Genomic DNA, 56,485 nt, shown 5'->3' on the forward strand with positions numbered 1-56,485 from the left:
TACCACCGCCGTCGCCGACAGGCCCGTCTGGGTCGATTGACCCCCATCGAATACGAGACCATCATGAACCCCGCCGTGAGCCTCGCGGCCTGACACCCCAACTGTCACCTGTTCGTGCGGCAGTCCCATCCCACCGCCCCGCGGGATCGCTTCCCGCACGTCTACGTCATCCTGATCGTCTTCGCTCTGCTGGCCGCCGTCGCCAGCTGGATCGTCCCGGCAGGGCAGTACGAGCGGATGGCGGGACCGGGCGGCCAGGAGGTCGTGGACCCGGACAGCTTCTCGTTCATCGAGCAGTCGCCGGTCACCGCTATGCAGCTGCTCACCGCCATCCCGCGGGGTCTGGTGGATGCCGGGGCCATCGTGTTCTTCGTCTTCACGATCGGCGGCATGTTCGAGGTCATCCGCCGCACGGGGCTGGTCGACGTCGCCCTGGCCGCCGTGGCGCGGGCCTTCTCCGGGCGGGGGATCGTGGTGATCCCCGTGCTGATGACGGTCTTCTCGCTGATCGCCAGCTTCATCGGCGTGCCCGAGCTCTCGCTGGTCTACATCCCGGCGATCATGCCGCTGATCCTCAGCCTGGGCTACGACCGAGTGGTGGCCGCCGGGATCGCGCTGCTGGGCACGGGCGCGGGCTTCGCCGCAGGTTTCCTCAACCCGATCAACACCGGGCTGGGCCAGCAGATCGCCGGGCTGGAGCCCTTCTCGGGCATCGGGCTGCGCATCGTGCTCTACGTCTTCTACCTGGCCACGGGCATCGCCTACGTGATGTGGTACGCCCGCCGCGTGGCCGCCGACCCCACGCGCTCGGTGCTGCACGGTCATGCGGACACCACCATCCGCGACCGCGATCGCCTGGACCTGGAGTCCACCCCGCGCTTCACCGGGCGCCAGCGCGCGGCGGCCGTCGCCCTGCTCGTGCTGGCCGGGCTGCTGGTGTGGGGGATCCTCACCCAGGGCTGGTTCTTCCCCGAGTTCGCGGGCATGTTCATCCTCACCGCGATCGTCGTCGGGCTGGTCGCGGGGCTGAAGACCCGCGAGATGGCCGAGGGGTTCGACCAGGGCATGCGCGATGTGCTCGCCGGCGCGCTCATCGTCGGTGTGGCCCGCGGCGTGGCCATCGTCCTCGAGGACGGGCACATCCTGGACACGATCGTCTACGGGCTGGGGGAGTCCGTGGGCTTCCTGCCGCCCGTGCTGTTCGTCGTCGGGATGTTCCTGATGCAGGCGGTGTTCAACCTGATCGTCCCGTCCGGCTCCGGGCAGGCGCTCGTGACTCTGCCCGTGCTGGCGCCGCTGTCGGACATCCTGGGCGTCTCGCGCCAGTCGGCGGTGCTGGCGTATCAGACCGGCGACGGCATGACGAACGTGCTGTACCCGACCTCCGGGTACTTCATGGCGGCGCTGGTGGTCGGGCGCATCCCGTGGAACCGGTGGGTGCGCTTCTATGCCCCGCTGCTGGGGGTCTGGGTGCTGATCTCGATCGGCTTCCTGATCTTCGCCCAGGTCACCGGCTGGAGCTGATCCCCATCCCTCTCCCCGCCGAGTGGATACCCAGTTGCGCTGTCGGGCGCAATAGCGCAACTGGGTATCCACTCGGCGGGAAGAGAGCTCAGTGCGCGGCGCCGAGTTCGATGAGCAGCACGCCGCCGATGATCAGGGTGATCCCCAGGGTCATGACCCGGGTGAGCGGCTCCTTGAACAGGACGCGGCTGAGGATCGCGGTGAGGGCCACGCCGGCAGCTGCCCAGACGCCGTAGGCGACGCCCAGCGGCGTGCCCTCGGCGAGGGTCAGCGTGAGCATCGAGAAGGCCAGGACGTAGCCGCCGCCGATCGCCAGCCACCACAGCTTGGAGCCGGCGGCGGCCATGCGCAGGCTGAGGGTGGCGCTGACCTCGAAGAGGATCGCTAGGACGAGGGATGTCACTGCCAGGGGAGTCATCGTGCAGTCGCCTCCTTCTGCTCGCGTGCGGTGTCCGGCGTGTTCTGAGCCTGTTGGGAGCCGATCTCGACCAGCAGCACGCCGCCCATCACGGCGGCGATGCCGATGCCCATGGGCAGGGTCAGGGGCTCGTGGAAGATCACGGCGGACAGGACTGCCGTCAGCGCCACGCCGCAGGCGGCCCAGATGCCGTAGCCCACGCCCAGGCTCATGCCCTCGCGCAGGGCCTGGAACATGCACAGGAAGGCGGCGGCGTAGCCTGCGACCACCACGGCGTAGAGCGCCGGGGCCTCCAGTGCTGCCTTCAGGGACAGCGTGGCGGTCACCTCCACCAGGATCGCCAGGGTCAGGAAGATCCACTTCTTCATGCGTCAGTCTCCTTCTCGAACAGGGACAGGGCGACGTCGAGCACGGCCGCGCGCTGATCGCGGTCCTGCGGGAGGATCCCCAGGCAGCGGTCGATCCAGGCGCCGTCGGCGAGATAGCGCACGGCGGCTGCGCGCGGATGCTCCAACGAGCCGAACCAGGCGTCCATCTGCTCGCCCCAGCGCACGGAGAGCTTCTCGCGCAGCCGGGGATCGGCGAACAAAGCGAGATCGGCGGTGTCCATCTCGCCGAGCAGCGCGAGCTCTGCGTAGGCGCGCAGCCGCTGCTCGGGGCTCGCGTCGGCACCGGCCCGCTCCGACAGCTCGCGCTCCCAGCGGGCGAGCAGGCGCTCCAGCACCGCGAAGGCCAGCGCTTCCTTGGTGGGGAAGTGGTGCACGACGCCGGGCTTGGTCAGCTTCGCCTCCTGCGCGACGGCGTCGATCGTCAGGGAGCGGCCATCGCGCAGGACGTCGAGAGCGGCGTCGAGGATCTGGGGCTTCGTCGTCATGCTTTAAACCTACCATACGTATGGTAGGGAGCGATCCCGCCTCCCTCGCCCCGCCGAGTGGATAGCTGCTTGCGCTGTTCCGCCTCTGAGCGCAACTGGGTATCCACTCGGCGGGGTGGGGTCAGGGGGTGGCGAGGGCGATCCCCGCTGCGGCGATGCCGGCGACCAGCAAGGTGGACAGAGCCGCCAGTGCGAACGGACGGACGCCCACGGCGGCCAGCGCTCGAAAGCGGACCCCGCAGCCCAGGCCGAACATCGCCGCGGCCAGCAGAAGGGTCTGCAGCAGCTGGGCGCCGGCCAGCACGGACTCCGGGAGGGACAGCAGCGAGCGCAGAAGCACCATGGCCAGGAAGCCGACGACGAACAAGGGCACGACGGGCGGCAGCGCCCCGGGCGACACGTCGGCATCCTCGGCCTTCAGGGCTCGGCGGCGCTGCAGGCTCAGGATCGCGATGACCGGGGCGAGCAGGAGCACGCGGGCGAGCTTGACCACGACGGCCGCGCTCAGGGCCCCGCCGCCGACGATCCCTCCGACGGCCACCACCTGCGCGATCTCATGGATCGAGGCACCAGCCCACTGCCCGGTCGTCTCCGGCTCCAGCCCCAGGGCGGAGCTGAGCACGGGCACGATGCCGATCATGAGCGTTCCGAACAGCACCACCAGGGCGATCGCGGTGACGGTGTCCTGCTCGCGCTCGCCGTCGGGATCGGTCGCCCCAGAGGCCCCGGCCACCGCGGCGGCGCCGCAGATCGAGAAGCCGCAGGCCACCAGCAGGCTCAGATGCCCCAGCACGCCGAGCACACGCCCCAGGGTCAGCGTTCCGGCGATCCCGCCCACGACGACGGCGAGCACGACGACCAGCAGCGGCGCCCCCAGAGCCAGGATGTCGCCCAGGACCAGCTGCAGGCCCAGCAGCACGATGCCCGCGCGCAGCAGGTGGTGAGAGCTGAAGGCGATGCCCGTGGCGGCCGAAGCGGGGAGCAGACCCAGGTTGGCTGCGCTCATCCCCAGCACGATGGCGCACAGCAGAGCGGGAAGCCCCGGCATCAGTGCTGCGAGTCCGAGCGACAGCCCGGCGGCGGCAAGGCACAGCAGGGTGCCGGGTGCCAGCGAGTGCACGGCGCCGGTGGACGCCGGTGCTGCGGTGGTCTGGTGCGGTGTCATCCCTCCATCGTCGCGACCCCGGGTGATCGGCAGTAGAGGCATCTGCGGGCCGGGTCACAAGCTATTGTTGTGCCTCGAGCCGAGGAGGGTGCATGGCGGAGGAGCCCGATCTGGAATCCCTGCGCGCCCTCACGCTGGCCGCGCAGCACGGAAGCATCTCGGCCGCAGCCGCGCAGCAGGACGTCAGCCAGCAGGCGCTGTCCCTGCGGATCCGCGCCCTGGAGAGGCGGCTGGGCCTCGCCCTGCTGGTGCGCTCGCCCAGGGGATCCCATCTCACCCCGTCGGGCGAGCTGCTGGTGGGATGGGCCGCCCCTCTGCTGGCGGCAGCCGACGAGTTCGCGGCGGCCACTCGGTCCCTGCGCGAATCTCGAGCGGACACCCTGCGCATCGCGGCCAGCCTGACCATCGCCGAGCATCTGCTTCCTCCGTGGGTGGCCCGCTGGCGCGCGCAGCGAGGCCAGGAGGGCCCTCTCGTGCAGCTGCGCGCGGCCAACAGCAGCGCCGTCGTCGAGTCCGTGCGCGAGGGAGCCGCGGACCTCGGGTTCATCGAGACGCCCGATCTGCCGCAGGATCTGGGTCGCGAGCAGATCGGCTCGGATACGGTGGAGGTCGTGGTCGACGCCGCGCATCCGTGGGCACGTCGGCCCGCCGTGGGCGCTGACGAGCTCGCCCGCACACCGCTCGTGCTCCGTGAACCGGGCAGCGGAACGCGCAGGGCGCTCGAGGAGGCGCTGCTGCGGGCGGGTCATCCGCTCACGGCCGAACCTGCCGTGGTCTCGCCGACGACCCTGGGCGTGCGCGGCGCGACGATGGCCGGCACGGCTCCGGGCGCCCTCAGCTCGATCGCCGTGGCGGAGGACCTGCGAGCGGGCCGGCTGGTGCGGGTGCTGGTCGAGGGCCTCGCGATCCCCCGTCCGCTGAGCGCCATCTGGTCGGGGCGGCGTCCGAGCGCGGCAGCCCGTGCCTTCCTGTCGATGCGCACCCTGTCCACCTCCTGATGCTGGAGCGGCACGATCCCGTGCGTCATGGCCTTCGTCGGCACCTGGGATCGTCCGTTCCGATGGGGTGGAGGATCTGCTCGACGGCGGCCGTCGAATTTGCTCGCAGAGCCCTGCTGAGCGGGGGATCGGGGCACGATGGTGCCCTGCGGCACCGCGGACTGTTACCGGGCGATGCAGCGGATGGAGACGGCCGGCGGACCCCGCAGCCGAAGACGGTCAGGAGGACTCGCGATGGCAGCAGCACAGGATCCGGCCGCCGGGCAGACAGCCGAGTCGAGGGCTCAGCGCCGCATCCTGCTGGTGCTCGTGCTGGGGCAGGTCCTCGCCGGGCTCGGCACCGGCGCCACGCTGAGCCTGGGGGCGCTGCTGATCACCGATCTCGCCGGATCGTCGGCGTGGTCGGGGATGGCGGCCACCATGAGCACCCTGGGCGCGGCCCTGTTCGCACTTCCCCTGGCAGGCCTCGCTCAGGCCCGCGGGCGCCGGATCTCCCTGAGCGGGGGAGTCGTCACGGCCGCCTCGGGAGCGGTCGTCGCGGTGACGGCAGCCGCCCTGGGCTCGGTGCTGCTCCTGCTGGTGGGCATCCTGATGCTGGGTGCGGCCCAGGCGGTGAACCTCCAGTCGCGCTTCGCCGCCACGGACCTGGCCGATCCGCGCAGCCGGGGACGGGATCTCTCTCTGGTGGTCTGGTCGACCACGATCGGGGCCGTCACCGGACCCAACCTGCTCAGCCCCGGTGAGGTCGTGGGCGAGGCCGTGGGTATGCCGCCGCTGACCGGAGCGTTCGCGTTCACGGCGACGGCGCAGCTGCTGGCGGCAATCGTGTACCTGGTGGGGCTGCGCCCCGATCCGCTGCTCGCGGCACGGGACCTCGCCGGATCGGGCCCTCAGTCGCCGCGCGAGAGCCGAGCTGCGGCGGCCCCGGGCAGGCCCTGGAAGGCCATCTTCACGGTGGCGCTGAGCCACGCGGTCATGGTCTCGCTGATGTCCATGACGCCCGTCCACCTGCGGGACCACGGGTCGGCCCTGAGCCTCATCGGCCTGACCTTCAGCCTGCACATCGCCGGGATGTACGCCTTCTCGCCGGTCTTCGGGATCCTGGCGGACCGAATCGGAGCACGCGCCACGGTGCTGCTGGGCCAGGCCCTGCTGGTGGGTGCGATGATCCTGTCGCTGCTCGGCTCGGAGTCCTCAGGCGCGGTGATCGCCAGCCTGATCCTGCTGGGCCTCGGCTGGTCGGTCTCCACGGTGGCAGGCTCCGTGCAGATCAGCCGTGCCGGGACGCCCGAGACGCGCTCGCGGATCCAGGGCACCTCGGACATGGTCATGAATCTGATGGGCGCCCTGGGCGGGGCGAGCGCTGGGGTGATCCTCAGCGGGGTCGGCTTCAGCGGTTTGGCGGGCCTGCTGCTGATGCCCGTGGGGGTCGTCGTGGTGATGCAGCTGATGTCCCCGCGCCCCCGAACAACCCCGCCGAGTGGATAGTCAGTTGCGCTGACAGGGCGAACAGCGCAACTGGGAATCCACTCGGTGGGGGCTGGGGTCAGGAGCTCGTGGAGAGCTTGGAGAGCACTGCCGTCATCACCGCGGCGTACCCGGTGCTCAGCGTGGGCTCCATGACCGGCAGGAACTGCGGCGAGTGGTTGACCGGGACGTCGTCGGCGGCCATCTGCTCCTCGGTGAAGCCGCCGAAGAACCAGAACACCGACGGCACCCCGACGGACTCGGCCAGCGTGCCGAAGTCCTCGGAGCCCATGAACGGCTTGCCGGTAATGACCTTGTCCTCGCCCAGGGTCTCCACCATGTGCTCGCGCAGAGCCTCGGTCTCGTCGATGTCGTTGAGGTTGTGCGGGAAGCGGTAGAGCTCCTCGATCTCCGGCTCGGGCGCCCCGGAGGCCGCGGCCTCCGCCGAGATGATCCGACGCACCGCGGCCAGCACGGGCTCGCGGACCTTGTCGTCCAGGGACCGGATGTTCAGCGTGAACTCCGCCGTGGCCGGGATGATGTTCTCCTTCAGCCCGGCGTGGAAGGTGCCCACCGTGACGACGGCCGACTGCAGGGCGGAGATCTCGCGCGAGACCACCGTCTGCAGGCGGGTCACGATGTGCGCGCCCAGCACGATCGGATCCACCGAGTTCTCCGGCTGCGAGCCGTGAGACTGGCGTCCGTGCAGCGTCACCCGCCAGGAATCGGCGTAGCTCATCACGGGCCCGGCCGTCAGGCGCACCGTGCCCGAGATCCCCGGCATCACGTGCTGGCCGTAGATCACCTCGGGCTTGGGGGCGCGGTCCCACAGGCCGTCGTCGACCATGGCCCGCGACCCGGCGGCGGTCTCCTCCCCGGGCTGGAACATCAGCACGACGGTCCCGCTCCACTGCTCGCGCATGCGCACGAGCGCCCGCGCCGCGGTCAGCAGCGCGGTGATGTGGGTGTCGTGGCCGCAGCCGTGCATCACCGGGACCTCGGTGCCGTCCTCGAGGGCTCCGGTGTCCGTGGAGGCGTACTCGGCGCCGGTGTCCTCCTGGATGGGCAGGCCGTCGGTGTCGGCGCGGAAGCCGATCACGGGGCCGTCGCCATTGCGCAGGATGCCGACCACGCCGGTCCCGCCGCAGCGCAAGCTCTCGATCTCGAGCTCGGACAGGGCCGCCTCGATCAGCTCCGCCGTGCGGTGCTCCTGCATGGACAGCTCGGGATGGGCGTGCAGGTGGCGGTAGAGATCGTGCATCTCGGTGCGCTGGTCGTCGCTCAGGGTCCAGGTGCTGGTCATGTCATGTCCTCTCGGTGCTGTGCGGAAGGTCTCAGGACTGCTCGTCGTCCACGATGATCGCGGAGCCCGGGCGCACGCGCAGGAACCATCCGATGATGATCGTGGCGATCACGGAGATCGCGGTGCCGGCCAGGGCCAGCGCCGGGACGAGCGGGATGACGACGAACTGCACCACGAGCACGACCGCGAAGGCGATGAGGGTGGGGCGCAGCTGGCGCATGGAGTAGATGGACTGGACGATGACCGCCCCGATCACGGCCGGAAAGACGTAGAGGCGGATCACGCCGATGACCTCGACCGGGATGATGCTGATCAGCCACGTGCCCAGGATGCCCACGAACACCAGCAGCGAGGCCAGGTGCACGGCGGCGGCGCCGCAGATCGCCATGAGGGCCGACAGGCTGCCGCGGTGGGTTCCCGGCTTGGCGCCGATGCGCGACTGCGCCATGAGCGCGGCCGGCAGAAGCTTGTTGGAGATGTTGCCGATCATGAACGCCTGGTACATGGAGGCCGAGCCCAGGATCGGGAAGTAGGTCAGCGGCTCGATGATCCAGATGATGAAGAACGTGGCGGCCACGGCCAGGAAGGCGGTGGACAGCTGCGTGACGGTCACGCCGAGGTCGGCGAAGAAGACCAGGTAGAACGGGCCGGCCAGGGACAGGATCAGGCCGCAGATCATGGTGATCCGGCCCCAGCGGGACGTGGTGCGATCGAACTCCGCCATGCCGGCGGCGGACTGCTCAGGGGTCAGGGTGCTCTGTGCTGAGACCGACATGGTGGTCTCCTCTCGTGCAGGTCCGGAGGGGCGTCGGGCAGATCGCCGAGCGCTCCGGAAGGTCAGATGGTGGAGAGAGCGTGGGGGTCTCAGGCCGCGGGCGGCGGACCCATGCCGGCGGAGACCGCCAGGTAGGCGGCCACGAGGCCCACGATGATCGCGATGCCCAGGCCCCACTCGCGGATCCAGGTCTTCTTCAGCGCCGAGGACAGGGCGAGCATCAGGCCCATGGCGGCGGCGGAGGACAGCAGCGCGATGATGTGCACCGAGGACTTGGGGACCTCGGCCATGCCGAGCGAGATGAAGGCGGCCAGCAGGGCAGCGGCCGGGATCACGGTCATGATGGCGGGATTGACCTTGGCCAGGCGGGCCTCGCCGCGCTTGAGCAGCGGGGTGAAGATCAGCGTGGCGAGCATCCACATGGCACCGCCCATGGACATGGCGAAGAAGACGATCGCGTAGACCTGCTGCGTGTAGTCCGCACCGCCCAGGTGGGCTCCGGCCGAGGTCGCGGCGATGTTCGCCGCTCCGGTCTCGAAGGACACTGAGCCGATCAGGCCGATGCGCACTAGCGTGGCGGGCGTGCCGAACAGGGCGAGCAGGGCGACGGCCACCATGGCCACGGCCAGCGACGGGCCGATCGCGCCGATGGCGCCGGTGCGGAAGGAGACGGTCAGCTCCTCCTGGGTGATGCCCGCGGCATCGGCGGCCTTGCGCGCGGCCTTCATGTAGATCACCGACTGGACGATGATCACCACGAAGACGCCGAGGGCGCACAGCCACAGCAGTGGGGAGTTGGCGAGGGCGAGGACGTCGGTGGAGCTGTCGTCCTGGGAGATCATGGGCATGAGGGCCTCCGGAGGTGATGCGCTGCCCCGGGGACAGCGGGGATCGGTGCTCGTCGGGAGCAGGATCATTTTGATGTGACTCGTATTACATGACGCTGAATGTGCCGAAACTGATCATCGGATCGTGCAGAATCGGCAGAGTGATCACCTCGGAGGAGATTCTGGACGAGTTCGATCAGCAGCTGATCGAAGCGCTGCAGATCGCACCCCGGCTGAGCTGGGCAGCCCTGGGGGAGGTGCTCGAGCGCAGCCCCGCCGCCCTGGCCTCGCGCTGGGGGCGGCTGGAGCGCGAGGGCCTCGCCTGGATCGGCGGGCACCCGGTGGGGCGCCCCGGCGGCATGACCCTGTCCTTCCACGACGTCGTGTGCGACCCGGCTCAGCGCCCGGCCGCCGTCCAGGCGCTGAAGGAGATCCCCGATGTCTTCAGCATCGAGCGCTGCCATCGCGGTCGGGACATGATGCTGACCGTGATCACGCCGTCGCTGATGTGGCTCACCGAGCACGTGTACCCGCAGCTCGACCAGGTGCCGGGGCTGCAGCGCTACGAGTCGTCGTTCTGCACCCGGCTGCACCACATCGCCGCCGAGTGGCGGCTGGGCGTGCTCGATGCCCACCAGCAGCGACGGCTGCGCGAGGCCGCCGGGCGGCGCAGCCCCTACACGGGCCGCGCGCCCTCCCATTTCGCGGCGATCCTGCGCGAGCTCGCCCGCGACGGCCGGGCCAGCGCCGCTCAGATCGCTGCGGCCACGGGGCTCAATCCGCCCACGGTCCGACGCCAGCTGCGCCAGGTCCTGGGCAGCGGAGCCTTGACGATCCGCTGCGAGACCTCGCATCGCGCCGTCGGCTTCCCCGTGGTGTGCGAGTGGTTCTGCAGGCTGCCGGCCGCCGAGCACGAGGACGCAGCAGCCGTGCTGCGGAGCATGAGCTCGCTGCGCCTGTGCACGTCGCTCACCGGGCCGGCGAACTTCAGCTTCATGATGTGGCTGCGCTCGCCGGCCGACATCATGACGGTCGAGCAGTGGATCGCCGCCCGCATCCCGGGCCTCGAGGTGCTGGAGTCCGTGGTCATCACCGAGATCCCCAAGCGGGTCGGGCGGGTCCTGGATGTCGACGGCCGCTCCACGGGGCAGGTCGTGCTGCCGGGGCCTGCCTGGGGCTGAGCTGCGCGCCGCGCGTCGAGCGCCGGGTCGGCAGATGGCATGGCATCCTTCCGGCGAGCGGAGCGACGGCTGTCGTCGGCCCCCGTCGTCCAGGAGGACTCCCATGACCGCAGCCCTGCGCCCCTACCTCAACTTCCCCGGCAACGCCCGCGAGGCCTTCGAGTTCTACGGCGAGGTCCTGGGCGGCACGCCCGAGCTCGCGACCTTCGCCGACTTCGGCGCCGTCCTGGCCGACAGCGAGCACGCCGACAAGATCATGCACGGCGCCCTGGAGATCGACGACCTGATCCGCCTCTACGTCTCCGACTTCGTCGAGGGCATGGCCCCGGGCGAGTTCGTGAAGGGCAACGACGTCACCCTGGCGCTGATGGGCGAGGACTCCGATGAGCAGCGCCTCACCGCGATCTTCGACGCCCTCGCCGACGGCGGCACCGTGACCTTCCCGCTGGGCAAGCAGGTCTGGGGCGGGATCTACGGCGCGGTGACCGATCGCTTCGGCATCTCCTGGCAGTTCAACATCGGGGGCTGAGCGCCTCGGACGACGACGGCGGGGCCGGTGCGCGATGCACCGGCCCCGCCGTCGTCGTTGCGGGAATCTCAGCGGATGCCGCGCATGCCCCGGGTGATCGTGCGGGACAGCGCCAAGGTGATCACGCCGATGCCGATCGTGATCGCGCCCAGGGTGCCGAAGTACACGGCTTCGGAATCGGCGCTGTAGAACCCGGCCAGCGAGCCGGACAGCGCGGTGCCTAGGGCGACGGCCAGGTAGTACAGGGAGATCATCAGCACCGGCATGGCCTCCGGCGAGAGCTTGGTCGACAGCGACAGCCCCACCGGCGAGACCATCAGCTCACCCATGGTGGCCACCAGCATGATCAGTGCGATCCACCACACGGACACGGCCGCCACCGAGACCTGGGTGAGGAAGATCAGGAACGCCGAGCCCATGAGGATCAGCCCCACGCCGAACTTGGTGGCGGTCACCGGCTGGCGCTTGCCCAAGGTGGTCCACAGGTAGGCGAAGACCGGAGCCAGCAGGATGATGAACGCCGGGTTGAAGGACTGGACCCAGGGGATCGGGACCTGCCAGCCGAACACGTCGAGATCCAGTCGCGTGTCGGCATAGACCGTGATGACGGTGAACTGCTGCTGGAACAGCGCGAAGAACGCCGCCGTGCCGATGAACAGCGGGATGAAGGCGATCACCCGGGAGTGCTCGTCCGCGGTGAGCTTGGAGCTGGTCAGCATGATCGCGAACAGTGCGACGGCCGCGACCACGCACACGGCCACGATCGTTCCGGCCAGATTGGCGGCGGTGAGCAGCCCGCTGGCGACGGCGATCACGACCACCGCGACGGCTGCGATCGCGATGGCGATCCACTTGGGGTAGGCCGAGCGCGGCAGCGGATCCGGTACGACGTGGACCGACGACGGCATGCTGCGGCGGTTCCAGGCGTAGATGCCCAGGCCCAGCGCCATGCCGGCGGCGGCCAGGCCGAAGGCGAGGTGGAAGCCCCATTCCCGCTGGGCCCAGCCGGTGAGCAGGGGCCCGAGCAGGCCGCCGATGTTCACGGACATGTAGAAGATCGAGAACCCGCCGTCGCGGCGGGTGTCCTCTCGCGTGTAGAGCGAGCCCACCAGGTTGGTGATGTTCGCCTTGAGCCCGCCCGAGCCGATCGCGATGAGCCCCAGGCCGATGCCGAGGCCCCAGACGGCAGGGATTAGCGCCAGCGAGATGTGCCCGGCCATGATGAGGATGCCGCTGAGGAACATCGCCCGCTCGGAGCCGGTCAGGTGATCGGCCACCCAGCCGCCCAGGATGGCGCACAGGTAGACGGTGCCGCCGTAGGCGCCCACGATTCCGGTGGCCACGGCCGAGTCGATGCCCAGCCCGCCGTCGGCCACCTGCCAGTACATGTAGAGCAGGACGATGCCCTGCATGCCGTAGAAGGAGAAGCGCTCCCACAGCTCGACTGAGAACAGAGGCGCGAGCAGTCGGGGATGGCCGAAGAACCCGCGGTCCGCCTGCGCCTCAGCGGTCGAGGAGCTGGAATCTGGTGGAGGTGTGGTGGGGGACATCCCTGCACTGTGCACCTCATGGCATTCCCGATCGAGCATCTCTGGGGTCGGTCGCGTACCGTGTCGCGAACACCACACTGAACTGCTGTTCCGTGCATGTATTCGCTTGTGTAAACTCGAACTCGATACTGCACTCGACAACGCCCTGGGAGATCCCCATCGCTGCGCCAGTCCTCGCCCCGGTCTCCTCGGCCGGACCCGCTGCCTCCTCATCGCCTCGTCGCCCCGAGATCCAGGGGCTGCGCGGACTCGCCGTCGTCCTCGTGGTGGCCTTCCACTTGTGGGGCTCCGGCGTCTCCGGCGGCGTCGACGTCTTCTTCGTGGTCTCGGCGTATCTGCTGACGATGTCCTTCGCGCGCAAGGCCGAGGAGGGCAGGCCTCTGGCGCTGGTGCGCTACTGGTCGCGCACGTTCGTGCGGCTGCTGATCCCCGTGGCGATCGCGCTGCTGGCGGTGCTGGTCGCGATCCTGGCCTTCTACCCGGCCTCGCGCTGGGATTCCCTCTGGACGCAGCTCTTCGGCGCGGCCACCTACTCGCTGAACTGGGTCCTGGCCGCGGCCTCCGTCGACTACTACGCCGGCGGCGGGGTCGCCTCGAGCCCGGTGCAGCACATGTGGTCGCTGGCCGTGCAGGGGCAGGTCTTCGTGCTGTGGCCGCTGGTGATCGCCGTGGCGCTGCGGCTGTCCAAGGCGACGGGTCGTCGCTTCCGCCCGGTCGCGATCGGGGTTTTCGGCCTCGTGCTCGCGGCCTCGCTGACGGCCTCCGTGATCGTCACCCCGATGGAGCCCGGCCCTGCGTACTTCCACACCGGGTTGCGGCTGTGGGAGTTCGCGCTGGGCTCGCTGGCCGCGCTGATCTTCACCTCGCGGCTTTCGCGACGGGTCTCGCTGGTGCTGGGCTGGGGCGGATTCGCGGCCGTGGTCCTGGCGGGCTTCGTGGTCGGCGGCAGCGGCCTCTTCCCCGGCTGGGCGGCGCTGATGCCCACTCTCGGCGCTGTCGCGCTGCTGATCTCGCGGGACGGCGGCGGGCGTCGTGGAGTCCACGTCCCCCTGTCCTGGTCCGCTCTGACCTGGCTGGGCGATCGCTCCTACGGCATCTATCTCTGGCACTGGCCGCTGATGATCACCTGGCTGCTGATCTCGGGCGCGCAGACGGCCTCGCTGGGCGCCGGCCTGCTGATCTTCGCAGCATCGGTCGTGCTGACCCTGGGCACGGAGAGGGCCGTCGTCTTGCTCAGCTCCCCGCAGCGGGCCCGCGCCCGAGCCTCCACACGCAAGGAGCTCGTGCGTCTGGCTGCGATCGTCGCGGCGGTGACGGTGCCGGTCAGCGCGGCGCAGGCGTGGACGATCTCGCAGTCCGAGCTGCAGGCCTCCTACGAGGTCACTCCGGAGAACTACCCGGGTGCGGCCGCTGCCATAGATGGGGCGCCCGAGGCCCCGGACCTGAGGCCCGTGCCCCTGTGGTCCGAGGTCGACGACGAGTGGGGCGATCCTGGCGGTGAGGTCTGCGAGTCCAAGCCGGAGGGCTTCGATGACTCCGCCGAGTGCTACGTCTACGACCCTGCTGCCGGGGATGGGCGAGAGGCGCAGCGCACCGTCGTGCTGCTGGGCGACTCGCACGCCAAGCAGCTCTCCGAGCCCCTGAAGATCGCGGCCGAGAACCGCGACTGGCGCCTGGTCACCTTCGTCTACGCGGGCTGCCGCTACACCGGGCACGACGACGCCCTGCCGCCCGAGTGCAATGACTTCAACCGCGCAGCCGAGGCGGCTGTCCTGGAGCTCGACCCGGATGCCGTGATCGCCCAGGGCACCCGGTCCCAGATGCCCGATCAGGACCAGCGCGAGATCGTGGTGCCGCAGTGGAGCGAGGGCGTGGCCGGCTTCCAGGAAGCGGGCATCCCGGTCGTGAGCGTGCGCGACAACCCGCGCTGGGGCCGCGACATGTTCGAGTGCGTCGATCTCTACGGCGAGGACTCCCACCTGTGCGGCGACCCGGTGGACGAGGCGCTGGGCGGCCAGGCGATCGAGGACCAGTGGGCGGACGAGAATCCCGAGGTGCCGCTCGTGGACCTCACCGATCTCTACTGCCCCCACGGGCACTGCGGCCCCACGGTCGGCAACGTGATGATCTATCGCGACCTCGACCACGTCACGGCCATGTTCGGACGGACCACGGCGCCGATGCTCGAGCAGAGGCTCGTGGACGCACTGGGCTGGTGACTGCGCTTGCACGTGTTGGGCCGCAGCTGTCCGCACTTGCGCCCACCTGAATCGAGTGGTGCTGATCATGCGCCGAGTTCCGGCCCCAGGTCAGAGGCTGGTCGTCATGAATTGAAGATTCATGAGAAGTCAGGTTGCTTCACTGCTCATTTCACGGATGGCCCCGTGCAGAGGACCATATATGGAGTGATCCGACAGTGCAGGATCTCCGGCCCCGCCGCGAGATCCCGCCATCGGGTCCGTCGGCGCGCAGCATCGGGGGGTGCGGCGCGCCGGTTGAGCTCAGCTGCAGCAGCCCGAGTGGTCTCTGCGGTCGGGCTCTGGGCCGGGTTCGGTCGGGGGGCCGGACCCGGCCCGCTTTCATGCCCGGACCCTCTCCTGCCCATCAGCGCGACGTTGTGCTCCTTGTGCTGTCGGAGCCGCACGGGAGACTTCCGGCATGACTCAGCAACTCCGCCCAGCTGATGACGTCTCCGGACTCGAGTCGGAGGCCCTCGAGCTGCTGCGCGCGCTGACCGGCCGCCCGGATGCCGTCTTCCACCCGGGCCAGTTCCAGGCCATCTCCGCGCTGGTGGCGAATTCCCGTCGGGCTCTGGTCGTGCAGCGCACGGGCTGGGGCAAGTCCGCCGTCTACTTCATCGCGTCCCTGCTGCTGCGCGCCCGCGGGGCAGGCCCCACGCTGATCGTCTCGCCGCTGCTGGCGCTCATGCGCGACCAGGTCGCCGCCGCCGAGCGGGCCGGCGTGCGCGCCGCCTCCATCAGCTCCGCCAATGCCACCGAGTGGGGACAGATCCTCGAGCAGCTGGGCCGGGATGAGATCGACGTCCTGCTCGTGTCACCGGAGCGGCTCAACAACGCGCGCTTCCGGCAGGAGCAGCTGCCGGATCTCGTGCGGCGCATGGGGCTGCTCGTGGTGGATGAGGCCCACTGCATCTCGGACTGGGGCCATGACTTCCGCCCGGACTACCGCCGGATCCGTGACCTGATCGCCCAGCTGCCCAGCACCGTGCCCGTGCTGGCCACCACCGCCACGGCCAATGAGCGCGTCGTGCACGATGTCGAGGAGCAGCTCGGTGTGGGGATCGTGGACGCGCAGCGCGAGCCCGTGCTGACGCTGCGGGGCCCGCTGGCCCGCGATTCCCTGCGCCTGGGGGTGCTGCGGATGCCGTCGAACACCGTGCGCCTGGCCTGGCTGATCGAGCACCTGGGGCAGATGCAGGGCTCTGGGATCATCTACGCCCTGACCATCGGGGCGGCGGAGGACACCACCCAGGCGCTGCGGGACGCCGGGCACGACGTCCGCTCCTACACCGGGCGAACGGACCCCTCGGAGCGCGAGCAGCTCGAGCAGGAGCTCAAGGACAACCGGGTCAAGGCGCTCGTGGCCACCTCGGCGCTGGGCATGGGCTTCGACAAGCCGGATCTGGGCTTCGTGATCCACCTGGGGGCGCCGTCGTCCCCGGTTGCGTACTACCAGCAGGTCGGTCGTGCCGGTCGTGCCACGGACCGCGCGGATGTCCTGCTGCTGCCCGGCAGCGAGGACCGGGAGATCTGGGAGTACTTCGCCACGGCCTCCATGCCCACCGAGGCCAAGGCCACTGCTGTGCTCACCGCGCTCGAGCAGCACGGCGGGCCGCTGGGGCCGGGGGCGCTGGAGGCGCGCGTGGACATCAAGCGCACCCCGCTGACTCTGCTGCTGAAGGTCCTGGCCGTGGACGGGGCGGTCGAGCAGGTGCAGGGCGGCTGGCAGGTCACCGGTCAGCCCTGGCACTACGACTCCGAGCGCTACGACCGCATCCGCCGAGCCCGGGTGGACGAGCAGAACGCCATGCTCGACTACCAGAACAGCTCCAGGTGCCGCATGCAGATGCTGATAGAGCAGCTCGACGACCCCCACGCGGAGCCCTGCGGACGGTGCGACAACTGCGCGGGGCCCTGGTACTCAGATCACGTCAGCGGAGAGGCCTCGCAGGCGGCCACGTCCTCGCTGCAGAAGGTCGGGGTGCTGATCGAGCCGCGGGCGCAGTGGCCCACCGGCATGGACCGGCTCGGCGTGCAGGTCAAGGGCCGGATCCCGGAGGAGGAACGGGCGGAGAACGGCCGTGCGGTCGCGCGCCTGACCGATCTGGGCTGGGGCAACCGGCTGCGGGAGATCTTCCACGACGACGCCGAAGGCTGCCCCGTCGATCAGCAGGTCGATCCCGCCCTGGGCAAGGCGGCGATCGAAGTCCTGGCCGCCTGGGACTGGCAGCGCCGTCCGGCCGGCATCGTGGCCATGCCGTCGCTGTCGCGGCCGCAGCTGGTCTCCTCGCTCGCCCAAGGTCTGTCCCAGGCCGGGCGGATGCCGCTGCTCGGGCAGCTCGGGCTGGCGGAGGGGCACCCGCGGCAGGGCTCAGGGGGCAACGGGGCGTATCGGCTGGCGGCTGTGTGGGAGCGCTTTATCGTCACTCCGCAGATCCAGCAGGGGCTCGACCAGCTGCAGGGCCAACCCGTGCTGCTGATCGACGATCTCGTGGACAGCCGATGGACCCTGACCGTGGCCGCCCGTGCGCTGCGCCGAGCCGGCTCCGGGCCCGTCCTGCCGTTCGTGCTGGCCTCGCGCGGCTGAGCCGGCGCCGTTCCTCATCGGGGGCAGGGCTTCCGCGCTGGTCGGCGGCCGCACGTCGACAGGGTCAGAGCATGCGCTTTGACCCTGCCCGTAGGGGCCATTAGAGTGTCGTTCGCTGTTTGATCAGGAGAGTGCCGCCGTGCACCCTCTGCCACGACAGCATGGAGACGTGCCAGAGCGGCCGAATGGACTTCACTGCTAATGAAGGATCCGGGGAAACCTGGATCGGGGGTTCAAATCCCCCCGTCTCCGCTGCATCAGCCTCGTCAGAGGCGGCAGGACGACCCCCGTGGCGACACGGGGGTCGTTTTTTCGTCGACGCGGACCCCATCTGGCCTTCCGACAAGGAGCATCGGCGTGAGCACAGCAGCTGATCATCCGTCCTCGTCCGAGCACCACGGGCAGTCCGGATCGCAGGACAGCGGCGGCAGCTCGTTCACCGTCGTCCTGGCTTTCGCGGCCAACCTGCTGGTGGCCCTGGCCAAGTCCACGGTCGCCGCGCTGAGCGGATCGGCCTCGATGGTCGCGGAGGCTGCCCACTCCTGGGCCGACACGGGCAATGAGATCTTCCTGCTGGTGGGCGAGCGGCGCTCGCGTCGGGCCCCGGATGCCTCCCACCCGCTGGGCTACGGCCGTGCCGGGTACGTCTGGGCGATGTTCGCTGCGATCGGCCTGTTCGCCGTGGGCTCCGGGGTCTCGATCTGGCACGGCATCCAGTCCTTGGGCGGCGAGGGCGAGGACGGCGGCTACGGCTGGGCCTATCTGGTGCTCGTCGTGTCATTCGTGCTCGAGGGGACGTCGTTCCTGCAGGCGCTGCGCCAGGCCCGTTCCGGCTCCCATGCCCGCCGCGTCAGCCCACTGCGCTACATCCGCACCACCTCGGACTCGATGCTGCGTGCGGTGTTCGCCGAGGACTCGGCCGCGCTCGTCGGCCTGCTGATCGCAGCAGGCGGGATGGTCATGCATCAGTTCACCGGCAACGCGATGTGGGATGCCCTGGGCTCCATCCTGGTCGGCGTGCTGCTGGGGGTCGTGGCGGTCGTGCTGATCCGGCGCAATGTCCAGCTGCTCACCGGCGAGGGCGGCAGCCCGCGCGGGCGCAACCGCCTGCTCTCGATCCTCCTCGAGCACCCCGACATCGAGTCCGTGAGCTTGCTGCACACCGAGTGGGTCGGTGCCGACAGGCTGTTCGTCGTGGCCTCCGTGGACGTGACCGGCGATGTCCGGGAGTCCGAGCTGCGCGCCCGGGTCCAGGCCGTCGAAGATCTGCTCGAGCAGGAGCCTGTGGTGCAGCGCGCGCTGCTGACCCTCACCCGGCCCGGAGACCAGACCCGTCTGGGCCTCGAGCCGCTTCCTGAGTGGTACCGCAACGAGTCCTGAGCCGGTCGAGGACCCGATCCTCGCCCCAGACCGGCCGGTTCCCGTGTGCCCCCTCACCCCCGCCGAGTGGGGAGGGGGGAGGGTCAGAGGGTGGCGGTCACCGCTCGCCACATGAAGTCGTAGGACAGCGCGTGCGAGCGGGCGGCCTGGCGGTTGTCGCCGGCGCCTGCGTGCCCGCCCTCGAGCGTCTCGTGGAACCAGACCCGCTCGTGGCCCTGCCGCAGCATCCGCTCGGCCATCTTGCGCGCCTGCACGGGTCCCACGCGATCGTCGCTCGTGGCGGTCCAGAACAGCACCGGCGGGTACTGCCGCCCCGATTCGACCAGGTGGTACGGGGAGAACGTGCGCAGCCACTGCCACTGCTCCGGGTCCTCCGGATCGCCGTACTCCGCGATCCACGACGTCCCCGCCGACAGCCTCGTGTAGCGGCGCATGTCCAGCAGCGGCACGCCGCACGAGATGCCTGCGAAGAGCTCCGGATACGCGGTGAGCATGTTGCCCACCAGCAGCCCGCCGTTCGAGCCGCCGGCGCATGCCAGCGTGGACGGGGAGCTCACGCCGCGCTCGTGCAGATCGCGGGCCACAGCTGCGAAGTCCTCGTAGGCGCGGTGGCGCTGCGACTGCAGGGCAGCCCGGTGCCATGAGGGTCCGTACTCGCCGCCGCCGCGGATGTTCGCGATGACGTAGACGCCCGTGCGGCCGGGTGCGGCCCCGCCCGCGCCTGAGGCCTCGACCTTCCGGGTGAGCCACGACCGCCCGATCACCCCGGAGTAGCCGGGGGTGCGCGAGACCTCGAAGCCGCCGTAGCCGGACAGCAGCGTGGGATTGCGGCCGTCCAGCGGCAGGTCCGAGGGGCCCACCTGGTAGTACGGGATGCGGGTTCCGTCGTCGGAGACGGCCCAGTGCTGCTCGACGCTCAGCCCGGAGGCGTCGAAGAACGACGGCGCCTGCTTGAGCGGACGCGGCAGCGACTGCTCCAGGGTGCCGCGCAGGATCGTCGTGGGGGTCAGGAAGCCGCTCGTGGAGACCCAGACGTCGTCGCCGGCCACGGGGTCCTCGTCGTCGACGGCCCACACCGCCGTGGAGCGGTGCTCGCCGGTTCCCTGCATGGGCTCGGATCGCCAGGTACCGGGCTCGATCACGCGGATCTCGGAGGAGACGTCCGAGAGCAGCTGCAGCACCAGGTGCGAGGCGGTCCACGACCAGCCCTGCAGACTCGTGTGCTCATCCGGGGCGAAGACGACCGTCAGGGAGCGGTCGCCGGCCAGGAAGCTCTCGAGCTCGGCCACCAGCAGCGTGCCGGGCGCGTAGTCGCCCCAGGTCTCCTGCGGCCGCAGCAGCAGCCACTGCCGGTGCGGGTCGGCCTCGACGGTCTCGGGGACGTCGATCAGCGCCGGCTCACCGCCGCGAGCCTCATCCAGCAGAGAGGTCCTCGAGCGGAAGAAGTCGATCGCATCCACGGCCACGGTGCGCTCGAAGCCCTCCGTGTGATCGCGGCCCACCCACGCCTGGACGTGATCGGCGGGCACCGAGAACACGACGGGCGCCTCGGCCAGCTCCTGCCCGCGTGACAGCCGGCGCACCTGGGCCGGGTACGACGACGTCGTGGTCGAGCCCGGACCGGTGTCCGTGCCGACATAGAGCGTGTCCGCGTCGAGCCAGGAGACCGAGGTCTTGGCCGCCGGAAGGTCGAAGCCGCCCTCGTCGGCGGGGACGAACCTGCGCGAGAGCAGATCGAACTCGCGGTAGCGGCGGGCGTCGCCGCCGTCCGGGGACAGGGCGATCAGCATGCGTCGCCACTGGCCCTCGGTGTGCTGGGGGCGCAGCAGCCGCACACCGCCCCAGACCCAGGGGACGCCCTCGGCCTCGGCCAGCACGTCCAGGTCCAGGAGCACGTCCCACTGCGGGTCGTCGCTGAGCCATGACTCCCAGGTCGTGCGGCGGAACAGCCCGCGCGGGTGCTCGGCATCGCGCCAGAAGCCGTAGTAGTGCTCGCCGTGCTTGGAGACCATGGGGATGCGGTCATCGGAGTCCATGACCTCGAGCGCGGCGGCCTCGAGGCGCTCGAGCTGCGGGGTCAGCAGCAAGGATTCGCTGCGCTCGTTCTGCTCGCGCACCCACTCGAGAGCGGGCTCGCCGTGGATCTCTTCGAGCCACAGGAGGTCGTCGACAGGGTCTTCAGCAGGGGTCTCGGTCATGGTCCCACCCTAGGGCCCGGCTCCGGGGCCTCAGGCAGGGTCTGCAGTTCCTATGCTGGGACGATGACCCCACCGATGCACCCCACCGAGACCCCTGACGACGAGCCCCGCTCCCGCCCCGTGCCCCGTGTGGTCATCGTGGGCTGCGGGCCGCGAGGGCTCTCAGCGCTCGAGCGGGTCGTGGCGCATGCGGCGGCCACGGGGCGGCGGGTGAAGGTCGACGTCGTGGACCCGTTCCCTCCGGGGGCGGGCCACGTGTGGCGCACCCGGCAGTCGCCGCGGTTCCTGATGAACACCCCGTCGCTGTTCCCCACCGTGATCGCGGCCGACGGCGCCCTGGAGGTGCCGCCGCTGGAGCCGCTGCGCGGGATGAGCTTCGACGGCTGGCGTCGGGCGATCGTCGAGCGGGGCCTGCCGGTGGAGCTGGACGAGCAGAACCGGGAGGCGCTGCAGCAGCTGGGGGCTGCGGACTTCCCGCAGCGGCGGCTGTACGGCGCCTACCTGGAGTGGGTCTTCCGCACCGTCGTCGAGAACGCGCCGGCCACGGTCGAGCTGAGGGTGCACCGCGACGAGGCCGTGGCCGCGCGCCGGGTCGAGACCGGTCGGCACCGCTACGCCGTGGAGATCGGCGGTCAGCAGGAGCTGCTGGCCGATCATGTGGTGCTCGCCCTGGGCCACCTGGACGCGCACCTGAGCCGGGGGCAGAAGGAGCTCGTGGACGGCGCTGCCCAGAACGGGCTGGACTACCGTCCGCCGGTCGTCCCGGCCGACGGCCACTGGGACACGCTGCCGCCGGGTGAGACCGTGCTCGTGCGCGGCATGGGCCTGAACTTCCACGACGTCCTGGCCGAGGTCACCGAGGGCCGCGGCGGCGTGTTCGAGCCCGCCGACGACGGCACCGACCGGCTGGTCTACCGGCCCTCCGGCCAGGAGCCCTTCGTGGTGGCGGGCTCGCGCCGTGGGACGCCGTACCGCGCCAAGCCGGAGATCGGCTCCTACTACGCCCGCAGCCTGGAGCACCGCTTCCTGACCCCGGAGACGATCGAGCAGCTCAGGGGCCAGGGCCCGCTGTCCTTCGAGCGCGTCCTGCTGCCGCTGGTGCTGCGGGATGCCCACCGCACTTACTACCGCACGTACGCGCGCGTGCACGCCGATCGCCTGGGCATGCCCGCCGAGGACTTCCTGGTCGAGCTCGACCGGGCGCTGGGGGTTCCCGACGACGACGCCCCCTCCGAGCCCGCGCGCACCGCACCGGCCGCCCGCAGGGGTGCCGAGCGCGAGTGGGCCCAGGACTCGCAGGAGCGCCTGGCCGAGGACACCGCCGAGGGGCTGCCGTGGGAGGTGCGCCTCGAGCGCCTCGTGCAGAGCGCGGTGCCGGCTCCCGAGCGCTTCGACCCCGTGCGGTCGGCCAAGCCCTTCCGCGGGGAGGACTTCGGCTCGCACGAGGAGTATGCGGCCGCCGTCGTGCATCTGCTGGACCGCGATGCCGCAGGCTCAGCCCAGGGTGAGGACGACCCGGCCAAGATGGCCTTCTCGTCGCTGAACTGGTCGCGCACCCTGCTCAAGCAGATCATCGCCGAGGTGGGGCTGATCGATGCCTCCTGGCACGACGAGCTCCTGCGCACGTTCGCGCCGCTGGTCGAGGGGCTGAGCTCGGGGCCGCCCGCTCTGCGGATCCGTCAGCTGGCGGCGCTGGCCCGGGCCGATGTGGTGCGCTTCCTGGGGCCCGATCCGGTGTTCCGGGTGGACGACGAGCGCGGCTGCTTCGAGGCCAGCTCCCCGTGGGTGGCCGCCGAGCCGTACCGGGCGGGCATCATGCTCGAGGCGATGTCCCCGCCCAACGAGGTCCGGCGCAACATCTCGCCGCTGCTGCAGTCCATGCACGACGCAGGGCTGGTGCGCTCCAAGCCCATGGACACCCGCGACGGCGCCGTGCGGATGCCCGGTGCGGGCCTGGACGTCTCGGAGATCCCCTACCGCACGATCGGCACGGATGACCGGGTCCAGGAGGGCGTGTGGGTGCTGGGGCTGCAGCTGACCTCGGTGCAGTGGGGCACCGCGATCGCCGCCGAGGCCGATGCCCCGGCCGAGCTGGGTGCCCGCACCCTGGCCGACGCCGACCGCGCCGCGCAGCAGATCCTGGACTGAGCCTCCCTCGTCAGCCCACTCGGGCACGATCCCGCGCCTGCGTGACCGGATGCGCCGTTCGCGGGGTGGCGACGCATCCGCGCACGCAGGCGCGAGAGAAGTGGCGGGGCGGATCAGCGGGTCGAGGTGAAGCGGTCCCGCTGCTGCTGGACCCACTCGCGCAGATCGCCGGACGGGCGGCCGCGCTCGGACTTGCGCTCCTCGGCCAGATCGCGGCCGTGCCCGAAGGTCGGCTGATCGGTGGGTTCAGGGCTGGGCTCCGGCGAAGGATCGGTCGGGTCCGTCGGATCAGTGGGCTCGGGCGAGGGCTCCTCCGACCCGCTCAGTGCGATCCCCACCAGGGCCGGGTTGTGGTCCGAGGCGCGGAACTGATCCGGAGCGTAGAGATCCACCACGTTGTAGTTCGCCCGCGAGTACTCCATGCCCACGGACTCGTTCGCGTTGATCTCCCAGATGTCCGACCCCGTCACGGCCTCGGCGGCAGCCGGGGAGGCCAGGACGTGGTCCAGCGAGCCGGCCTGCCCGTCGAACGAGTAGCTGTGCTGGCCCTCCGGAGCCAGGTTCACGTACCCGTCCTCGTAGAGCCCGAGCATGGGGTCCTCGTGGGTGTAGGAGTTGAAGTCGCCCACGAGGAACGTGCGCTCGGTATCGGCCTTCTCGGAGAAGGACTCGGCGAAGCCCTGCATGGACTCGGCCTGGCGGGTGCGGTCGCCGTTCCAGGAGCCCTGCCCGGTGTCGGCGTTGTCGCCGGAGCCGGAGCCGCCCTTGGACTTGAAGTGGTTCACGACGACGGCGAAGTCATCGGCCTCGGTGCCGCCCACGGGGCGGAACTCCTGGGCCAGCGGCTCTCGGGCGTTGTCGAAGTTCGCCTCGTCGACGTGGATCACTGACTCGCCCACGGTCTCGACCTCGCCCGGCTGGTAGATGAACCCGGTGCGGATGACGTCCTCTGCGGCAGGGACCTCGGCGGGGGAGGGGACGTAGTCCCACTTCTGCGTGCCGGCGTCCGCGTTCAGGGCATCCACCAGGGCGGACAGGGCCTGATCGCGGTCCTTGCCGAAGGCGGCGGAGTTCTCGATCTCCTCGAGCGAGACCACCGAGGAGTCCAGGCCGTTGATCGCCGCGACGATCTTGTCCTGCTGCTGGGCGAACGAGTCCTGGTCGTAGGCCCCGCGCACGTCGCAGTAGTCGGCGGTCGTGGGGTCGCCCGCGCGGTCCGTGTAGGCCTCGCAGCCGGGCTCGTCCTCGCCCAGAGAGGTGAAGTAGTTGAGCACGTTGAACGTGCCCAGCGTGTAGTCGCCGCCCACGGAGGCCGGGGCGGCATGCTCCGACCGGTCGTTCTCGAACACGGCGGGCACGGCTTCGGGGGTGTCTCCCGTGACCTGCTCGAGCGGCTGGAAGCGCCAGGCATCGTGGCCGTAGCCCAGCACGACCGGCTGATCGAAGCTGACGGTCGAGCCCGTGCGCACCGGATTCTCCAGGGTGAGGTAAGGCAGCGGCTGATCGCCGTAGCGCTCCAGATTCGTGTAATTCCACGTCGAGCCGTCGTCGAGCAGGACGCCGCGGGCGGCATTGTCGGCCTCGACCGCGGCGGCCTCGGCGGAGCCGTGCGGGGCCACGTCAGTCGGTGTGCGCAGCGGGCCCTCGCCGGAGGCCAGCCCGATCTCGCCGTAGGAGTTCAGGCTGTAGTTGTCCGAGACCGTGAATTCTCCGGTGGGCTGCAGCAGCATGCCTTCGAGCTGCTCGCGGGAGGCCTCGTCGGCGGGCCAAGCAGTCTCTGCCGGCTTGACGGCCTCGGCCGGGGCGGTGAGCACCTCGATGCCATCGGCCGGAACGGAGATCTGGGTCTGGCCGTAGAACTCGTTCGCCGTCCCGGTGACCTCCACGTGATCGCCGAGCTGGGCCGCGTCGAGGGCCTCGGGGGCGTAGACGAAGATTCCGTGCGAGGCGCCGTGGTCCTCGCCCAGATCGCCGCCTGTTCCCTCGGTCTGGATCTGATAGCCGTTCAGCCCGCCGGTCGCGTAGACGGCGGTGACCACGCCGCGGGTGGAGACCTGCTGGTCCTGGTACGGAGTGGTCTCGCCCTCTCCCTGGATCTCGGCGATCGACAGCTCCTGGGCCGGTCCCGGCTCGGGATCGGGAGTCGGCTCCGGATCCGGCGTCTCGGAGCCGTCGCCTGAGGCCGGGGTGACCTGCGTCGACAGCGAGAAGTCGGCGGAGTTGTCGTCGGTGTCCACCGCGCCGGTGCGGTTCAGGGAGCGCGGGTCGGAGTTCGACGACGGGCTGGTGGCCCCGGCGGACTCGAAGGTGTTGGAGTCGCCGTAGCCCAGCAGGTCCACGACCGACTCCGCGCCCGCCGTGCCCTCCACGACGGAGCCGGTCGGCAGGCTCAGGGGCTGGGAGCCGTTGGAGAGCACCAGGGTGCCGCGGGTGCCAGACGGGTTCAGGCTGCCGCCGGCCTCCACATCGGCCTGGGGCAGCGCTGCCCCGTTGGTGCCGTTGGAGGCTCCGCTGACCAGGAAGTGCTCGCCGGGCTGGATGGTCCCGGACAGGCGCACGGTGTTCGACGTCCCCGCTGTTCCGGTCGCGGAGCGGTACTGCAGCGACCAGCCGTCCAGGCTCACGGGGGCGCCGGAGGGATTGTAGAGCTCCACGAACTTGTGCGAGTAGACCGCGTTGGCCGAGCCGCCGCTGAGATAGGCCTCGTTGATGACGACCTCGTCACCGGTCGGTGAGGCGCTCGCCGGCGCCAGCGTGCTGAGCCCGGCGGGGATGGCCAGCAGGGCGGCCAGGGGAAGAGCGGCCGAGCGCAGGCGCCCGGTGCGATGCTGGGGGGTCTTCTGGGCAGTCATTTCTGGATTCCCTTCGGAGGATGGGGGCAGGGGGTGAGGACAAAGAGGGGAGGGGCCCGTCGGGAGGGGTTCCCGACGGGCCCCGGGAGATGAGCTGGGCAGGCGGCTGCGGCTCAGCGACCCGAGCGGCGCTCGCGCTGCTCGAGCACCCACTCGCGCAGATCGCCGGAGGGGCGCCCGCGGTCGGCCTTGCGCTGATCGGCCAGGTCGCGGCCGTGCCCGAAGGTCGGGCGATCGGTGGGCTCCGGTGTGGGCTCCGGGTCGCCGGCGACGAAGAGCTCGGCGGGCAGCTGCATAGTGGTGCCGGCTGGGGAGACGACCAGGTAGGCGGGCGCGCCCTCCAGATCGGCGACCTGGACCTCGAGGCTCGCGGCACCGCCCACCTGACCGGAGGCGTCCTTCGCGGGCTCGCCGGTGACCTCGGCGGAGGCCACGACCTCGCCCTCCGGCGAGCCCTTCCGGATCTCGACGGTCTCGTTGGCGACCGCTCCCAGCGAGGTCATGTTCAGCTCGGAGAGCTCGAGGGTCGTGGTGCCGCCCTCGGTCGTGGAGCCGGTGACGTTGACCGCTCGGCGGTCGAACGCGGGCTCCAGAGGAGCGTCGAAGGAGCCGAGGTAGTCCTGGAAGGCCTCGCGGTCGATGCGACCTGTGTCGGTGCTGGCCCCGCCCTCGGTGAAGGCCGTGAAGCCGTCGCCACCCTCGAGCAGGAAGGAGACCGAGCCGACGGTGTAGGTGGCGGCCGGGTCGAGCGGCTGGCCGTCGATCGTGATCGAGGTGATGCGATCACCTGCGGGGCGGGACTCGTCCATCGTGTACTGGACGTTGTCCGACAGCCCCAGGTGCAGGAACGCCCGCGAGGAGCCCTCCGGCTGCCACTGCTGCTCGAGCGCCTTCTCGAACTGAGCGCCGGTCAGCTCGACCGTGTTGAGGTTGTTGGCGAAGGGCAGGACGTTGTTGATCTCGGCCTCGGTGACCACGCCGTCGGCATCGCCGTCGATGATCTCCTCCGGGTCGTCGACGTAGTACAGCTCGTTGCGCAGCCCGCCCGGGTTGATCACGCCGATGTCCACGCCGTGGGACTCCGCCAGCTCGGAGCGGAAGCCCTCGGCCACCGCATTGCCCAGCGCCGACTCGTTCTGGCGGTCGTCGCGGGTGGTGCCGGTGAAGGCGGTGGTGAGATCGCCGGTGATCTGCCCGGCAGGCGTGGAGCCGATCTGCTCCGCTGTGGCGGTGGCCTCGTCGACGATGCGGTCCACCTCGGCGGTGCGCGGCGAGGAGGCCACGAGCTGCTCGGGGGTCTGGCCCGCGATGAACTCGTCGTAGGAGGTCAGGGTGGGGACCAGGTCGACGTCATCGGCCTCGACGTCGTAGGCGACCTCCACCTTGCCCAGGTTCGCCATGTAGGAGCCGGTCTGCATGTAGGCGCGGTCGTCGGTGCCGTCGCCGTCCACGTCCTCGCTCACGGTGTACTCGGCGTGGGTGTCGCCGCCGAAGATCACGTCGACTTCCTCGGAGGTCTCGGTCCAGAAGCGGTCCGATTCGGCCTGGGTCTGGCTCGCGGAGCCGTCGTGGTAGGCGGCGATGATGACGTCGGCCTCGCCCGAGGCGGCCAGGTCCTCGGCCACCGCGTTGACCTCGGCGACCGGGTCGGTGAAGACCAGGCCCTCCGTGGCCGACGGGGCCAGCTTGGACGGCGTGGCCTGGGTGACCGCACCGATCACGGCGAAGCTCACTCCGTCGCGCTCGAACAGCTCGTAGGCGCCATTTCCGTCGTGGCCCTCGCCCTCCATGAGCAGCGGGCCGGTCTCCGAGCCCACCCGCACGTTGGCGGCCAGGTAGGGGAACTCGGCCCGGTCGACCACGCGCTCGGTGAGGTCGTCGCGGCCTTGATCGAACTCGTGGTTGCCCACGGCGGAGGCGTCCAGCTCGAGCGCGTTGAGCATGTCCAGCGTGGGGTTGTCGTCCTGAGCGGCCGACGTGTACTGCGAGGCGCCGATGTTGTCCCCGCCCGAGAGCAGGAGGTCCTCGGGCCCGCGCTGCGACTCGATGGCTCCGGCGAAGCCCACGGGGTCCTCGTCCAGACGGCCGTGGAAGTCGTTGAAGTACAGCAGGTCGGTGGTGGCCGTGGCGCTAGTGGCGCCGGGGGCGGGCTCCACGGCCTGGGCCGGGACGACGAACGAGGAGGTGACCACGACGCCTGCGACGACGGCGGCGGACAGCGACGAGGCGCGGGAGGGCTTCAGGGCAGACATGCAGGATCCTTGCGAGGCCGAGGATGTGCCCCGCTGCTGGAGCGGCCGGAGCACCTGACCAGGCCAGACGATCATTCCTGGGTGAACCCTGAGTTACCGCTCAGTGCATATTGTGAAGTCAGGTTCGTGGCTCATGTCACTGATGGGTCTCGGGGCGAGTACTGTCTCGGTCTGCTCAACAATGCCCCGAGGACGAGGCATCACTGCTCCTCACCTTGAGAAGGTGCACATGTCACACCCCACTACCGATCCTGCCCCGCAGGACGCCTACGCCCACGAGCAGGAGGGCTTCCACAAGTCCCTCAGCGGTCGCCAGGTCCAGATGATCGCGATCGGCTCGGCCATCGGCACGGGTCTGTTCCTGGGTGCAGGTGGTCGCCTGGCCACGGCCGGCCCGTCGCTGTTCCTCCTCTACGCGCTGTGCGGGTTCTTCGGGTACCTCATGCTGCGCTCCCTGGGCGAGCTGGTCCTGCACCGCCCGTCCTCGGGCTCCTTCGTCTCCTACGCCCGCGAGTTCTACGGCGAGAAGGCCGCCTACGCCTCCGGCTGGCTCTACTGGATGTTCTGGTCCTTCACGGCCGTGGCCGACGCCACCGCCCTGGCCCTCTACTTCCGCTGGTTCAGCCGCTACATGCCGCTGGAGTGGATCGCTGCGATCCCGCAGTGGGCCATCGCATTCGCAGTCGTGATCCTGGTCGTGTCCCTGAACCTGGTCTCCGTGAAGGTCTTCGGCGAGATGGAGTTCTGGTTCTCGCTGATCAAGGTCGGCGCCATCCTGCTCTTCCTCGTGGTGGGCATCTTCTTCGTGCTCTTCGGCACGCCGACCGGGGCGCCCGTCGGGTTCTCCCTCATCGCCGAGAACGGCGGCCTCTTCCCCAGCGGCGTCGTGCCGGCTGCGGTCATGATCGGCGGCGTGGTCTTCGCCTACGCGGGCATCGAGCTCGTGGGCACCACCGCCGGGGAGGCTGCCGACCCGCACAAGGAGATCCCGCGCGCGGTGAACTCGGTGATCTTCCGCATCGCCGTCTTCTACTGCGGCTCGGTCCTGCTGCTGTGCCTGCTGCTGCCGTTCACGGCGTACTCCGCCGACGAGTCCCCGTTCGTGACGTTCTTCTCCTCGATCAACGTTGGCGCGGCCGGCCCGCTCATGCAGCTCGTGGTGATCACCGCGGCCATGTCCTCCATGAACGCCGGCATCTACTCGACCGGTCGCATCCTGCACTCCATGTCCGTGGCGGGCTCCGCGCCCAAGCTGGCCGGCAAGATCAACGCCCAGGGCGTCCCGGTCGGCGGCATCCTGCTGACCGCCGTCATGGCGTTCATCGGCGTGGCCCTGAACATCTTCGTGCCGGAGCAGGCCTTCGAGATCGTCATGAACATCGGCGCGGTCGGCGTGATGGCCGCCTGGGTCACCATCGTGATGTCGCACCGGAAGTTCGTGAAGCTCTCCGAGCAGGGCCTGTACCAGCGCCCGTCGTTCCGCAGCCCGCTGGGGGTCTTCGGCGACTGGCTCGTGGTCGGGTTCGTCGTCGTGGTGCTCTTCCTCATGGCGATCGACTACCCCGTGGGCAGCTGGACGCTCGGCCTGGTGGTCGTCGTGGTCGTGCCCGCTCTGGTGATCGGCTGGTTCGTCGTGCGCGATCGCGTCATGGAGATCTCCCGGACCCGGGACAGCTACACCGATCTCGTCCCGATCGGCACGCTGGCCATGCGCGACGACGAGCTCGCGCCGCGCCCGCTGGAGGGCCCGGACGGCGACGACCGCTGATCCTCCGCAACGACGACAGCCCCTCTCCAGCGCGCCTGCACGGCGTGCGGGGGAGGGGCTGTCCATCATGGAGCAGCGCGTTCTCAGCTGTGATGTACGCTAAATCTCGGCTGATGACGGTCGCTGCTGCACCGGTTGTTCCGTCCGGCCCTCCCGTCCCGTCCCCGTGGTGCTTGTCGGCGCCTGGGGCCGATGGCGACTGAGCAGAAGAAGGCAGTCATGTCACACGAGAGCAATGCCCCGGTGCAGCAGCCGGATGATCCCTTCGCCTATGAGCAGGAGGGCTTCCACAAGGGCCTCGGGGCGCGTCAGCTCCAGATGATCGCGATCGGCTCGGCGATCGGCACCGGGCTCTTCCTGGGTGCCGGCGGGCGGCTCGAGACCGCAGGCCCGTCGCTGTTCATCCTGTACGCGGTCTGCGGCTTCTTCGGCTATCTGATCCTGCGCGCCCTGGGCGAGCTGGTGCTGCACCGTCCGTCGTCGGGCTCGTTCGTCTCCTACACCCGCGAGTTCTACGGGGAGCGCTCGGCCTTCGTCTCCGGCTGGCTCTACTGGCTGAACTGGGCCATGACGGCCGTCGCGGATGCCACGGCGCTGGCGATCTACATCGCCTGGTTCGGGCAGTACGAGTCCATGGCGTTCCTGGGGGAGATCCCGCAGTGGGTCGTGGCGCTGATCGTGGTCGTCGCGGTCGTCTCTCTGAACCTCGTCTCGGTCAAGGTCTTCGGCGAGATGGAGTTCTGGTTCTCCCTGGTCAAGGTCGGGGCGCTGCTGCTGTTCCTGGTCATCGGCATCATCTTCGTGATCTTCGGAACCCCCACGGGGACGGAGGTGGGCTTCTCCCTGATCACGAGCGAGGGCGGCCTGTTCCCGAACGGCTTCCTCCCGGCCATCATCGTCACGCAGGGCGTCGTGTTCGCCTACGCCGGCATCGAGCTCGTGGGCACCACCGCCGGCGAGACCAAGGATCCGGAGAAGGTCATCCCGCGGGCGATCAACTCCGTGATCCTGCGCATCGCGGTCTTCTACGTGGGCTCCGTGGTCCTGCTGTGCATGCTCATGCCGTACACGGCATACTCCGCCGACGAGTCCCCGTTCGTGACCTTCTTCTCCTCGATCGGCGTGGAGGCTGCAGGTCCGCTCATGCAGCTCGTGGTGATCACCGCGGCCATGTCCTCCATGAACGCCGGCATCTACTCGACCGGTCGCATCCTGCACTCCATGTCGGTGGCGGGCTCCGCGCCGAAGTTCGCCGGGACCATGAACAAGGCCGGTGTGCCGGTGGGCGGCATCCTCCTCACCGCGGTGGTGGCGCTGTTCGGCGTGGCCCTGAACTTCTGGGTCCCCGCGCAGGCCTTCGAGATCGTGCTGAACATCGCGGCGATCGGCACCATGGCCTCGTGGGCGGCGATCGCCATGTCCCACCAGAAGTTCCTGCAGCTCGTGAAGCTCGGGCAGTACACCCGCCCTGGCTACCAGGCCCCGGGCGGCCGCTTCGCCGACTGGCTCGTGATCGCGTTCATCGCAGCCGTGATGGTGCTGATCGCCTTCGACTACCCCGTGGGCACCTACACCCTGGTCGCTATGGTGGCCGTCATCCCGTTCCTGGTCATCGGCTGGTTCGTGGTGCGCGATCGCGTCCGCGAGATCGCCGCGGCCCGCGACGGCTACACCGGCACTTATCCCGTGGTGGGCACCAGCCCCGGTCAGGAGCTGCTCACCCAGCGCTCGCACCGTCCGGAGGATCCGCGCGGGGGCGCCTCGGGGGATCCCGACGGGTCCCGCTGACCCTCAGGGCTTCAGCATCCAGCCGCCGCCGGGCGGAGCCGGGATATGCCGGCTCCGCCCGGCGGCCGCGTGCTCCGCTCAGCGCACGACCGAGCTGAGCAGCAGGGAGGTCTCCGAGTTCACGATGCCCTTGATCGAGCGCATCCGGCGCAGCAGGTCGTCGAAGGCGCGCAGGTTCCGGCAGGAGATCTCCGCGACCAGGTCCCAGTGGCCGTTCGTGGTGTGCAGTCCCATGATCTCCGGCAGTCCGCGCAGCGAGCTGATCACCTGATCGGTCGTGAAGCCCTGGACCTCGATGAAGGAGATCGCCCGGACCTCGTCGTCGGTGATCGAGCGGGTGCGCACGGTGAAGCCGATGATCACGTCGCGGGCCGTCAGGCGCTCGATGCTGCGGCTGATCGTGGTGCGCGAGACCCCCAGCCGCTCGGCGAGCGCGGCGATGGGGGCTCGGCCGTCGGCGCGCAGCTCGGCGATCAGGCGCCGCTCCAGCTCGGTGATCTCCGACATGCGCAGAATGCTACGCGTCGCTGTGCAGACTGCGGCTCAAGTGAGCAGATTGCACACAGACTGCGGCTTATCCGCGCACTTCTCTGCGCATATTGTGGAACGGGTCACTCGACGAACCGTGCAGCAGCTCGTCAGCAGCAGTTCCCCAACACGTCAGAAGGAGGCCGTATGCCGCAGCTCGTGGATGTTCCGTCCATGGCGCAGTGGATCCAGCGCGAGGGCGTCGGATCGATCATCGAGAGGATGGTCGGCTACATCGAGGAGGACTTCCGCAAGTGGGAGCGCTTCGACAAGATCCCGCGCGTGGCCACGCACACCCCGGTGGGGGTCATCGAGCTCATGCCCACCTCGGATCTCGAGACGTACAGCTTCAAGTACGTCAACGGGCACCCGTCGAACCCCGCCCGCGGGTACCAGACGGTGACCGCCTACGGGATGCTCTCGGATGTCGACAACGGCTATCCCACGTTCTTCGCCGAGATGACCCTGCTGACCGCGCTGCGCACCGCCGCGAACTCGGTCATGTTCGCGCGACAGCTGGCGCGGAAGGACTCCAAGGTCATGGCGCTGATCGGCGCCGGCAGCCAGTCGGAGTTCCAAGCCCTGGGCTTCCGCTCGGTGCTCGGCATCGAGGACCTGCGGGTCTACGACGTCGATCCCGCCGCCATGGAGAAGCTCCGCCGGAACCTGGAGCCGCTCGGCTTCCGGATCACCCTGGCCGATTCGGTCGACGAGGCCGTCGAGGGTGCCGACATCATCACCACCTGCACCGCCGACAAGGCGCAGAACAAGGTGCTCTCGGATCATCAGGTGCGCCCCGGCGTGCACCTGAACGCGGTCGGCGGCGACTGCCCCGGCAAGACGGAGCTCGAGGCGGACATCCTGCGCCGAGCCAGCGTCTTCGTGGAGTTCACCCCGCAGACCCGCATCGAGGGCGAGATCCAGCAGATGGAGCCCGAGTTCCCGGTCGTCGAGTTCTGGCAGGTCCTCACCGGTGCTGCCCCGGGCCGCAGATCGGACGACGAGATCACGCTCTACGACTCCGTGGGCTTCGCGATCTCCGACTTCTCCGCGCTGCGCTGCGTCCGCGATGCCACGGCGGACACGGATCTCCAGCAGCACATCGACCTGATCGCCGATCCCGACGACCCCAAGGACCTGTACTCCCTGGTCAAGGCGCCGGTCCCTGTGGGCTGACCTGCAACGACTCCCGCAGCGCCTCAGGACGGCCGACAGCACCCGCTGTCGGCCGTCCCCCTATGTGGCAGCTGACATGACCGGTCATCCGGATGGTGCAGCGATCTGTGTGCGATTGAATGTATTCATGCTTCGAGCACCGCTGATCGCGACCCCGGCCATTGTGGTGGTCGTCGCTGTCGTGGTGCCGCTGGTGGGCAGCGAGTTCGTCTCGGTCAGCATCGTGGCCGGGCTGATCGCCGTGATCGGGGCCTGGTGCGTGCCGGCGACCTACACGCAGGGCGAGATCGGCTCGCTGCTGACGGTGGGCCAGGACGTCTGGACCCAGCGGCTCGCTCGCCTCAAGACCCTGCAGCTCGTGGTGGCCGGCGGCGTGCTGGTGGGACTCGAGGGCCTCGAGCTGCTGAGTGCGGCCATGGCGGCCATGTTCGGCATCGGTGTCGCCCTGGCGATCGGCGCCTTCACCGGGGCCTCGTCCGAAGCCGCCGCCTCGGATTCTGCGGCTCCCGGTGCGGGCTCAACGGGACCCGGAAGCGCGTCCCACATCGCCCGGCACGCGCACCACACTCACTGACACTCGGCACTCTCGCCGAGTCGCGCCCTCTTCTGTCCGCGCCTACGTGCCTTAATGCGCCCTGCAGTGTCACGTGGCGCTTCGAGGCACGTAGGCGCGGGAGGGGGCTCAAGCCTCCCTTACGGCCGTGTCAGCCCCAGCAGAGGCAGAACGGGTGGCCGGCGGGGTCGGCGTAGACCTGGAATCCGCGCGCGGCGGCGGGATCCTCGGCCGGCTGCAGCAGTTCGGCGCCCAGCCCCGTGACCTCCGCGTGGGCGGCCTCGAGGTCGGCGATGTAGAGGTCCAGGTGCATCTGCTGGTGCTGGGGGCCGTCGGGCCACTGCGGGCGGACGTGATCGGGGGCCAGCTGGATGCCCAGCACCTCGCGGCCGTCCACCACGATCGTGCGCCACTCGCCGGCCGCGCTCTGGAAGTCCGGCTCGGCAGTCCCGCCGAGCACTGCGGCCCAGAAGTCGGCCTCGGCGTCGACGTCGTCGGTGTCCAGCACCGGGTACTGCTTGAGGATCTCCATGGGGCCAGTCAATCGCGCGCGAGCTCATCTGTCGCCCCCGGCGCCGTCGTCGAGCGGCGCCGGGGCGGGCCCCGACGGGAGCGGACCAGGCCGATGACCAGGCCGATTCCCCACGCGACGAACCAGGGATCCCACAGCCAGGCATGGCCCAGCATCGAGCTGCGGTCGAAGCCGCCATCCGGCTGGATGACCCCGGCGAGCACGAGCTGGGCGGTCACGGTGCTGAGCCCTCCCCAGAGGATGAGCACAGCGGCACCGAGCCAGCAGACCGTACGGCTCAGCGGAGCCAGGGGCCACCCGCTGCGGGCCAGCAGCCACGGCGCCAGGCCAGCGGTGACTTTCACAAGCCCCACCGGCACGAGCAGCCACAGGCGTCCGTCGAACTGCGACGCGACATCCCCGACCGTGCTCAGCAGCCACTGACCGCCACCGGCCCAGTAGAGGCTGAATAGTCCGTGCCCGATGCCCAGTACCGCCGCTGCTGCCAAGCACAGCGAGTCCTTGCCCCGCCCGCCCTGCCGTGGGACCGAATCCAAGGCTCCATAGAACGGAGGGGTCGCCGACGCGGTCAAGAGGCATAGGCCTCTGGAGCGGCGTCGTCATCCCCCGGGAGACTGAGGACAAGCCCGCTCGGCTCGGATTGAATGGGCTCATGCTGAGACCCCCGCTGATCGCCACCGCCGTCGTGGCCGCAGCCCTCGCCCTGCTCCTGCCGCTGATCTCCGGCGCCCACGTCCTGGTGGCGGTGGTCTCCGCGATCGCCCTGATCGTGGGCGCCTGGTGCGCCCCCACCTCCTTCAGCTCGGACCAGACCGGCTCGGCGCTTCTCATGGGTCGGGAGGTGTGGACGGCTCGGACCGCCCGGCTCAAGGCGCTGCAGCTGTACGTGGCGGGCGCGGCAACGCTCGGTCTGGTCCTCCTGAACGTCTTCGACCCTGGGGTTGCTGTCGTCGTCGGCATCGCTCTGGCGATCGGCACCGGCGCCGCCGGATCTGGGGAGCGCTCGCAGGACTGAGTGCAAGGCTGCATCGCCGTGCTCGTCGTGGCGCTGCTGCCTCCCCTGCTCGGGAACGAGCTGGTCATCCCCTCCGTGATCATGGCTCCCATGCTGGCTGCCGGCGTGTGGTGCATGCCGACCTCGATGCTGCGCAAGCCCTATGGATCGGTGCTCACCCTGTCGCGCGAGGTGTGGACCCGCCAGGCGGCGGTCTTCAAGTCGCGGCAGCTGCTCGTCAGCGCGGCGACGGCAGTGATCCTGGTGCTCATGGATCTCATCGAGCTACAGGTCGCGGGCGCCGCCGGAATGGCCGTCGCGCTGGGCATGAGCCTGATCTCGGGCGTTACCAAGGACAAGGCCGCGCCGGAGTCCACCGAGGACGCAGCCGCGAGCTGACGGCGATCAGGCAGGGGCCGGCGGCAGGGCTCAGGCTGTCGCCGCGTCAGAAGGGCAGCCAGCCCAGGGCGCCGACCACGAAGAGCCAGGCGGTCAGCGTCGGGAACGAGGCCACCGTGGAGAGCAGAAGCGCCGCGGCTCCGAACTCGCCCTCCCCGTGCTGCTCGGCCAGGGCTGCGGCGATCGACATCGACGGCAGCGCGCAGGTCAGCAGCGCGGCCGCCGCCAGGTCTGGGGCCAGCCCGGGCAGCCCGAGCGCGGGAAGCAGCAGGACCAGGGCCAGGGCGATCGCGATGATCAGCGGGTGTGTGAGGACGCTGCGGGCGATGCCGCCGATCCGTCGTCCCAGGGGAGCGCCGCGCCCGGAGGCCGCCTGGAACAGGATCAGCGCCGCGGGGATGATCACCACGTTGTCCACGAGCATGGACATGCCGATGGCCAGGCCCGCAGACTCCGGGATCAGCAGCAGGAACAGGGGAGCGCCCACGAACCCGTTGTTGGTGCCGCTGGCGGACAGGGACATCGACGCCGCCCGCTGGGGCGGCATGGAGCGCGAGCGCGACCACGCGCGCCTGCGTGCTCGTCCGCGCTCTCGCAGGCGAAGAGCGCGCGGAGGCACGCTGGCGCGCGGCGGGGAAGGAGCGTCAGCTCAGGCGGTGACCTGTCGCTTGGACGAGATGACGCCCGTGTTGAAGCCGGCCAGGTGCAGCCCGCCGTGGAAGCGGGCGTGCTCGATCTTCACGCAGCGGTCCATCACGGCGTTGAGCCCGGCGTCCTCGGCGATCCGCGCGGCTTCCTCATTCCAGGAGCCCAGCTGCATCCACACCGTCTTGGCGCCGATGTCCACGGCCTCCCGGGCCACGCCGGGCAGGTCGGCGTCCTTGCGGAAGACCTCCACCAGGTCCGGGACCACGGGCAGGTCGGCCAGCGAGGGGTAGACCTTCTGCCCCAGCACCTCGTCGAGCACGGGGTTCACGAAGTAGACGTCGTACGGCGACGATGACAGCAGGTAGGTCGCCACGAAGTACGACGCGCGCGAGGGCTTGTTCGACATCCCGACGATCGCGATGGACTTCGTGGAGCGCAGGATGTTCAGGCGCTCGGGGGCGCTGGGGCCCACCCAGGTGCGGTTCTGGCTGCTCATGCGGAGGCTCCTTCGCGGGTGATGCCCGTGGCGGTGGTGAGGGCCTGATCGAGGTCCCACAGGATGTCGTCGGCGTCCTCGAGACCCACGGAGATGCGGATGAGGTCCGGGCCCACGCCTCCTGAGACGAGCTGCTCGGCGGTGAGCTGCTGATGCGTGGTGGAGGCCGGGTGCAGCACCAGGGTGCGGGCGTCGCCGATGTTGGCCAGATGGGAGGCCAGCTGCAGTCCCTCGATGAACCGGCCGCCCACCTCGCGGGCGTCGAGCTCGGCGGTGGCGGCCACGCCGAAGGCGAAGACCGAGCCGGGGCCCTGCGGCAGGTACTTCTGCGCGCGCTCGTGATGCGGGTGCCCGGGCAGCCCCGCGTAGTTCACGTAGGAGATGCGCGGGTCCGATTCCAGCCACTCGGAGACGGCCTGGGCGTTGGCCACGTGGGCGTCGATGCGCTGCGGCAGCGTCTCCACGCCCTGCAGCAGGTTCCAGGCCGACTGCGGGGACAGCGCCGGGCCGATGTCGCGCAGCTGCTCGGAGCGCAGCTTGGTCAGGAAGCCGTACTCCCCGAAGTTCCCCCACCAGCTCACGCCGTTGTAGGACGGCACCGGCTCCGTCATGGAAGGGAACTTCCCATTGCCCCAGTCGAAGCGCCCGGACTCGACGACGACGCCGCCCAGCGTGGAGCCGTGCCCGCCCAGGAACTTGGTGGCCGAGTGGATCACGATGTCCGCACCGTGCTCGAAGGGCCGGTTCAGGTACGGGGTGTTCAGCGTGGCGTCCACGACCAGCGGGATCCCGGCCTCGTGGGCCACGGCCGCCAGCCCGTCCAGATCGGCGATCTCGCCCGACGGGTTCGCGATCAGCTCGGTGTACACGGCCTTGGTCTGCGGCGTGAGGGCGGCCCGGAAGTCGGCCGGGTCGGTGCCCTGCACGAACGTGGTCTCCACGCCGAAGCGGCGCAGGGTGACGTCTAGCTGGGTGACCGTGCCGCCGTAGAGCTGGGACGAGGCCACGATGTGATCGCCCTGCCCGCACAGCGCGGCGAAGGTGATGAACTCGGCGGCCATGCCGGAGGCGGTGGCCACGGCGCCGATGCCGCCCTCCAGGGACGCCACGCGCTCCTCGAAGGCCGCGACCGTGGGGTTGCCGATGCGCGAGTAGATGTTGCCGTACTTCTGCAGGGCGAACAGGTTGGCGGCATCGTCGGCGTCCTTGAACACGAACGAGCTGGTCTGGTAGATCGGCACGGAGCGGGCCCCATGCTCGGCATCGGGAGTCCCGCCTGCGTGCAGCGCACGGGTGCGGAATCCGAACTGGTGCTCGGCCATGTGTCCTCCTCGTGGGGCGCGCCCCTGGCGTGGGTCCTGCTGGAGAGTCTGTGCCGCCGGGTGGGGCCCTGCAAGCAGGGCGACGCGGCGGCGATGGTGGGTGCGGGTCAGCCGCGCGCCGAGAAGATCTGCTCGATCGCCTCGAGCGACCCCTCGTTCTGCAGCGACGAGCGATCGCCCAGCGGCCGCCCCTCGTAGAGCTGGGCGAGCAGGCGCCGGGTGATCTTCCCGGAGCGGGTCTTGGGCAGATCGGGCACGGGGATCACCTCGCGCGGCTTGGCGATCGGGCCGATCTCCTGCGCCACATGGGCGCGCAGGGTCTCGCGGACCTCGGCCTCGGGCAGGGCACGGCCCTCCGAGGTGAGCACCACGCAGGCCAGAACGGCATGGCCGGTCAGCGCATCGGCCACCGGAGCGGTCCCGGCCTCGACGACCAGCGGATGCGTGACCAGCGCCGACTCGATCTCGATCGTGGACAGCCGGTGCCCCGAGATGTTGATGACGTCGTCGACCCTGCCGAGGATGTAGAGATCGCCCTCCTCGTCGAGCCGGGCGCCGTCGCCGGCCAGGAACCAGCCGCGCTCGCCGAAGTCCGCCCAGTACGAGCTCAGGTAGCGCTGCGGGTCTCCCCACACGGTCCGGGCCATGGACGGCCCGATCGCATCCACCACGACGAGGCCCTGCTCGCCCGCAGCGACCTCCTCGCCGGCCGCGTCCACCACGCGGGTCGAGACCCCGGGAACGGGGCGCACCGCGCAGCCCGGCTTGGCCGCGGTGTGCGGGGTGCCCTCGGGGAACGTTCCGGAAGGGGCGAACTGCGGATCGTGGGGCCGGGGCGAGGCCACGCAGGAGCCGGTCTCGGACTGCCACCAGGTGTCCACGAACGGGACCTCGCCGCGGCCCACCTGCTCGTGCAGCCACCGCCAGGCCTCGGGGTTGATGGACTCGCCCACCGTGCCCAGCAGGCGGATCGAGGACAGGTTCCAGACCTTGGGCAGGCCCTTGGGGAACGCGCCCATGAGCGAGCGGATCAGCGTGGGGGCGGTGTAGTAGGTCGTGACGCCGTAGCGCTCGATGATGTCGAAGTGCCGGCCGAAGTCCGGGGTGCTCGGCGTGCCCTCGTAGATGACCTCGGTGACGCCGTTGACCAGGGGCCCGTAGATCTCGTAGGTGTGCGCGGTGACCCAGGCGAGGTCGGCGGTGCACCAGTGGACGGTCGCGTCCACCTTGGCGGGGTCGTTGACGGCGGAGAGCTCCTGCGGGCGCAGCACGCCGTGCTCGTCCGGGGCATCCGGCAGCAGGTCGAAGAGCAGCGCGTGCGTGTAGGCGGCCTGGACCAGGTAGCCGCCCATGGTGTGCACCAGGCCCTTGGGGCGGCCCGTGGTACCGGAGGTGTAGATGATGAACAGCGGCGTCTCGGCGTCGAAGGCCTGCGCCTCGTGGACGTCGGAGACCGACTCGAGCAGCTCGTGCCACCACAGGTCCCGGCCCTGGGTCCAGGGCAGCTCCATCTGGTCCTTGGAGCGCGCCCCGCGCTTGCCGACCGGCAGCTTCGCGTTGCCGGGCCGGGAGGTCCGGCGCACCACGAGCACGTGCTCGATCGCGTTGGTGCCGGCACACGCTTCATCTGCCTGGGCCTTGACCGGCACCACCTTGCCGCGGCGGTTCTGCCCGTCGGTGGTGACCAGCACCTTGGCGCCGGTGTCCTCGACGCGGAAGCGCAGCGCCTCGGCGGAGAAGCCTCCGAAGACCAGTGAGTGCACCGCCCCGATCCGGGCGCAGGCCAGCGTGATGATCACGGTCTCCGGGATCACCGGCAGGTAGATCACCACGCGATCGCCCTGGACCACGCCCAGCGACTCCAGCGCGTTCGCAGCCCGGGCCACGGCCTTCTGCAGGTCGGCGTAGGTCCAGGTCTGGCGGTCGCCGGGCTCGCCCTCGAAGTGCAGGGCCACGTGCGAGCCGCGCCCGGCCTCCACATGGCGGTCCACGCAGTTGACGGCGACGTTGAGCTTGCCGCCCTCGAACCAGGCGATCTCGGGCACCGAGTAGGTGGGGCTGCCGTCGTCGTCGGTGCCGATCCGCTGCGGCTTGGCGAAGCGGTGCGTCGTGTGCCACGGCTGCGCCCAGTCCAGGCGGGAGGCCTGCTCGGCCCAGAAGGCCACGCGCGCCTCATCGGAGATCCGCGCGGGATTCGGCGTGGGGGCCAGGGGATCGGAGTAGGACTGCGGTGCGCTCATACTGGTGCTCCTTGCGGGGTGCCCGCGGCTGCGGGCGGGTTCTCGGAACGGGTCGAGGACGGCTTCCAGGGTCTCAGGTCCGGCGCACCGCGCCCCAGCGGGCCTGGGCCCAGCGCTCGAACAGCCCGAGCAGGGCGTCGGTGAGCTTGCCCAGGATCGCCAGCAGGACGATGGCCAGCAGCAGGCGGTCGGTGCGCCCGTTGTTCTGGGAGTCGGTGAGCAGGAAGCCCAGGCCCATCGAGGAGCCGAGCAGCTCGGCGGCCACCAGGAACAGCCAGGCCTGGGCCAGGGCCAGACGCAGGCCGGAGATCACAGAGGGCATGACCGCCGGCAGCTGGACGGTCAGCAGCAGGCGCAGACCGGAGAAGCCGAAGGATCGGGCGGCCTCCACGAGATGGCGGTCGACCTCCCGCAGAGCGGTCGAGACCGTGGTGAACACGGGGAAGAACGCGCCGATGGCCACCAGGGTCACCTTGGAGTTCTCGCCGATCCCGATCCACAGCAGCAGCAGCGGCACCCACGCCAGCGACGGCACCGCGCGCAGCGCCCCGATCAGCGGCGAGCCCAGGGCGCTGGCCCAGGGGGAGAGCCCGATCAGGGAGCCCACGGCCAGCCCGAGCAGCGAGCCGATCACGAATCCGACGACCACGCGCTGGGTCGAGATCCCGATGTGGGTCCACAGCGCCCCGTCGGTCAGCAGCTCGCCACCGGCCTGCAGGACCGCCAGGGGACGCGGCAGCTGCACCGGGGAGAACGTGCCGTTCGTGGACAGCAGCTGCCACAGCGCGAGCAGTGCCACCGGCAGCAGCAGTCCCAGGCCGACCCGGGCCCAGGGGCTGCGCAGGATGGAGCCCCGCGGGGCGGGGGTGCGGACCGAGCGCTGCGAGTCCGGACGCTGGGAGCCGGGACGGTCGGAGCCCGCGGGCTCCGGAGCCTCGGAGGCTGGTGCGGAGGTGGTCGTGACGCTCATGCGCTGTGCCCTTCGATGATCTCGGCCGCGCGCTGGGCGCTGGCCTCCTGCGCGAACCGCGCGTCGAGGATGGTGTCGATGGCCTTCTGGACGGTCTCCAAGTCGGGGACGTCACCGGTCTCCACGAGGATCGGGGCGATGCGCTCGAGGACCTCGAGCTGGTCGTCGCCGGGGACCGGGTCGATGTCAAGGTGCGTGCGCTCCCAGACCCGCTCGGCCGTCGTCGTCTCGATCTCGGAGGCCTCGGCCAGGATCGCGATGCCCTCCTGGGGGTTCTCCAGCGCCCAGGCGCGGGCGTGGGCGTAGACGTCCACGACCATCTGGGCCCCGCGCGGGTTGATCTCCAGGAACAGCTCGCGAGCGTTGAGGAAGCAGTAGGTGTTGAAGGCCAGGTCGCGCTGGAACAGCACCGCCCCGTCCTGCTCGGCGCCGGCCATGATCGGGTCGAGCCCGGACCAGGCGTCCACCTGCCCGCTGGTCAGGGCGGAGCGGCCGTCGGCGTGCTGGAGGTTGACCACGGTGGTCTCGTCGAAGCCCATATCCGCCGCTGATAGCGCCTGCAGCAGGAAGAAGTAGGGATCCGTGCCCTTGGTGGCCGCCACCGACCTGCCGCGCAGATCCTCGACCGAGCGCAGGGGCGAGTCCGCGGTGCGCACGAGTGCTGCCCACTCCGGCTGGGAGCAGATGTCGATCGCGCGGATGGGGGAGCGGTTGGTGCGCGCCAGCAGCGCGGCCGAGCCCGCGGTCGAGCCGATGTCGATCGCCCCGCCGCGCAGGAACTCGTTGGCCTTGTTGGACCCGGCCGAGAACGTCCAGTGGACCTCCTGGCCGCCCTCGGCGGCGACGGTCTCCAGCCAGCCCTTCTCGCGGATGATCAGCGACAGCGGGTTGTAGGTCGCGTAGTCCAGGTAGATCTCGGTGTCCGAGCCGGAGGCCATGCCGCGGCCCGGGCCCTCGCCCTCCATGACGCACCCGGACAGGGGCGCGGCGGCGGCCCCGACGGCGGCCAGGCCCAGCAGGCGACGACGCGTCAGCCCGCTCATGCCTCCACGCCCAGCAGGCCGAGCAGGTGCCTGCGGGCACCCGTCAGCTCGGGATCATCGCGGTGGCGCGGGCGGGGCGAGTCCACCGTGAGGATCTCCTGGATGCCCGCCGGCCCGCCCTCCGGCGGCGTCCCGAGCACGACCACGCGGTCGGAGAGCACCAGGGCCTCCTCGACGTCGTGGGTGACCAGCAGGACCGTCGTGGGATCGGCGGCGTGGATCTCCAGCAGCAGGTCCTGCATCTTCAGGCGCGTCAGTGCGTCGAGCGCGCCGAACGGCTCGTCGAGCAGCAGCACCTGCGGGTTGCGCGCCAGCGCCCGAGCCAGCGAGGCCCGCTGCGCCATGCCTCCGGAGATCTCCGACGGGCGATCCTCCGCATGCCTGGACAGCCCGACCAGCTCGAGCAGGTGGGCCACCCGCTGCTCGGCCTCGCGGCCGCGCACGCCGCGCGGCAGTCCGAGCGCCACGTTGCGGGCCACGGTGCGCCACGGCAGCAGCCGCGGCTCCTGGAAGCCCACCGCACAGCGGGGGTCCAGGCCGCGCACGGGCGCGTCGTCGATCAGGACCCGGCCGGCCGTGGCCGTGCCGAGACCGGCCACCGCGCGCAGCAGGGTGGACTTGCCGCAGCCCGACGGGCCCAGCACGGAGACGATCTCCCCGGGGCGGACCTCGAAGCTGACATCGGCCAGGACGTCGCGCCGGCGGCCCCCGGAAGACGGGAAGGACTTGCCGACCCGGTCGAAGGTCAGGGCGGCGGCATCGACCGTGCTCAGGGCGGACGGGGGTGCAGAGATCATCACATCACTCCATCGGTCCTGGCATTAGCACCTCGTGCCGCGGATGGACGGCACTGGTTGCTGCGGCGTCGACGAGCCAGGTCTCTCGTACCGCTCCGGATGGGAACCGGGGGTCATTCAATGCCCTGGTCCGGGGAGACAGCAAATCGGAGGACGAGCGGGGCAACGCGCGGCACGGGCTTCGCACCGTCGCCTCAGGTGTGCATAGGATGACGCTCACACGATCAAGAGTTCCGGCCCACAGCCCTGGCTGGCCGGACGGCAACCCTCTCCCGTAGCGGGGTGCCCCAGGTGAGGATCGGGCCGCTCGCTAGACCGCGTGCGGCAAGTACGGCGCACGCACGCGCTGGACCCGCAGGTTGGCCGCGGCATGAGCGGCGCACGGGGCGCGGGTCTGTCTTCTCAGGAGCAGCCTTCTATGGCCAAGCGGATCTCCCTGAACGCCTTCGACATGACCTGCGTGGATCACCAGAGCTTCGGGCTGTGGCGCCACCCGCGCTCGCGGGCCACGGAATACAACACGATCGAGTACTGGACGAACCTGGCCCAGGTGCTCGAGCGGGGCCGCTTCGACGCCCTGTTCCTGGCCGATGTGGTCGGCATCTACGACATCTACCGCAACTCGGCCGCCCCCTCGATCGCCGGCGGCGCGCAGGTCCCGGTCAACGATCCGTTCATGCAGATCTCCGCCATGGCCGCGGTGACGAAGAACCTCGGCTTCGGCGTGACCAGTGCGGTCACCTACGAGCAGCCGTACACGCTGGCCCGCAAGTACGCGACGCTGGATCATCTGACCCGCGGGCGCGTGGGCTTCAACGTGGTGACCTCCTACCTGCCCTCGGCCGCCGAGAACCAGGGCCTGCCCACGCAGATCGAGCACGACGAGCGCTACGAGCTCGCCGAGGAGTTCCTCGACGTCTGCTACAAGCTGTGGGAGGGCTCCTGGGAGGACGACGCCGTCGTGAAGGACGTGGAGCGCGGGATCTACGCCGATCCGGCCAAGGTCCACCCGATCCAGCACCAGGGCAAGCACTTCACGGTGCCTGGTGCGGCGCTCACCGAGCCCAGCCCGCAGCGCACGCCGCTGATCTTCCAGGCCGGAGCGTCCTCGCGCGGTCAGGCCTTCGCCGGCAAGCACGCAGAGGCCGTGTTCATCGGCGCCCTGCGCCCGGACCTCACCCGGCACATGACCGACCGGATCCGCGACAAGGTCGAGGCCGAGGGGCGCGATCGGAACGACGTGAAGATCTACGCGATGCTCTCCGTCGTGGTCGACGAGACCGACGAGAAGGCCCAGGCCAAGTACCGCGAGTACCAGAGCTATGCCAGCCTGGAGGCCTCGCAGGCCATCATCGGCGGCTGGTCCGGGCTGGATCTGTCCAAGTTCCAGGAGGACGAGGTCCTGAACTATGTCAAGACCGAGGCCATCCAGTCCTTCCTCACTCCGTTCACCATGCAGGACGGGGCCAAGCAGTGGACCCGCGAGGAGATCGCCCGCCACTGCGCGATCGGCGGCATGGGCGACGTGGTCGTGGGCTCCCCGCAGACCGTGGCCGATCAGCTCGAGACCTGGATCGACGAGGGCGGGCTGGACGGGATCAACCTGGCCTACCACGTGTCCCCGGGCTCGTTCGAGGACTTCGTGGAGCACGTGGTCCCGGAGCTGCAGAAGCGCGGCCGCTACCGCACGGACTACGACGGGCCCACCCTGCGCGAGAACGTCTACGGCGCCGGGCAGACCAAGGTGCTCGACACCCACCCGGCGGCCAAGTACCGCGGGGCCTACGTGGGCAAGCCGTCCACGGCGGACACCCCGTCGCGGGATCTGTCGCAGGGCTGAGTCGCCGGCTCGGCCGATGAGCAGAGGCCCGTCCGAGGGCCTCTGCCAGCACGCACGCTCGTCGAACCCCACTCGGACGAGGAGATCGCGTCCGTCACGGACGGCCCCATTGCTTGCGCGGAGCCTCAGGTCACGTGCACGAACGGGCGGTCCTGCTTGCGCGGCACCGCCCGGCGCAGGACCTCGTGCACCGCCGTCGCCGTCTGACCGCGGCCGAGGAGCAGGAAGCGCAGGGAGTTGACCAGGGGCGAGCCGTCGGACCACTCGAGGTAGAGGTGCGACGGCCGCCCCGTCCGGTCCCGGACGGCCAGGGCCACGCCGGCCAGGCAGGTGGGCACCGACGAGCCCTCGGCGCGCAGGACGCGGTGGCCGTCGATCTCGTGGGCGCTCACGCGCAGCCGGTCCTCGAAGTCCGATGGATCGCGCAGGGTCACCTCCACGAACAGGACGCCGTCGGCCGAGGGAAGACGATGCCATTCGCGCTCGTCGCGCAGCTTTTCGGCCAGGTCGGGGTCGCTGAGCAGGAGCTGCTGGGCCTGGGCCCCTGCTGCGCCCAGCTGGGTGCGCGGCCGGTGCGCGATCAGCCGCACCGTGCGGCCGCGGCAGCTGCGCAGCCAGTCCTGGGAGGTCTCGTCGAAATCGATGCTGCGGATCCGCAGCTCCGAGGCCCGCCAGACCCGCGAGGCGAACGACGCCGCCAGCAGGGCCGCGATGAACACGAGGGCCACGTGGAGGCCATCGGGGCGGCTGATCATGTTGTCGGCGGTCGTGTAGGCGATCACCACGGTGATCGCCGCGAATCCCACGGCGGCGCGTCGGTGCCCCCGCTTTCCGGCCGACAGGGTCGAGGCGAAGGAGGCCGAGAGCATCAGTACCAGCACCCCGGTCGCGTAGGCCCCGCCCTGCGCATCCACGTCGGCGCGGAAGACCGCCGTGACGACCAGGGCGGCAGCCAGGATCGTGAGCACCAGCGGCCGCGGAGCGCGGGTCCACTCGGGCGCCATGCCGTAGCGCGGCAGGTAGCGCGGGATGAGGTTGAGCAGACCGGCCATCGCCGAGGCGCCCGCGAACCACAGGATCAGCACCGTCGACAGGTCGTAGACCGACCCGAAGGTCTCGCCCAGCAGGCTGTGCGCCAGGTAGGCCAGGGCCCGCCCGTTGGCAGCGCCGCCGGGCTCGAAGTCCCCGGCCGGGATCAGGATCGTGCACACCAGCGACGAGGTCAGCAGGAACCCGGCCATGATCAGCGCAGCGGTCGTGAGCAGTCGTCGGGTGCCCTCCACGCGGCCCCGCAAGCCCCGCGAGGTGCGCACCAGAGGCATCACGGAGACCCCGGTCTCGAAGCCGGACAGGCCCAGCGCCAGCTTGGGGAACACCAGTGCAGCCACGGCGACCGCCGCCCAGGGCGAGGAGTGCTGGCTCAGCGCCGCATGCCACCACTGCGCGAATCCGATCTCCTGCGAGCGGGCGATCTGCCACCAGCCCACCGCCAGCACCACGGCGTTGAGGCTCAGATACACGGGGACCAGGACGACGGCCACGCTGATGGCCTCCGAGAACCCGGCCATGAACACCGCGCCCAGCAGCAGGAGCAGCCCGACGGTCACCCAGAACTGCCAGTGATGCGCCTCGGCTGGCACGTGCGGATTCTCGACGATGTGCACGGCGGCATCGGCCGAGGACAGGGTCATGGTGATGACGAAGTCCGTGATCGCGAAGCCGAGCAGGCACAGGACCAGCACCTTGCCGCTCCAGCGCGGCAGCAGCGTCTCGAGCATCCGGATGGAGCCGGCGCCGTGCGGGGAGGCCACCGCCACCCACCGGTAGACCGGCAGCGCGCCGAAGAGTGTGACGGCCACCAGCACCAGGGTGGCCAGCGGGGAGATCAGCCCGGCGGCCAGGATCGCGATGCCGGGCTGATAGCCCAGGGTGGAGAAGTAGTCCACGCCGGACAGGCACATGACCTTCCACCAGGGATGGGTCTTCTCGTCGCGATCGGGTCGGCGATGCGGGGCGCCGTAGGAGGCGGAGGGGGATCCTGCCAGCAGCCAGGCGGCGGCGCGGGAGGGCGGTGCGATCATGGCGTACATGATGCGCCTGTCCCGCTCAAGGCCCCGCCGCCGAGGGCCTCAGGCGGCTGGCAGTTGCCTGTGAGCCGCGATCTGCCGATCAGTCGGGCAGCGGACCCGACCGATCTGGCTCGGGGCCGAGCAGCCCGCCGAGGGCCACCAGGAGCCCGCCCACCGCGAGCACCGCGGCGATCGCCGCGTGCGGCCCGAGCAGCTGCTGCAGCGGCGGCAGGTAGTAGGGGTAGAGAGCGGGCAGCACGATCGAGATGCTGTAGGCCACCCCGTATCCGCTGGCCCGGATCTCGTCGGGGAAGCGCTCCGTCAGATAGGCGCCCACCGGCCCGTAGCCGGTCACCGTCGTGACCTGCAGCGCGGCTGCCAGCAGCAGCACCGTGCCGATGCCGGCTCCGAGGGCCCCGGACAGCAGCGCCAGGAGGATGACGGGGGAGACCGCTGCGCAGAGCAGCCCGAAGCCCACGAAGAACCGGCGCCGCCCGATCCGACTGGACAGCGCACCCGCCCCGGCCATGGCCAGCGCGGACACGGCCGTCGCGCCCAGCATGACGAGGGAGACGGTCTGCGGCTCGAGCTGCGGCATGCGCGAGAGCTGGGCGGTCAGGGTGGGCACTGCCATGTAGGTGAGCAGCCACAGCCCGGTCATCAGCACGAGGACCTGCCGCAGCGACCGGCGGCTGCTGCCCCTGACGAGCTGCGCCAGCGGGTGCGCCGAACGGGCCGGGCGCCGGCGCTGCGGAGCCTCCTCGACCATGAGGCGGTAGTAGATCAGCATGGCAGCGGCCAGGGCGGCGCCGAGCAGGAACGGCAGCCGCCAGCCCCAGGCGGCGTACTCGCTGTCGTCCAGCAGCAGCAGGAGGAGGAAGGTGACGGCGGCGATGCTGGCGTTGGCCAGCGGCGACATCGCCATGATCATCCCGCTGAGACGACCGCGTGAGCGCGGGCGCGCCCACTCCATGGCCAGCGGGATCGCCGAGGTGTACTCCCCGCCCAGGAAGATCCCGCCCAGGAGGCGCAGCGCCAGCACCGCCAGGAACGTGCCCGCGCCGAGCACCTCGTGCCCGGGGACCAGCGCGATCAGCAGGGTCGTGAGGCAGATGCCGGCGAGGGCGACCTGGGTGATGAGCACCCGGCCCGCGCGGTCGGCGATCGGGCCGAAGATCATGGCCCCGAGCGGGCGGCCCAGCAGGGTGGCCACGAAGATCAGGCCGGCATTGCGCACGATGTCGTGATCGCCGAACAGCTGCGCCGACACCGGAGCCAGGGCGATCACGGGCAGGAAGATGTCGAACTGGTCGACGTAGTTGCCCATGATCCCGCCGCGGATCGCGCGGCGGGTCGGTGCGGGAGGGCGCCCGTCGGAGGATGCGGTCGCGGGGGCGGACAGGGGTGCAGAAGGCATCGAGCTCTCACTTCCTTCGCCGGTATGAACCGGAGCAGGTTCGACGGTCGAAGCCGCGTCAGCTTCCTCTCAGCCCGTGCCCGGGCTCCCGTGTGGGGTCATTCAGCGGTGCAGGTCCCACGACCTGCGCGCCGCACCGTCGATCCTAGCGGTGCGACGGGCTCGCGTGGCCGAGGCCCGAGCATGTGAGGCACAGTGAGGGCGTGCCCCTCATCGCTTCCGAGCCCTCGAGCCCCCCGACGCGCCCGGACCCGGGGGCCCGCATGCTCGGCATCGATCTGGCGCGGGCCGTCGCCCTGCTCGGGATGATGGCCACCCACACGATGGACCTGGTGGATGCGGCCGGTGATCCGCAGCCCGTCGGGCTGATCGCGGGCAAGGCGGCAGCCCTGTTCGCGGTGCTGGCCGGGTTCTCCGTCGAGCTGTCCACGCGGCGCTATGGGTGCTGGCGCGAGGCGGCTGCCTCACTGGCGGTGCGCGGCGTGCTGATCGCGATCCTCGGACTCGTGCTGGGATCGCTGTCGAGCTCGATCGCGGTGGTCCTGGTGAACTACGGGGTGCTGTTCCTGCTCGCCCCGCTGGTCCTGCGTCTTCCGGCCCGATGGCTGGCGGCCACGACCGTGCTCTGGCTGGTCGCCTCCCCGGTGGCCTCCCACCTGATCCGCGACGGGCTCGGCCTCCAGCGCGCCGTCGAAGCGCCCGAGCTCTCCCACCTGGCTCAGCCGGGGGAGCTGGCCCTCGGAGTCCTGCTCACCGGCTACTACCCGGTGCTGCAGTGGATGGGCTACCTCCTCGTGGGGCTGCTCCTGGCCCGGCTCGACTGGCGCAGCGCCGCCACGGCCGCCTGGGCCGGGGCCGTCGGCGCCCTGCTGGCCGCTGCGGCCTGGGTGAGCTCGCAGCTGCTGCTGTCCGCAGGCGGGCACGAGGCCCTCGAGCGCGCCGGCTCCGGTCTGTCGCCGCTGGCCTGGGGCTCGCCGTATGCCGCGCAGACCATCGGCAGCCACGGGAGCACGCCCACGACCACATGGTGGTGGCTGGTCACGGTCGGTCCGCACTCGTCGACGACCTTCGACCTGGTCTTCACCTCGGGCATCGCGGCGGCGGTCATCGCCGTGTGCGTCCTGATCTGCCTGGCGATAGGGGAGCGCACCCGCCTGCTGATGCCCGTGCTCGCGGCCGGCTCCATGCCGCTGAGCATGTACACGCTGCACGTGATCCTGTCCGAGCTCACCGACCTGTACGTGCTGCATGTGCTCCTGCTGCTGGGGCTCGCCGCGCTGTGGCGGGCCGGCGGGGAAGGCCCCGGCCCGCTCGAGAGCTTGGTCTCCGGGACCGTGCGGCTGGTCGTGCCGCGGCGCTGAGCCTCCCGGCGCCGCGTGGCCTCAGGCGGACGTCGTCGACTCGCCGGACTCCTCCAGCAGGTGATTCGGCAGCCGATTGCCCTGGGCGCGGCTGCGGATCTCGAGCAGCGTGCGTGCGTGCTGCCACAGCCGCTTATCCGCCTCGGTCACCGGCTCCCAGGCGGGGACGGGCACGGAGGTGCCCTCCTCGTCGCGGGCCACCATGACTGTCAGGCAATTGGTGGTGACCTCCAGCTCGCGGGACTTCGGATCCCCGGAGCGGACCTCCACGGCGATGTGCATGCCCTTCGTCCCGGTGTAGATCAGGCGGGCGTCGACCTCGACCAGATCCCCGATGTGCAGGGGGCGCATGAAGCGGATGCCGCCGGAGAACACGGCCACGGTGTCCCGGCCGCAGTAGCGGGTCGCACAGAGATATGCGGCCTCGTCGATCCATTCCATGACGATGCCGCCGTGGACCTTGCCGCCCCAGTTCACATCGGTGGGGGCGGCCAGGAAGCGCAGGACCTCGCGCTCGCCGGTGCCCTCCGCGCTGAAGTCCTGGCGGGCGATCTCGGCGGTGATCTCCTCGCGGATCGGGATGCGTGAGAGCGCGTAGTCACGGGCCAGCTCCTGCTCCAGGCCCCGCGGCTCGAAGCTCGGCACGGGCGTGGACTTCCCGCTGCCGTCGACGGCCACGAAGATCGTCAGGCACCGGGCCCGCTGCTCGAGCTCGCCCGTCTTGGGATCGCCCGAGCGCACCACGGTGTTGATGTGCATGGAGGACCGGCCCGTGGTCAGCACCGTGCCGGTCACCTCGACCATCTCGCCGACCTGCACGGGGTACTCGAAGTGGATGTTGCCCACGTAGGCGGTCACGCAGTAGGAGCCCGACCAGGCGGCGGCCGCGGCGAAGGCGGCCTTGTCCACCCACTCCAGGACCCGGCCGGCGTCGACGGTCCCGGAATGCCCCTCATCGGTGGGCGCTGCCAGGAACCGCAGCGTCACCTCGTGGCGTCGGGAGCGGCTGTCGGCGGGGGCGGGCGGCGTCTGGTCCATGGCGATGAAACTACCGCAGGTGATGCGGCGAGAGCCCCGACCGCGGGGGTCGGGGCTCTCAGCTGCTCTGCGCGGAAGGTAAGGGATTCGAACCCTTGGTGCAGGGTCGCTGCACAACGGTTTTCAAGACCGTCTCCTTCGGCCGCTCGGACAACCTTCCCGTGACGGGTCGGCATGCACCGCCCGCACATCGGCTCATTCTTCCACTGGCATGCGCTGGGAGCCGAATCGACGCGGCGGGCGTCTGCCCGCCTCCGTAGCCTGGGCACGACACACCCCGACGATCGCAGGAGGCCCACCATGCGCGCAGTCGCCGAAGCCGACCACGGAGGACCCGAGGTCCTGACCGTGACCGATCAACCCGTCCCCGAGCTCACCGCCGACGGGATCCGAATCCGCGTCGAGCATGCCGGGATCAACCGCGCCGACGTCCTCCAGAGAACCGGTCATTACAAGGTTCCCGACGGCGGCTCCGCGATCTACGGACTCGAGATCTCCGGCCGCGTGCTCGAAGTCGGCGCCGAGGCCCCGCAGCACGCCCTGTCCGGAGACGTCCTGGTGCCCGGGGCCCGAGTCTGCGCCCTGATGGACTCGGGAGGCTACGCCGAAGAGGTCGTCGCCCCGGCGGCGAACGTCCTGCCAGTGCCGGATGCCCTGTCCATGACGGATGCCGCCGCGCTGCCCGAGGTGCTGGCCACCGTCTGGTCGAATCTCGTGATCGAGGCCGGTGCTCGGTCCGGGCAGACGCTGCTGCTGCACGGCGGCACGGGCGGCATCGGCACGGCGGCCATCCAGATCGCCCGTTCGATCGGCATGCGCGTGATCACCACCGTGAGCTCCGAGGCCAAGGCCGAGTTCGTCCGCGAGCTCGGCGCGGAGGCCATCCGCTACGACCAGGAGGACTTCGTGGGCCGGGTGAAGGAGCTGACCGATGGCCGCGGACCGGAGATCATCTTCGACGTCGTCGGCGCCAAGTACCTCGAGCCGAACCTCAAGGCGCTGGCGGTGGACGGGACGCTGATCATCATCGGGCTGCAGGGCGGTCGGAAGGCCGAGATCGATCTGGGCTCTTTCATGGTGAAGCGCCAGCATCTCGTGGCCACCACGCTGCGTGCTCGGCCGGCGGATCAGAAGGCTCGGATCATGGCGCAGGTCCACGAGCACGTCTGGCCGCTCGTGGCCTCCGGCCAGATCCGCGCTGTTCTCGACAGGGAGTTACCGCTCGATCAGGCCGCGCAGGCGCATGAGCACTTCGACTCGGGGACGCACATCGGCAAGATCCTGCTGACCCCGTGATCGAGGACCGGCGAGGCCATCGAGAGGCCGATTCCCCACCGCACCTTCATCGAGCGGCCGGATCCTCACCACTTCCGTCGGCTAGCGGTGAGGAATTGGCCTCCGGATGAGCTGGCAGTGGGAAATCGGCCACTCGATGCGCTTGCGGGGCGGCGGCCCGCCCGCGGCGCCCGCCCCGTGAAGCGGATCACCCTCCGGCTTAGACTCCCGGTGACAGGTGCGCGGCCCCGGCCCTCCGGTCGAGGCCGCGCCTTCCCCTCTCCCTCACCAGGAGCCTTCCATGAGCACCACCGTCACACCGCCCGGAGCCGGCGGATCCGGCACCACTGATCCGCGCACCGACCTTCCTCCGGCCGCCGTCGAACCCGAGGTCCTCGAGGCCGAGCAGGCCAAGTGGACCCCGGCCAAGATCGCCCTGTGGGTCGCCATCGCCCTGGTGGGCGGACTGGCCTGGGTCATGCTGGCGATCGTGCGCGGCGAGACCGTCAACGCGATCTGGTTCGTGCTGGCAGCGGTCTGCAGCTACTTCATCGCCTACCGGTTCTACTCCAAGTTCATCGAGCGCAAGCTCGCCCAGCCCGACGACTTCCGCGCCACCCCGGCGGAGTACAAGGCCAACGGCCGCGACTACCTGGCCACGGACCGCCGCGTGCTCTACGGCCACCACTTCGCCGCGATCGCCGGCGCCGGCCCGCTGGTCGGCCCCGTGCTGGCCGCCCAGATGGGCTACCTGCCCGGGACCATCTGGATCATCGTCGGCGTGATCCTCGCCGGTGCGGTCCAGGACTACCTGGTGCTGTTCTTCTCCATGCGCCGCGGCGGCCGTTCCCTGGGCCAGATGGCCAAGGACGAGCTCGGACCGGTCGGCGGCTGGGCGGCGATCATCGCGACCCTCGTGATCATGATCATCATCGTGGCCATCCTGGCCCTGGTGGTCGTCAACGCTCTGGGCGAGTCCCCGTGGGGCGTCTTCTCGGTGGGCATGACCATCCCGATCGCGCTGTTCATGGGCATCTACCTGCGCTACATCCGCCCGGGCAAAGTCCTGGAGATCTCCATCGTCGGCTTCGCGCTGCTGATGCTCGCGATCGTGGCCGGCGGCTGGGTCGCCGACACCGACTGGGGCGTCCAGCTGTTCACCCTGGAGCGCGTGACGCTGGCGTGGTTCGTGATCATCTACGGCTTCGTCGCCGCCGTGCTGCCCGTGTGGCTGCTGCTGAGCCCGCGCGACTACCTCTCGACCTTCATGAAGGTCGGCACCATCCTCCTGCTGGCGGTGGCCATCGTCGTCGTCCGTCCGGAGATCTCGGTGCCGGCGGTCTCGGAGTTCGCCGGGCGCACCGACGGCCCCGTGTTCTCCGGCGCGCTGTTCCCGTTCCTGTTCGTCACGATCGCCTGCGGCGCCCTGTCCGGGTTCCACGCGCTGATCGCCTCGGGCACCACCCCCAAGATGATCGAGAAGGAGCGCCAGACGCGCCTGATCGGCTACGGCGGCATGCTCATGGAGTCCTTCGTGGCGATCATGGCGCTGGTCGCTGCGATCTCGATCGACCGGGGCATCTACTTCGCCATGAACTCCTCGCCCGCCGCCACCGGCGGCACGGTCGAGGGTGCCGTGGCCTGGGTGAACTCGCTGGGACTGGCCGGTGTGGACGTCACACCGGAGCAGATCCAGGGCACGGCAGACGCCGTGGGCGAGGAGTCGATCGTCTCGCGCACCGGCGGCGCGCCCACCCTCGCTGTGGGCCTGGCCGGGATCATGAACCAGTGGTTCGGCGGAGCCTCCATGATGAGCTTCTGGTACCACTTCGCGATCATGTTCGAGGCGCTGTTCATCCTCACCGCCGTCGACGCCGGCACCCGTGTGGCCCGCTTCATGCTCAGCGATTCGCTCGGCAACTTCATCCCGCGCTTCCGCGACCCGGACTGGCGGCTGGGAGCGTGGCTGACCACGGCGCTGATGGTGGCCGGCTGGGGATCGATCCTGATCCTCGGCGTCACCGACCCGCTGGGCGGCATCAACACCTTCTACCCGCTGTTCGGCATCGCCAATCAGCTGCTGGCCGCGATCGCGCTGGCGGTCTGCCTGACGATCGCCGCCTCCCGAGGCCGCTTCGGCTACCTGTGGATCATCATCGTCCCGCTGGCCTTCGACTTCGCCGTGACGGTCACGGGCTCGTGGCAGAAGATCTTCTCCTCGAACCCCGCGATCGGCTACTGGGCGAACAACGCGGCCTTCCGCAAGGCGCTGGCCGATGGCGAGACGAGCCACGGCACCGCGCAGACGACGGAGGCCATGGAGGCGGTCGTGCGCAACACGACCGTGCAGGGCACCCTGTCCATCCTGTTCGTGGTGCTGACGATCACGGTCGTGGTCATGGCCGTCATCCGCACGATCCAGCACTACCGCGCGCACGGGAAGATCGGCGTGCAGGATCTCAGCGGGCAGGCCGTCGGGCACGAGGACCCGTATGTCGAGTCCCGGTTCTATGCTCCGGCCGGCTTCATCACGACGCCGTCGGAGAAGCAGCTGGCCCAGCGCTGGGAGCAGATCCCGATCGAGCAGCGCACTCCCGGCGGACTGTCGGGGCACGGGCACTGAGGCGGTGCTCGTCGTCGGGAGACGACCCCGGCGACGAGCGCGGCCATCGCACGGCACGACGAGAGGAGGAGAGGACCAGATGACGTCGATCCTCGAGGCGGTGTCCTCGCTGAAGCGGTTCGCCGACGGCGTGCTGGGCGCCGACAAGTACCAGCGCTATCTGGAGCACCACCGCGCCCACGGGTGCGAGGGGGAGAAGCCCATGTCCGAGCGCGAGTTCTGGCGCAGCTGGCAGGACTGGCAGGAGCGCCACCCGGAGGGTCGCTGCTGCTGAAGCGGGGCGCCAGGTTCTGCCTCCAGTGGCCCTGTGGTGTGCGTCTCGAGCTCGAGAAGCACACCGCGGGGCCACTGGTTCGTGGGGCGCCGGAATCGCATCGTCCCGGATGGTGACGACGTGTCATCATGGAGGTCTATGGGATTCCTCAGCGAGCATCGGGCACAGCGCCGCGATGAGAAGCAGTTGGGTCTGGGCGTGTGGCGTCGCGCCCATGACCGGTTCCGGCGCGGGCTCGATCGCTTTCACCAGGTGCTCGAGCAGATCCAGGACGCCGGCCTGCAGGCCGCGGCCGTCCCCGCGGCCAACGAGCTGGCCGATCTGCTCCCCCGGGTGCGCGCGCTGTGCACGGCCGCGCAGGCGATGGCGCCCACGAACGACCAGGACATCCCCGGCTCCGAGGGCGGCTGGCTCAATGACCTCCATCGGGAGCTGTCACGGGCGGGCAATGACATGGCCCAGGCGGCCGAAGCGCTGGCGCTGGCCCGCTTCCGCACGCCGGGCATCGACCCGGAGACGGCCCGCGCCCAGCGCCTGGAGGCCGTGCGGCGGCGCGCCGAGGCCGTCGGCGGGCACATCGTGCGCGGCGAGGCGCTCGTGCAGGAGCACGGGGCGGTCTGAGGCGAACGGCCGCAGCGCCGTCGCCGAAGGCGAGCTGCCCGGACGCATCGCTCTGAGGCAGCTGCAGCGGCTGCGTGCTGATCCGCAGCCCGCGCCCTCGGGCTCAGATGAGCCGCTGCTCCCTGGCCCGGTGCACGGCGGCGGTCCGGTTGTCCACGCCGAGCTTGTCGTAGACGTGCAGCAGGTGCGTCTTGACGGTGGCCTCGGAGATCACGAGCTGCGCTGCCAGCTCGCGGTTGCTTGCACCCGTGGCCAGTCCCTGCAGGATCTCGATCTCCCGTGCGCTGAGGCTCTGCGCCGGGCGAGCCGCCCGCTGCACGAGCTGCTGGGTCACCGACGGCGCCAGCACGGAGCGACCCTGCGCGGTCTGGCGCACGGCCTCTCGCAGCTGCTCGGCGGGGGAGTCCTTGAGCAGATAGCCGGTGGCTCCGGCCTCCAGCGCGGA

Annotated in this window: 46 protein-coding genes, 2 tRNA genes and 3 riboswitches (1 of these 51 cut by a window edge); of the genes, 22 read left to right on the forward strand and 26 right to left on the reverse strand. The window is 70.3% G+C overall.

Annotated features, from left to right (window positions below; translation table 11 throughout):
* Window positions 1-114: 114 nt before the first annotated feature.
* A complete protein-coding gene (locus QSJ40_RS11190; RefSeq protein ID WP_285730992.1) occupies window positions 115-1,524 on the forward strand; it encodes a YfcC family protein in 1,410 nt (469 codons plus the stop codon).
* An 88-nt stretch (window positions 1,525-1,612) separates the two neighbouring features.
* On the opposite strand, the gene QSJ40_RS11195 is transcribed toward QSJ40_RS11190, so the two are convergent.
* The 4 genes from QSJ40_RS11195 to QSJ40_RS11210 all read right to left on the reverse strand — a co-directional run bounded on the left by QSJ40_RS11195 (window position 1,613) and on the right by QSJ40_RS11210 (window position 3,981).
* Window positions 1,613-1,942 carry a DMT family transporter gene (locus QSJ40_RS11195; protein WP_206391125.1) on the reverse strand — a complete coding sequence of 110 codons (330 nt, stop codon included), beginning with the start codon at window positions 1,940-1,942 and terminating at the stop codon, window positions 1,613-1,615.
* Complete coding sequence (locus QSJ40_RS11200) at window positions 1,939-2,310, reverse strand: DMT family transporter (RefSeq protein ID WP_137802972.1); 372 nt, start codon at window positions 2,308-2,310, stop codon at window positions 1,939-1,941. Before QSJ40_RS11200 ends, QSJ40_RS11195 begins: the two co-directional genes overlap by 4 nt.
* The gene (locus QSJ40_RS11205) at window positions 2,307-2,816 is read right to left on the reverse strand and encodes a TetR/AcrR family transcriptional regulator (protein WP_285730993.1); all 510 of its coding nucleotides are present in this window, start codon (window positions 2,814-2,816) and stop codon (window positions 2,307-2,309) included. Before QSJ40_RS11205 ends, QSJ40_RS11200 begins: the two co-directional genes overlap by 4 nt.
* A gap of 121 nt (window positions 2,817-2,937) precedes the next feature.
* Window positions 2,938-3,981, reverse strand: a complete 1,044-nt coding sequence (locus tag QSJ40_RS11210; RefSeq protein ID WP_285730994.1) for a YeiH family protein — start codon at window positions 3,979-3,981, stop codon at window positions 2,938-2,940.
* Between the two features lie 92 nt (window positions 3,982-4,073).
* On the opposite strand from QSJ40_RS11210, the gene QSJ40_RS11215 reads away from it, so the two are divergent.
* Together QSJ40_RS11215 and QSJ40_RS11220 are read left to right on the forward strand one after the other, a co-directional pair.
* Window positions 4,074-4,979, forward strand: coding sequence for a LysR family transcriptional regulator (locus QSJ40_RS11215; RefSeq protein WP_006214722.1), 906 nt, complete (start codon window positions 4,074-4,076; stop codon window positions 4,977-4,979).
* Between the two features lie 234 nt (window positions 4,980-5,213).
* Window positions 5,214-6,467 (forward strand): MFS transporter, encoded by a 1,254-nt coding sequence (locus QSJ40_RS11220; protein WP_285730995.1) that lies wholly within the window; start codon window positions 5,214-5,216, stop codon window positions 6,465-6,467.
* A gap of 58 nt (window positions 6,468-6,525) precedes the next feature.
* On the opposite strand, the gene QSJ40_RS11225 is transcribed toward QSJ40_RS11220, so the two are convergent.
* From QSJ40_RS11225 to QSJ40_RS11235, 3 genes are all read right to left on the reverse strand, one after another.
* The gene (locus QSJ40_RS11225) at window positions 6,526-7,749 is read right to left on the reverse strand and encodes an amidohydrolase (protein ID WP_285730996.1); all 1,224 of its coding nucleotides are present in this window, start codon (window positions 7,747-7,749) and stop codon (window positions 6,526-6,528) included.
* A gap of 31 nt (window positions 7,750-7,780) precedes the next feature.
* On the reverse strand, window positions 7,781-8,524 hold the full coding sequence (locus QSJ40_RS11230; protein WP_204782707.1) for a hypothetical protein: 744 nt from the start codon (window positions 8,522-8,524) through the stop codon (window positions 7,781-7,783).
* A gap of 89 nt (window positions 8,525-8,613) precedes the next feature.
* The gene (locus QSJ40_RS11235) at window positions 8,614-9,372 is read right to left on the reverse strand and encodes a DUF5058 family protein (RefSeq protein WP_024289176.1); all 759 of its coding nucleotides are present in this window, start codon (window positions 9,370-9,372) and stop codon (window positions 8,614-8,616) included.
* 140 nt (window positions 9,373-9,512) lie between these two features.
* On the opposite strand from QSJ40_RS11235, the gene QSJ40_RS11240 reads away from it, so the two are divergent.
* Together QSJ40_RS11240 and QSJ40_RS11245 are read left to right on the forward strand one after the other, a co-directional pair.
* Complete coding sequence (locus QSJ40_RS11240) at window positions 9,513-10,532, forward strand: Lrp/AsnC family transcriptional regulator (protein WP_285730997.1); 1,020 nt, start codon at window positions 9,513-9,515, stop codon at window positions 10,530-10,532.
* Between the two features lie 103 nt (window positions 10,533-10,635).
* Window positions 10,636-11,061 carry a VOC family protein gene (locus QSJ40_RS11245; protein WP_024289174.1) on the forward strand — a complete coding sequence of 142 codons (426 nt, stop codon included), beginning with the start codon at window positions 10,636-10,638 and terminating at the stop codon, window positions 11,059-11,061.
* A gap of 68 nt (window positions 11,062-11,129) precedes the next feature.
* On the opposite strand, the gene QSJ40_RS11250 is transcribed toward QSJ40_RS11245, so the two are convergent.
* The gene (locus QSJ40_RS11250; RefSeq protein WP_006214713.1) at window positions 11,130-12,611 is read right to left on the reverse strand and encodes a peptide MFS transporter; all 1,482 of its coding nucleotides are present in this window, start codon (window positions 12,609-12,611) and stop codon (window positions 11,130-11,132) included.
* Window positions 12,612-12,703: 92 nt separating this feature from the next.
* Here QSJ40_RS11250 and QSJ40_RS11255 point away from each other — a divergent pair, with 92 nt between their 5' ends.
* The 4 genes from QSJ40_RS11255 to QSJ40_RS11270 all read left to right on the forward strand — a co-directional run bounded on the left by QSJ40_RS11255 (window position 12,704) and on the right by QSJ40_RS11270 (window position 18,818).
* On the forward strand, window positions 12,704-14,830 hold the full coding sequence (locus QSJ40_RS11255) for an acyltransferase family protein (protein ID WP_285730998.1): 2,127 nt from the start codon (window positions 12,704-12,706) through the stop codon (window positions 14,828-14,830).
* 439 nt (window positions 14,831-15,269) lie between these two features.
* Entirely contained in the window at window positions 15,270-17,438 is a 2,169-nt protein-coding gene (locus QSJ40_RS11260; protein ID WP_285730999.1) for a RecQ family ATP-dependent DNA helicase, read from the forward strand.
* A gap of 163 nt (window positions 17,439-17,601) precedes the next feature.
* Window positions 17,602-17,690 (forward strand) — tRNA-Ser (locus QSJ40_RS11265).
* A 105-nt stretch (window positions 17,691-17,795) separates the two neighbouring features.
* Entirely contained in the window at window positions 17,796-18,818 is a 1,023-nt protein-coding gene (locus tag QSJ40_RS11270) for a cation diffusion facilitator family transporter (RefSeq protein ID WP_285731000.1), read from the forward strand.
* 83 nt (window positions 18,819-18,901) lie between these two features.
* Here the strand turns inward: QSJ40_RS11270 and QSJ40_RS11275 are convergent, their stop codons facing one another.
* Window positions 18,902-21,016: a prolyl oligopeptidase family serine peptidase gene (locus QSJ40_RS11275; protein ID WP_285731001.1), complete on the reverse strand. Its 2,115-nt coding sequence runs from the start codon at window positions 21,014-21,016 to the stop codon at window positions 18,902-18,904.
* A gap of 63 nt (window positions 21,017-21,079) precedes the next feature.
* On the opposite strand from QSJ40_RS11275, the gene QSJ40_RS11280 reads away from it, so the two are divergent.
* Complete coding sequence (locus QSJ40_RS11280) at window positions 21,080-23,164, forward strand: FAD/NAD(P)-binding protein (protein ID WP_285731002.1); 2,085 nt, start codon at window positions 21,080-21,082, stop codon at window positions 23,162-23,164.
* Window positions 23,165-23,277: 113 nt separating this feature from the next.
* Here the strand turns inward: QSJ40_RS11280 and QSJ40_RS11285 are convergent, their stop codons facing one another.
* Entirely contained in the window at window positions 23,278-26,016 is a 2,739-nt protein-coding gene (locus QSJ40_RS11285; RefSeq protein ID WP_285731003.1) for an ExeM/NucH family extracellular endonuclease, read from the reverse strand.
* Between the two features lie 113 nt (window positions 26,017-26,129).
* Entirely contained in the window at window positions 26,130-28,268 is a 2,139-nt protein-coding gene (locus QSJ40_RS11290; protein WP_285731004.1) for a bifunctional metallophosphatase/5'-nucleotidase, read from the reverse strand.
* 229 nt (window positions 28,269-28,497) lie between these two features.
* Here QSJ40_RS11290 and QSJ40_RS11295 point away from each other — a divergent pair, with 229 nt between their 5' ends.
* Complete coding sequence (locus QSJ40_RS11295; protein ID WP_285731006.1) at window positions 28,498-30,036, forward strand: amino acid permease; 1,539 nt, start codon at window positions 28,498-28,500, stop codon at window positions 30,034-30,036.
* A gap of 219 nt (window positions 30,037-30,255) precedes the next feature.
* A complete protein-coding gene (locus QSJ40_RS11300; protein ID WP_285731008.1) occupies window positions 30,256-31,824 on the forward strand; it encodes an amino acid permease in 1,569 nt (522 codons plus the stop codon).
* A 78-nt stretch (window positions 31,825-31,902) separates the two neighbouring features.
* Here QSJ40_RS11300 and QSJ40_RS11305 read toward each other — a convergent pair whose 3' ends face one another.
* A complete protein-coding gene (locus QSJ40_RS11305) occupies window positions 31,903-32,331 on the reverse strand; it encodes an Lrp/AsnC family transcriptional regulator (RefSeq protein ID WP_006214701.1) in 429 nt (142 codons plus the stop codon).
* A 168-nt stretch (window positions 32,332-32,499) separates the two neighbouring features.
* On the opposite strand from QSJ40_RS11305, the gene ocd reads away from it, so the two are divergent.
* Both ocd and QSJ40_RS11315 read left to right on the forward strand, forming a co-directional pair.
* A complete protein-coding gene (gene ocd / locus QSJ40_RS11310; RefSeq protein WP_285731011.1) occupies window positions 32,500-33,528 on the forward strand; it encodes an ornithine cyclodeaminase in 1,029 nt (342 codons plus the stop codon).
* A gap of 127 nt (window positions 33,529-33,655) precedes the next feature.
* Window positions 33,656-34,102 carry a hypothetical protein gene (locus QSJ40_RS11315; RefSeq protein WP_285731014.1) on the forward strand — a complete coding sequence of 149 codons (447 nt, stop codon included), beginning with the start codon at window positions 33,656-33,658 and terminating at the stop codon, window positions 34,100-34,102.
* Between the two features lie 130 nt (window positions 34,103-34,232).
* Here the strand turns inward: QSJ40_RS11315 and QSJ40_RS11320 are convergent, their stop codons facing one another.
* Together QSJ40_RS11320 and QSJ40_RS11325 are read right to left on the reverse strand one after the other, a co-directional pair.
* Window positions 34,233-34,613: a VOC family protein gene (locus tag QSJ40_RS11320; RefSeq protein ID WP_053446876.1), complete on the reverse strand. Its 381-nt coding sequence runs from the start codon at window positions 34,611-34,613 to the stop codon at window positions 34,233-34,235.
* A gap of 8 nt (window positions 34,614-34,621) precedes the next feature.
* Window positions 34,622-35,101 carry a DUF3995 domain-containing protein gene (locus QSJ40_RS11325; protein ID WP_285731017.1) on the reverse strand — a complete coding sequence of 160 codons (480 nt, stop codon included), beginning with the start codon at window positions 35,099-35,101 and terminating at the stop codon, window positions 34,622-34,624.
* A 164-nt stretch (window positions 35,102-35,265) separates the two neighbouring features.
* Here QSJ40_RS11325 and QSJ40_RS11330 point away from each other — a divergent pair, with 164 nt between their 5' ends.
* Window positions 35,266-35,628 carry a hypothetical protein gene (locus QSJ40_RS11330; RefSeq protein ID WP_285731019.1) on the forward strand — a complete coding sequence of 121 codons (363 nt, stop codon included), beginning with the start codon at window positions 35,266-35,268 and terminating at the stop codon, window positions 35,626-35,628.
* On the forward strand, window positions 35,629-36,006 hold the full coding sequence (locus QSJ40_RS11335) for a hypothetical protein (RefSeq protein ID WP_285731021.1): 378 nt from the start codon (window positions 35,629-35,631) through the stop codon (window positions 36,004-36,006).
* A 46-nt stretch (window positions 36,007-36,052) separates the two neighbouring features.
* Here QSJ40_RS11335 and QSJ40_RS11340 read toward each other — a convergent pair whose 3' ends face one another.
* From QSJ40_RS11340 to QSJ40_RS11370, 7 genes are all read right to left on the reverse strand, one after another.
* Window positions 36,053-36,529, reverse strand: coding sequence for a hypothetical protein (locus QSJ40_RS11340; RefSeq protein ID WP_285731022.1), 477 nt, complete (start codon window positions 36,527-36,529; stop codon window positions 36,053-36,055).
* Window positions 36,530-36,655: 126 nt separating this feature from the next.
* Window positions 36,656-37,150 carry a CoA-binding protein gene (locus QSJ40_RS11345; protein WP_006214693.1) on the reverse strand — a complete coding sequence of 165 codons (495 nt, stop codon included), beginning with the start codon at window positions 37,148-37,150 and terminating at the stop codon, window positions 36,656-36,658.
* Window positions 37,147-38,472, reverse strand: coding sequence for an O-acetylhomoserine aminocarboxypropyltransferase/cysteine synthase family protein (locus QSJ40_RS11350; protein ID WP_285731025.1), 1,326 nt, complete (start codon window positions 38,470-38,472; stop codon window positions 37,147-37,149). Before QSJ40_RS11350 ends, QSJ40_RS11345 begins: the two co-directional genes overlap by 4 nt.
* Window positions 38,473-38,579: 107 nt before the next feature.
* Window positions 38,580-40,712, reverse strand: coding sequence for an AMP-binding protein (locus tag QSJ40_RS11355; protein ID WP_285731027.1), 2,133 nt, complete (start codon window positions 40,710-40,712; stop codon window positions 38,580-38,582).
* A gap of 73 nt (window positions 40,713-40,785) precedes the next feature.
* Complete coding sequence (locus tag QSJ40_RS11360) at window positions 40,786-41,682, reverse strand: ABC transporter permease (RefSeq protein WP_285731029.1); 897 nt, start codon at window positions 41,680-41,682, stop codon at window positions 40,786-40,788.
* On the reverse strand, window positions 41,679-42,725 hold the full coding sequence (locus QSJ40_RS11365; protein ID WP_285731031.1) for an aliphatic sulfonate ABC transporter substrate-binding protein: 1,047 nt from the start codon (window positions 42,723-42,725) through the stop codon (window positions 41,679-41,681). Before QSJ40_RS11365 ends, QSJ40_RS11360 begins: the two co-directional genes overlap by 4 nt.
* Complete coding sequence (locus tag QSJ40_RS11370; protein ID WP_278857288.1) at window positions 42,722-43,522, reverse strand: ABC transporter ATP-binding protein; 801 nt, start codon at window positions 43,520-43,522, stop codon at window positions 42,722-42,724. Before QSJ40_RS11370 ends, QSJ40_RS11365 begins: the two co-directional genes overlap by 4 nt.
* A riboswitch (SAM riboswitch) is annotated at window positions 43,521-43,628 on the reverse strand. Its footprint overlaps the gene before it by 2 nt.
* 116 nt (window positions 43,629-43,744) lie before the next feature.
* A riboswitch (SAM riboswitch) is annotated at window positions 43,745-43,859 on the forward strand.
* Between the two features lie 81 nt (window positions 43,860-43,940).
* On the opposite strand from QSJ40_RS11370, the gene QSJ40_RS11375 reads away from it, so the two are divergent.
* Window positions 43,941-45,362, forward strand: coding sequence for an LLM class flavin-dependent oxidoreductase (locus QSJ40_RS11375; RefSeq protein ID WP_285731084.1), 1,422 nt, complete (start codon window positions 43,941-43,943; stop codon window positions 45,360-45,362).
* Window positions 45,363-45,487: 125 nt separating this feature from the next.
* On the opposite strand, the gene QSJ40_RS11380 is transcribed toward QSJ40_RS11375, so the two are convergent.
* The gene (locus QSJ40_RS11380; protein ID WP_200860743.1) at window positions 45,488-47,443 is read right to left on the reverse strand and encodes an APC family permease; all 1,956 of its coding nucleotides are present in this window, start codon (window positions 47,441-47,443) and stop codon (window positions 45,488-45,490) included.
* An 88-nt stretch (window positions 47,444-47,531) separates the two neighbouring features.
* Window positions 47,532-48,848, reverse strand: coding sequence for an MFS transporter (locus tag QSJ40_RS11385; RefSeq protein WP_285731036.1), 1,317 nt, complete (start codon window positions 48,846-48,848; stop codon window positions 47,532-47,534).
* A riboswitch (TPP riboswitch) is annotated at window positions 48,843-48,950 on the reverse strand. Its footprint overlaps the gene before it by 6 nt.
* Window positions 48,951-49,051: 101 nt before the next feature.
* On the opposite strand from QSJ40_RS11385, the gene QSJ40_RS11390 reads away from it, so the two are divergent.
* Window positions 49,052-50,209, forward strand: coding sequence for a heparan-alpha-glucosaminide N-acetyltransferase domain-containing protein (locus tag QSJ40_RS11390; protein WP_285731037.1), 1,158 nt, complete (start codon window positions 49,052-49,054; stop codon window positions 50,207-50,209).
* A 21-nt stretch (window positions 50,210-50,230) separates the two neighbouring features.
* Here the strand turns inward: QSJ40_RS11390 and QSJ40_RS11395 are convergent, their stop codons facing one another.
* Window positions 50,231-51,247 (reverse strand): acyl-CoA thioesterase, encoded by a 1,017-nt coding sequence (locus QSJ40_RS11395; protein ID WP_285731040.1) that lies wholly within the window; start codon window positions 51,245-51,247, stop codon window positions 50,231-50,233.
* A 72-nt stretch (window positions 51,248-51,319) separates the two neighbouring features.
* Window positions 51,320-51,407 (reverse strand) — tRNA-Ser (locus QSJ40_RS11400).
* 140 nt (window positions 51,408-51,547) lie between these two features.
* Between QSJ40_RS11400 and QSJ40_RS11405 the strand changes: the two genes are divergently transcribed.
* From QSJ40_RS11405 to QSJ40_RS11420, 4 genes are all read left to right on the forward strand, one after another.
* Window positions 51,548-52,543 carry an NAD(P)H-quinone oxidoreductase gene (locus QSJ40_RS11405; RefSeq protein WP_285731042.1) on the forward strand — a complete coding sequence of 332 codons (996 nt, stop codon included), beginning with the start codon at window positions 51,548-51,550 and terminating at the stop codon, window positions 52,541-52,543.
* Between the two features lie 280 nt (window positions 52,544-52,823).
* On the forward strand, window positions 52,824-55,145 hold the full coding sequence (locus tag QSJ40_RS11410; protein WP_006214681.1) for a carbon starvation CstA family protein: 2,322 nt from the start codon (window positions 52,824-52,826) through the stop codon (window positions 55,143-55,145).
* A gap of 79 nt (window positions 55,146-55,224) precedes the next feature.
* Window positions 55,225-55,419 carry a YbdD/YjiX family protein gene (locus QSJ40_RS11415; protein ID WP_006214680.1) on the forward strand — a complete coding sequence of 65 codons (195 nt, stop codon included), beginning with the start codon at window positions 55,225-55,227 and terminating at the stop codon, window positions 55,417-55,419.
* Window positions 55,420-55,557: 138 nt separating this feature from the next.
* Window positions 55,558-56,040 carry a hypothetical protein gene (locus QSJ40_RS11420; protein WP_285731046.1) on the forward strand — a complete coding sequence of 161 codons (483 nt, stop codon included), beginning with the start codon at window positions 55,558-55,560 and terminating at the stop codon, window positions 56,038-56,040.
* 103 nt (window positions 56,041-56,143) lie between these two features.
* On the opposite strand, the gene QSJ40_RS11425 is transcribed toward QSJ40_RS11420, so the two are convergent.
* A protein-coding gene (locus tag QSJ40_RS11425) for a response regulator (RefSeq protein ID WP_006214678.1) crosses the window boundary here: on the reverse strand, window positions 56,144-56,485 show its 3' portion. 300 nt of this gene lie beyond the right edge of the window; 342 of the gene's 642 nt are visible here — the last part of the coding sequence; its start codon lies beyond the right edge, outside the window; its stop codon occupies window positions 56,144-56,146.

Origin of the sequence: Kocuria sp. NBRC 114282, assembly GCF_030268385.1 — a bacterium.
GTDB classification, from domain to species: domain Bacteria; phylum Actinomycetota; class Actinomycetes; order Actinomycetales; family Micrococcaceae; genus Kocuria; species Kocuria palustris.

Excerpts from the sequence above, each read along its gene's own strand:
- QSJ40_RS11250 (WP_006214713.1), bottom strand. The coding sequence starts at position 12,611 with ATGTCCCCCACCACACCTCCACCAGATTCCAGCTCCTCGACCGCTGAG.
- QSJ40_RS11370 (WP_278857288.1), bottom strand. The coding sequence starts at position 43,522 with ATGATCTCTGCACCCCCGTCCGCCCTGAGCACGGTCGATGCCGCCGCC.
- QSJ40_RS11320 (WP_053446876.1), bottom strand. The coding sequence starts at position 34,613 with ATGGAGATCCTCAAGCAGTACCCGGTGCTGGACACCGACGACGTCGAC.
- QSJ40_RS11410 (WP_006214681.1), top strand. The coding sequence starts at position 52,824 with ATGAGCACCACCGTCACACCGCCCGGAGCCGGCGGATCCGGCACCACT.
- QSJ40_RS11330 (WP_285731019.1), top strand. The coding sequence starts at position 35,266 with ATGCTGAGACCCCCGCTGATCGCCACCGCCGTCGTGGCCGCAGCCCTC.
- QSJ40_RS11245 (WP_024289174.1), top strand. The coding sequence starts at position 10,636 with ATGACCGCAGCCCTGCGCCCCTACCTCAACTTCCCCGGCAACGCCCGC.
- QSJ40_RS11360 (WP_285731029.1), bottom strand. The coding sequence starts at position 41,682 with ATGAGCGTCACGACCACCTCCGCACCAGCCTCCGAGGCTCCGGAGCCC.
- QSJ40_RS11205 (WP_285730993.1), bottom strand. The coding sequence starts at position 2,816 with ATGACGACGAAGCCCCAGATCCTCGACGCCGCTCTCGACGTCCTGCGC.
- QSJ40_RS11420 (WP_285731046.1), top strand. The coding sequence starts at position 55,558 with ATGGGATTCCTCAGCGAGCATCGGGCACAGCGCCGCGATGAGAAGCAG.
- QSJ40_RS11215 (WP_006214722.1), top strand. The coding sequence starts at position 4,074 with ATGGCGGAGGAGCCCGATCTGGAATCCCTGCGCGCCCTCACGCTGGCC.
- QSJ40_RS11220 (WP_285730995.1), top strand. The coding sequence starts at position 5,214 with ATGGCAGCAGCACAGGATCCGGCCGCCGGGCAGACAGCCGAGTCGAGG.
- ocd (WP_285731011.1), top strand. The coding sequence starts at position 32,500 with ATGCCGCAGCTCGTGGATGTTCCGTCCATGGCGCAGTGGATCCAGCGC.
- QSJ40_RS11295 (WP_285731006.1), top strand. The coding sequence starts at position 28,498 with ATGTCACACCCCACTACCGATCCTGCCCCGCAGGACGCCTACGCCCAC.
- QSJ40_RS11195 (WP_206391125.1), bottom strand. The coding sequence starts at position 1,942 with ATGACTCCCCTGGCAGTGACATCCCTCGTCCTAGCGATCCTCTTCGAG.
- QSJ40_RS11375 (WP_285731084.1), top strand. The coding sequence starts at position 43,941 with ATGGCCAAGCGGATCTCCCTGAACGCCTTCGACATGACCTGCGTGGAT.
- QSJ40_RS11200 (WP_137802972.1), bottom strand. The coding sequence starts at position 2,310 with ATGAAGAAGTGGATCTTCCTGACCCTGGCGATCCTGGTGGAGGTGACC.
- QSJ40_RS11235 (WP_024289176.1), bottom strand. The coding sequence starts at position 9,372 with ATGCCCATGATCTCCCAGGACGACAGCTCCACCGACGTCCTCGCCCTC.
- QSJ40_RS11290 (WP_285731004.1), bottom strand. The coding sequence starts at position 28,268 with ATGTCTGCCCTGAAGCCCTCCCGCGCCTCGTCGCTGTCCGCCGCCGTC.
- QSJ40_RS11285 (WP_285731003.1), bottom strand. The coding sequence starts at position 26,016 with ATGACTGCCCAGAAGACCCCCCAGCATCGCACCGGGCGCCTGCGCTCG.
- QSJ40_RS11380 (WP_200860743.1), bottom strand. The coding sequence starts at position 47,443 with ATGATCGCACCGCCCTCCCGCGCCGCCGCCTGGCTGCTGGCAGGATCC.
- QSJ40_RS11405 (WP_285731042.1), top strand. The coding sequence starts at position 51,548 with ATGCGCGCAGTCGCCGAAGCCGACCACGGAGGACCCGAGGTCCTGACC.
- QSJ40_RS11345 (WP_006214693.1), bottom strand. The coding sequence starts at position 37,150 with ATGAGCAGCCAGAACCGCACCTGGGTGGGCCCCAGCGCCCCCGAGCGC.
- QSJ40_RS11305 (WP_006214701.1), bottom strand. The coding sequence starts at position 32,331 with ATGTCGGAGATCACCGAGCTGGAGCGGCGCCTGATCGCCGAGCTGCGC.
- QSJ40_RS11415 (WP_006214680.1), top strand. The coding sequence starts at position 55,225 with ATGACGTCGATCCTCGAGGCGGTGTCCTCGCTGAAGCGGTTCGCCGAC.
- QSJ40_RS11210 (WP_285730994.1), bottom strand. The coding sequence starts at position 3,981 with ATGACACCGCACCAGACCACCGCAGCACCGGCGTCCACCGGCGCCGTG.
- QSJ40_RS11225 (WP_285730996.1), bottom strand. The coding sequence starts at position 7,749 with ATGACCAGCACCTGGACCCTGAGCGACGACCAGCGCACCGAGATGCAC.
- QSJ40_RS11275 (WP_285731001.1), bottom strand. The coding sequence starts at position 21,016 with ATGACCGAGACCCCTGCTGAAGACCCTGTCGACGACCTCCTGTGGCTC.
- QSJ40_RS11395 (WP_285731040.1), bottom strand. The coding sequence starts at position 51,247 with ATGGACCAGACGCCGCCCGCCCCCGCCGACAGCCGCTCCCGACGCCAC.
- QSJ40_RS11230 (WP_204782707.1), bottom strand. The coding sequence starts at position 8,524 with ATGTCGGTCTCAGCACAGAGCACCCTGACCCCTGAGCAGTCCGCCGCC.
- QSJ40_RS11355 (WP_285731027.1), bottom strand. The coding sequence starts at position 40,712 with ATGAGCGCACCGCAGTCCTACTCCGATCCCCTGGCCCCCACGCCGAAT.
- QSJ40_RS11315 (WP_285731014.1), top strand. The coding sequence starts at position 33,656 with ATGCTTCGAGCACCGCTGATCGCGACCCCGGCCATTGTGGTGGTCGTC.
- QSJ40_RS11350 (WP_285731025.1), bottom strand. The coding sequence starts at position 38,472 with ATGGCCGAGCACCAGTTCGGATTCCGCACCCGTGCGCTGCACGCAGGC.
- QSJ40_RS11260 (WP_285730999.1), top strand. The coding sequence starts at position 15,270 with ATGACTCAGCAACTCCGCCCAGCTGATGACGTCTCCGGACTCGAGTCG.
- QSJ40_RS11300 (WP_285731008.1), top strand. The coding sequence starts at position 30,256 with ATGTCACACGAGAGCAATGCCCCGGTGCAGCAGCCGGATGATCCCTTC.
- QSJ40_RS11280 (WP_285731002.1), top strand. The coding sequence starts at position 21,080 with ATGACCCCACCGATGCACCCCACCGAGACCCCTGACGACGAGCCCCGC.
- QSJ40_RS11365 (WP_285731031.1), bottom strand. The coding sequence starts at position 42,725 with ATGAGCGGGCTGACGCGTCGTCGCCTGCTGGGCCTGGCCGCCGTCGGG.
- QSJ40_RS11340 (WP_285731022.1), bottom strand. The coding sequence starts at position 36,529 with ATGTCCCTGTCCGCCAGCGGCACCAACAACGGGTTCGTGGGCGCTCCC.
- QSJ40_RS11385 (WP_285731036.1), bottom strand. The coding sequence starts at position 48,848 with ATGCCTTCTGCACCCCTGTCCGCCCCCGCGACCGCATCCTCCGACGGG.